Genomic DNA, 56,640 nt, shown 5'->3' with positions numbered 1-56,640 from the left:
TGAGGGCATACAGCCACTCCGAGGACGTCATCCGCGTCTCTTCGCCCGACATCATGCCGGCGGCGTGCTTCAGCACCGTCTGGGCCAACAGGTCACCCTCGATGACGTCGTCGTTGAGGTCGTCCAGGCTGGCCCGGTAGGCGTCCAGCGAGCCGAAGCCGGTCGCGGCGTCGAGCTGCGCGCACAGGTGCGCGAAGTCAGCCATCCGCAGATCGGTCGGAATGTCCGCCTCTGAGGCCCGCACCTTCACCGTCAGGTCCAGGAGCGAGCCGAGGATGACGGGCAGCACCTGTTCGTACTCCGCCCACAGCTCCGCCTCGGTGCGCCGCACCCGGGGGCGCTCCAGACGCAGGGGCAGCAGCCGTTCGGCGAGGTCGGGCCGGATCACGCCGACGTCGATGCCGGTCAGCAGCATCGGCCGGCGGTATCGGGCGCGGAAGACGTCCCCGTCGGTGAACAGGGCGCGCTTGACGTTCTCGGCGCCGGTCACGATGCAGCACATCGCGTCGGACAGGTCCGGGGTCATGTGGGAGAGGTTGTCCAGGGCAGTGACCCACCCGGCGGCGACGGCCGCGGTCAGGTTCTCCTCGTCCTTCGGGGCGCGGCGCAGGTCGCCGCTCATGCCCTCGATGATCCGAACCAGCATCCGCCCGGCGGTGGACTTCCCCGCGCCCTGGGGGCCGGTGAGGAACGGCGCCGGGACGGGAACGGACGGTTCGAGGCAGCCGATGAGCCAGGCGATGGCCAGGCACTCGGTCTCCGCGTTGGCGAAGTTGGTCAGCCGCAGCAGGAGGTCGATGCCCTTGCCGTTGGTGTCCTTGGCCGGCAGGGGCAACTCCCCGGTGAGCTGGGTACGCCGCCAGCAGACCTCACGGGGGTCCGGGACGGTGATGTCCCACCCGGTGGGGTGGATGCGGACCGACTGCCCGTCGTTGCGGCCCAGGTCGAGCCATGTGGCGCCGTCGAAGCCGGGCGCGACGCGGATGTGTACGGGCTGGGTCTCCTCGGTCAGCGCCAGCGCCTCGATCAGGTCGAGGGCTTCCTTGAGGGCGGTGCCGTTGAACACGCCGACCCCGTCGCGGAAGAGACCGACCATGAGTTCCTGCCGGTGGCTGCCCGTGGTGCCCTGGGACCGGATCGGCCGGGCCACGGGGTGACCGTTCCTCTGCGCGTAGACGGTCCCGTCGGCGGTGCGGAAGTACCGGAAGTGCGCCTGTGCGTAGTCGGTGATGACCTCGCGAGCCGGGGTCTTCTCGTCCTCGGACATGCCTCACATCTCCAGGGCGGTGCGGGCGTTGGCCCACGCGTCGGCGCAGTGCCGGACCGTCTCCCCTTTGGCCTGCGCGGCAGTAAACAGCCGCGCCACGTGGGCGTCGGTCAGGCAGCCGCACCGACCGTGGGTGGACAGCACCGCTAGGAACGTTCGGTACACGGTGGCGTGCACAGCGCTGCGGGCCTCGGTGATGCGTTGCTCCGCCATGGCAATCCCCCGCTCCAGGTAGACGGGCGTCCGGTGGCGACACTCCCCACGCCTGGTCGGTGTGGGCACGGTGATGATGCGCGACGCCGACCGGACCATAGGAGGCGCCTTCTGGACCAGCGCGCGGACGGCGGCGGGTAGCGCAGTCGTGGTGCCCGTTCCAGGGCCGAGCCAGCGGGCGTACTGCATCTCAGACTTGATGTCGACGCCGGGCCGGACGTGGTTGGCCGAGGGCATCACACCCCGGTAGATCCAGTGCTCACCGCGCGTCGTAGGCACGGTCCGGGTGGCGGGCAGGTTCTCCCGCGCCCAGGCGATGGCCGCGACTTCGTCCAGGTCCACCACGGTCACCCCGGCACCGCCCGGGTGGTAGGCCAGGGCTGCGGCCTGGCGCCACGGCGCAGCCCAGGCGGCGGAAGTCAGGGTGTTCGGGTCGGTGGTGGCGGCGGCCCAGGCATGGCAGGGGGCGGGGCACTGGCAGGTGCCCGCGTTCTTCATGTTCGGCCGCCCGCCACAGGCGCCCTTGGCACAGACTCGGCAGTTGCCGAAGGGGACTTTTCCGGCTCGCAGAGGTAGGACCGGCACTCCAGCCGCAGCTAGTTCGAGCGCCACCGCGAGATGGTCTCGCCGGGTAAGGGCATGTTGAGTCATGCTGGGTGTCTCCAGTTCTGTTGGTGCTGGATGTGTGGGCGGCCCGGGGCTTTGGCGAGACGCGGGCCGCCCATTTCCTTGCCGCGGAAATCTTTGGGGCGGGTGTCAGTGGGGGCGGTTAAGGTCGTGGCATGACGTCGACCGTTGATCTTGTGCCGGGGCTGATCACGACGCGCGAAGCGATCGCGTCGGCCTACGGCTGTGGGACGTTCCAGGGCATCGAGCCGGCGGACGACGCGGGGAAGGTGTTCGTGTATTCCGACCCGTCCGCGGGTGAGGAGTACGGCTACACCTTCGACGGCCGCGCGGAAGACGATGAGTTTGGGCCGCTGTACCTGTACACCGGCGCGGGCGCGAATGGGGACCAGAAGCCGTCGGGCCGCAACGGCTCGATCCTGAGCCACGTGGAGAAGCAGCGTGAGCTGCATCTGTTCGTCGCGCACGGCAAGGTGCCGGGCGGCGGCGCGATGCAGCAGCGCTACATCGGTCAGATGGTGTTGGACCCCATCAAGCCGTATGACGTGCGGCGCGCGCCCGGCCAGAACGGCATGATGCGCGACGTGCTCGTCTTCCGCTTCCGTCCGGCGGAGGGAACGACGCCGGCGTGGACGGAGGCGGACAAGGTGCCGGCCGCCGGAAAGACGGCGATCGAGGTTACCGACCCTGTGGCCGAGGTGCCGGCACCGGTCGTACTGCCGAAGCAGAGCGGAGCGAAGGCCAAGAAGACCGAGCAGCACAGCACCCCGGAGACGGTCGCAGACATCCCCGCGGGGCAGCGGAAGGTGCTGCGCCGCGAGGGCGAGCTGGTGAAGGCGTTCGCCGCGCACCTGGCCGCGGCCGGGCACGAGACGCACAGCTTCCAGATCACCATCAAGGGCGAGCCCGGGGCGCTGACCCCGGACCTGTACGACGCGACGGACCACGTCCTGTACGAGGCGAAGGGGCTGACGACTCGGGCCAATGTCCGCATGGCGATCGGCCAGTTGGCCGACTACCGCCGGCACATCCCGAACAGCAAGACCCTGCGCGTCGCGGTCCTGCTGCCCAGCGAGCCGACCGCGGACGTGAAGGACCTTCTCGGCGAGGTGAACGTGGAGCTGGTCTATCAGGCCGATGAGGGCTTTGCCGGCTGGCCGCTCCTCAGCAGCCAGCCGTAAGCGGACTCCGCGACGCCATCCCGTCTTACAGGGCCGGGATGGCGTCCACGAACGCGGCGACGAGTCGGTCGATGGGTTCGGCGGCGCCGGTGGAGGCGAGGAAGAAGCCGAACCCGGCGGCGGTGAAGGCGCTGCCGGCGCTGAGGCTGTGGGAGCGGAGCAGGAAGAACAGGACGAGTCCGAACAGGGCGACGAGTGAGACGGTCACGGCCATGACGTGATCTCCCTTCCGGGTCAGGACCAGGGACGGGTGTTCGGGCGGTGGGGGCGGGTGCCGGCGGCGTGGATGTCGCGGCTGGTGTTGAGCAGTCGGTGGCCGATACGGAGCCGGTAGCGCTGGCCGTGGCAGCGGCGGCAGGTCTTGATGCCCTTGCGGACCTGCCGGATGCCGGTCGCCTGGCACTTGCGGCAGGGCTTGAACGGCTTGATCGTGCACAACAGTGCGTAACCGGCGAGCGTGGCCATGATGAGGGCGCTAGCGGTGAGCATGACGGGGTGACCTCCCGGTGAAGGGCGGGTTTCGGGGGTTGGTGCAGGTGGGCCGCTAGACGCTAGTCCGCTGATCAGCGCCCCTTTTGGTTGCTAGCGGGGCTGCTAGACCTAGCAGCCATGCGTGCTAGGTCTAGCAGTACTGCGCGGGCTAGGCGGCGGCCCGGTCGGCGTCACGGCGTGTGATGGCGGCGGTGATCGCGGTGCGTTCGATGCCGCGCCGGTTCTTGCCCTCGCCGGTGTCGGTCTGGCCCCAGACCTGGCCGGGCTTGATGCCCCAGGGCTTGAGTGCGGCGGTGACGTTCTCGCCCTTCCACCCGCCGTACGTCTCCGGCCGCAGCTCCGCGAGACGGGTAGCGATCCGCTCGCACCACACCGCCTTCTCGCCGGCGGGGATGACGTCCAGGACGTCGGCGAGGATGTCCGTGACGTTGGCCTTCTCCGGGCCCTTGCCGATGGCGTGGCCGGTGACGTTGCCGTACTCCTCGCGCAGCTTCCGCGCCCGGGCCACGACCTGGGCGGCGGCGACCGCGTCGACGAACGCGGAGGCGACGATCCTGGGGTCGTCGCCTTCGCCGGCCATCCAGCAGATGCCCCGGTCGGAGCGGGAGAACATGGTGGCCCGGTATCCGGCCTTGTACATCGACGTCCCCAGCACCATGTCGTTGGCGGGCTGGCCCATGACCTTCAGGCAGAACCGCAGGACCGCGTTCGCACTGATCCCGGTGGGCAGGGACTTGGCGTCGGGGCGCTGGGTGCCGAACATGGCGACGATGCCGAGCGCGGGACCGCGCTTGACTAGGTCAGTGCAGATCGCCTCAATCTCATCTCCGTGCTCGTCGTGCTCGAAGGCCACCTGGCATTCATCCAGCCCCACCACAATCGGGTGCAGCCCCAGGCTCTTGTCACTCGCCAACTCCGGCGTCACCTTCGACTCAGGGCAGCGCGTGCGCGGGAGCTCCCGGATAACCTTCGCCCGCCGGCGCAGCTCCTCTTTCAGCTCCCGCAGGGCGTCGAGGACGTATCCGATGTCCTCGGGGTCCTCGCCGGCACGGTAGCGGTGGCAGACCGGCTCCAGGGCGCCGAAGTCGCCGGTGCCCTTGAAGTCGAACGCGTGCAGCTCCGCCCGCGGGTCCAGGGCGGCGATGAGCAGGAGCAGCCGCATGAGGAACGTCTTGCCCATGCGGGGGATGGAGCCGACGACGACGGCCGCGAACATCAGCGTCACGGCCACATCGCGCATGCGCTGGTCATTGCCGAAGACCACCGGCTTGAACAGATCGACCTGCCCCGACCTCAGCAGCGGCCACGCAGGCTTGGTCGTCTCGTTCATCGGCTTGTCCCCAACCCACAGAATCAGCCGACCCTCATGCTCGCTCGGGTCCGGAGACGGCCACACGCAGCCGACCTTCCGGCGCAGACCAGAAGCGAGGGGCTTGCGGGCCTCCATGATGTCCTCCGGCGTCACGCCGTACGGAAGGTCCAGGTCGGCGCGGTAGCCGGGCCCGTCCCGCACGATTTCAGAGACGAACCGCAGCCCGTTCATCTCCCCGCCCTTCTTGATGGCGGCGGAAATCTTCGCGTTGCCGATGCTGTCCAAACCGCGCAGCACAATCGACCCGGTGAGCTTCTGTACCTCGGTCTTCAGCACGGCGGGGCCGACGACCGGGGCGTCGGGCTGTTGGCCGGCGAACCCGAGCAGCAGCACGCCGCCGGCGGCGAACGCGTACAGGTACGCGGGTGCCAGGACGTAGAGCCACAGGGCGAACCCGAGACCGAAGACGGTTGCCACGAGGGTGACCAGGCCGCGCAGCCGGATACGTCCCGCCCGCAGCCGGGCGAGGCGCATGTACTCCTCGACGTCCTCGGTGCGGACGGCGAAGTCCCGAAGTGGTGCGGCTTCCCGGTCCCACACCCACCGGTTGGTGGAGGCGATGAACCGGCAGGCACCCCGCGGGGACATCAGGGCCAGGCGTCCGGCATACACCGGCAGGCGCACCCCGTGGTACAGGCTGGCGTAGCCGAGGTTGGCGCCGGCGTGGCAGGCGGTGGCCAGGAAGTCACGCCGGTTGGTCAACCACCCGGCGAGCACCGGCTTGCGCTTCTCCACGGTCACCTTCGGGTCGGGAAGGTTCGGGTTGTCCACCGGCACCGGCGGGGCCGGCGCGTCGTCGCCGTTGTCGGGTACCGGGTGCAGGTGCGCGGGGCGGGAAGGGTCGGTCATGCTGGGGCTACTCCTGTCTGGCGCTGTTGCTGGACGGGGAGGGGCCCGGGGGCGGCCCGATTCCTTGGCCGGGACGGCCGCCCCCGGGGCGTAGCTACTTGCGATTACCGGCGCGCTTGCGGGCGCCGTCGATGATCCGGTCGACCTTGCGCTGTAGGTCGCGCTGGTCGACGTCAGGGCCGGCGAGGTCCCGCTTGCACATCCGGGCCACGCACCAGGCGACGGTGGCCTTCTCCTTGGCGGTGAGCTTCGGCTGATCCATCACTTCTCTCATTCGGTGGTCAGCGGCCCTGAGCCCAGCGGAACAGGCCCACGACCTGGTCGGTGACGTCGGTGACACGGCCGGACTCCAACTCGTCCGCCCTGGCCTCGTAGCGCTTGGCGGCGTCGTCTTTGCCGCGACTGTGCAGCACCTTCGCCGCGTCACGGTTCTTGTCGGCCTGGGCCTTCATGCGGTCGAACATGTGGTTCTCCTTCAGGTGCGGGCCGGGTCTGTCCCGGCTCCCCGCCCCTCCCGGTGGTGGCCCGGGAGGGACAGGCAGCCAGTCAGCGGACCCTGTCACCGGACCTGAACGCACGGCCCCCTTGGCGGCCCCTGGTCGCGCTCTTGCCGGCGTCCTGGCCGCCCACGGCGCGGACGACGCTCACGACCCCCCACGCAAGGGCGACGGCCAGGAACGCGAGGATCGCCAGGTTCGCGGCGATGGCAGTGAGCGCGCCGACGAGCAGCGGGCCGAAGTAGACCCCGGCCGCCACCGCCCCGGCGCCGACTCCGGAGCCGAGCGCGACGCGCTGCACGGTGCGGTCCGGCGGGGCCTGGTGGATGTGCTGGTGGACGATCTGCGGCTGCACGGGCTGGTGGATGGCGGGCAGGCGGTCGGTGTAGACGTGGGTGCCGTCCGGGAGCTGTACCACCCGCACGGGTTCGGGAAGGTTGGGCATTGCTGCCTCCTTGGGGGCAGGGGTGAGGTCAGGTCATGCACCAGCCGGAGTCGCAGCCGGAATCCCATTCGTCGAACGGGAGCGTGTCCACGCCGTCTGGGATGGCCTTGCGCAGGGGCCGGTTGAACCGGGTCAGCCAGACGTGGTCCTTGCCGAGTTCGTCGCGGCGGCGGTTGAGGAGTTCTTCGAGCTGGCATGCCATCTCGAACAGCTCGGGTTCATCGCGGCGCATGTCGTGCCAGGTCTCTGGCCGGTGGAACGGGCAGAACCAGCACGAGGACTTCGGCGGCACCGGCAGACCGGCGCTTCGGATGATGCGGGCGCAGTCGATCCGGCGGATGCCGCGCTCTAGCAGGGGGTATTCGATGAGCTCGTGCGGCTCGCACCGCCGGTTGTTGGCGCGCTGGATCTCATCCAGGCTGATCCCGATGCCGACCGTGGCCGGCGCCTCTTTCGTGGCGCCGCGCCGTTTGAGTTCGTCGGCGATGACCTTGATTTTGAACTCGGCCGTGCAGGAGCGGGTGCCAGGGGCCCCGTTCGACATCCGCACCGGGATCTTCAGCGACCGCGACCCCTCCCGGGTCAGGTCCTGATAGAGGGTGCGGACCTCACCGGAGCGCTTCATCACGCGGTCCAACACGACCAGCTCAAGGCCGTGGGCGTTGGCATAGGGGATGGCGTACTGGCGCAGGTAGGCGAGGGTGCCGGGGTACTCGGAGTCGTCCCCGACGTTCGCCATGAGGAAGGTGCGGAAGTCCAGCTCACCCGTGGCCGCCAGGACCAGGGCGGCCATGGACTGAACCCCGCCACCGAAGCTGAACGTCTTGACTGCACGCGCGGTGGGTGTGGTCACTTCGCCACCCCCAACGCGCGGGCCCGCTCGGCAAGGATCGTGTCCCGCAGAGAGCGGGCGTTCGCCGGCGACGTACGCACCGCGCGGCGGATGCCTTCACCGGTCACCTTCGCGTCCGGCCAGTCCGCCGTCGCAGCCCGCGCCTCGGCGAGCAACTCATCCGGCGTGCGCTTAGGGCGGGTCGAAATCGCCGCCGCCGGCACGCGACCTGTGGCGCGGCGTGGTCGGGTCGACTCTGCCGCCACCGCGCGCCGCTCGATCGAGGCCACCGGAGCAGGAGCGACAGGCGGAAGCGGCTTGAGGGGCGGAGTTGACTTGCCCAGGTCGACCGCGACCGGGGCGGGCACGGTGAGCCGGGTGAGGGTGACCACGGGGCCGGGGGGCGATCCGGGCAGGTCAGCCGTAGACCGTTTCACACTGGTCTTGGTAGATTCCTCCGCATTCGCCTCTGGGTTGGAGTCGAGGGCGAGGGAGGGGGCGGTGCCGCCGAACATCGAGGCGAGGGCGGCGTCCGCACCGGCGGTGACGCGGTCGCGCTGCACGTCCAGCAGCCTCGATCCGAGCGCCACGTCCCCGACCCCGACTTTGCGAGCCAGCCGCCACGACGCCCGATCCGAACGCTTCCGCACCCGACTGGTCGGGTGCTGAGTGGCGCGGGCCCGGTGATAGGCGAGCGCCTGCACCAGATCGGCGGTGCGGCGCTCGGTCTCCACATCGCGGCCATCGATGTGCACCACGATCCGCCGGGCCAAAAATGCCATGCCCTCAGCCGAGACGGACATACCCATCGGGGTCAGGGCGTAGATCACGGTCCGCCCCGGGTCGGGGGCGGCCATCGCCCCCATGACGGCGGCAGCGGCCGGCAGCGCCCACAAGCCGAGCCGGACGATCCGTGGGGAGGACTGGCCCAGCATGGTCAGCCCCAGCAGGACCAGGGCGAGGACGGCAGTGGCGCCCTCACCGGCGGCGAGCGCACCGAGCGCGGTGCCCTTGCCGTAGGCGTGGCCGATGTTGCTGTAGGTGCCGATCCCGCCAAACACGCCCGTGGCCAGCATCGGCACGAACGCAGCCGCAAGGACCCCGATCTGTACGCGGGTCAGTTTGGTGCTGGTCATCGGGCACCCCCTGCCGTGAGCAGGGTCGCGAGGATGAGCAGGGCGCCACCGGCCATGGTGAGGTCGACCGCGCGACGCAGACAGATGAACTTGGCGACCGCCAGCCGGGAGAGTCCGACGATGTCGGCGGCCAGGTCCCGGGCGACGGCGGTGGTGATCTCGTCCGGGGTGAGGGTGGCCCACAGGGGGAAGCCGTGCCGGCCGCCCAGGTTGGGGCGCGTCGAGCGCAGCAGCAGCCCGGCTGCTGCCACCAGCAGCACCAACCCGAGCCCGCCCGCGGCGATGACGGGCCGGTTCAGGGGCAGGCCCCGGGCGAGCGACCAGGTACCGGCGAGGACGGCCCCGACGAACGCCAGCAGCAGTGCGGTCTTCGTATCTGTCCGCGCGATCTCCGCCTTCACCTCGGCGTGCGCGACGATCAGGTTGCGGTTGGTGGTGCTCACGCGGCACCCCCGTGCAGGCTCGTGCCGGCGGCGCGGTTGACCAGCGCGACTCGGGCGGCCAGAGCGCGGCGGCGGGCCCGGCGGATGCGACGCTCGTCCAGCTCGGTCGCCGTGCGATCGAGGGTGACGATGTGCGCGTCGAGCAGGTCGACGTCCGCGAGGATCACGGACATCTCCCGCTCGATCGCGTCCAGCTCCGCGTCCGTCGGCTCCATGAAGTCGGCGAACGCGGTAACAGCGTCCTGAACAGTAACGATGTGGTCCATGGGTCGTGGTCTCCCTAGCAGGTGAAACGGCCCGAACAGCGCCCCCGGTGTTCCCGCACCGGGGGCGCACGCCGTTGGAACCAGGAATCCGGCTCCCCTCAGCCCCGCCCGTACGACCAGCCGGCCGGACGGACAGGGGAGGCAACCGGCCGCAGCACCTCAGCACTGCGGAGGGATCGGGGTCGCGCTGTACATCACGCGGAGTCCGCGTGGCCGCCTACTTGGCCGAGGAGAGGCGGCGTTATCCCCATTCAGTTGTCAAAGAACCGGCGCTTCCTTAGAGCCGACCCGCATACGCGGAGCCCTCCGGGCGTTCGGAGCAGCCCGCATGGGCACCCCGGCCGATCAGCTCCACCGCTGTGGGCCCGATGCCAATGCAGTACCTCTATTACAGGTACTGCATCGTGCTGCGTCAAGCCTGCTTGCGGAGCTTCCTGGTTTTCGCCAGGGACTTCCTGGCGCACAATCAGAATCACTGCAGGTGAGGGGCGTTGGTCACCTCACCCGTGGACAGCTCGGGGCCATCTCGCTACCGTCAAGAGCTCCCAAGACGTCCCAACGGGGGTGGAGATGTCTAACGAGCGTCTGCGGTCGGCCCTCTTAGCGCGGGGAGCTACTGTTCAGGACTTGGCCGACGCCATCGAGGTCAACCCGAAGACGGTCGAGCGCTGGATCACTCAGGGGAAGATCCCGTACCGGCGTCATCAGTACGCCGCAGCGTCCTTCCTCCAGGTGGACGTGACAACGCTCTGGAACGACTCACGCGCAGTGGAGAGCGCGGCTGACCTGAGCAAGGCGGAGATTTTGACCGTCTACCCGCACCGGCACATGGTTCCGGCGGGGTTGTGGCGAGAGCTGTACGCGCGAGCGGAGCGGCGCCTCGATGTGCTCGTGTACTCCGGCCTGTGGCTGTCGGAAGACCCTGTGTTCCTGGACATTCTCAGGGCGAAGTCCAGCAGCATCCAGGTTCGCATCCTGTTGGGCGACCCGGATTGCCCTGCGGTGAAGCAGCGCGGCATAGACGAAGGTCATCGGATCATGGATGGCAAGATCCGGAACGCGCTGATGAACTACCGGCCGCTTTTCGAAACTCACCCCGACATCGGATTCAGGCTCCACGACTCGACGCTGTACAACTCGCTGTTCCGGGCGGACGACGAGATGCTGGTGAACACCCACGTGTACGGCATCGGCGCCTACTTGGCCCCGGTCCTCCACCTGCGCCGTCTGCCGGGCGGCGGTCTCTTCGACACGTACGCGAATAGCATCGAACAAACCTGGGGAGGCGCGCGCCAGGTGACGAAACACGACCTCACGGGAGACTGAGCATGGGACGCATCGACTACCTGCACGACCCCGACGCTCCGCCGGCCAACTCGGTCGTGCCTTCTGTCGTTGCATTCGTCCAGGACGACTCAGGGCGTGTCCTGATGATTCAGCGGTCCGACAACGGCCGGTGGGCACTCCCTGGCGGCGGCCACGATGTAGGCGAGTCCATCAGCGACACCGTGGTGCGGGAGGTCTGGGAAGAGACCGGCATCAAAGCCGAGGTCATCAACATGTCCGGGATCTACACCGACCCCGGGCACGTGATGCTGTACGACGACGGAGAGGCGAGGCAGCAGTTCTCCATCTGCTTCCGTGCCCGACCGGTCGGCGGTGAGGTTCGTACGAGCGACGAAACGACTCAGGTCCGCTGGGTTGCCCCTGCGGACCTGGCCGAGCTGGAAATCCACCCGACGATGCGGCTGCGCATCGAGCACGCGATGGACCGCACGCGGGCCACGCCCTACATCGGCTGACGCTTCACGGCGGCGAGGCGCTCCAGGACGCGAGCCGTACAGGCCAGGATCTCCGGCTCCGCCCGGCGGATGAACGTGCCAATCAGACTGTCGGGGCCATACCGCCCAGCGATCTCGTTCACGCGGTCGACGGGGTTCGTGGGCGTCCCGTCGGGGGTGGTGTTCATGTCGCAGAAGCAGAGCGCGTCGTTCAGGCGGGCCTCGTCTCTGGGGAACTCGCTCTCCAGCTCGTGGCGGAGGCCACGTGCCTCGGCTTCCATCCAGGCGCACGAGTGATGCGCGACGAGCCGAACGACGCGCTCGTCCGCGCCGGCGATGTCCCGTAGATACCGAGCGCCGTCGAGGGGGTGGAAGCCGGTCTTGGCCAGGTCGGGGGAGTACCCGATGTCGTGGAGCACGGCTGCTGCCTCCAGCAGCTCAGCATCCTGATCGAGGATGGGAGCGATGATCCGCGCCCGCTCAGCGACGCCCTGTGAGTGTGCCCACCGACGTGGCAAGGGCTCGGCTAGCAGTGACTCGGCGAGCGGGTAGGCCCACTCGATCAGACCCACGGTGGTCACGCTAAGGACGCTCCTCTCGGCCCGGCAGGGCCAGTACGGTCCGCGGTTTGCCCTGGCGGCTCTCTGAGAGCAGCCCCTCAGCCTCCAGCTTGTCCAGCGCCTTGGCCACGGTCGGCCGCGACACCCCGAAGCGAGAGGCCAGTTCCGACGCACTCGGGAACGGATCTCCCACCTCAACCTTGTCGGTTGAGAAAATCCCGGCGACCCGCTCAGCAAGCGGCCGACGGTCGTGCTGCTCGCCCTCCCGGACAACTCGCCAACGACCTCCCGGAACAGGCTCCGCGTGTCCCTCCTTCTGAAGGACCTTGAAGGCTCTCAGTACGACGCCACGCGAGACGCTGTGAGCAACCATCAGCTCGGCGGCCGACGGCAGCTGCGTCATGCGTGGGTCGGCGCTTATCTGAGCCCTGACTGCGTCAGCGACTTTCAGGTACGTGCCCCGAGCGCTGGACTGCTCCGACACCCCGTCTCCCCTCTGGTCAGCCACCGTGATGCAGTGCCGCGGGCAGCTCTGTCGTCTTGTGTGTCCGCGACACCGGCACTCCACCCGCCATTCGAACAGGTCAGCAACGTGACGGTGAAGCCCCGGTGACCAACACTGGGCAAATTGTAGCGATCCCGAGTGGGTGTCGTCTTACCGGCTGTGAGACCTCAGCGAATGTGTAGATTACGCGGAGTTGTCGGCCAAATAGTCCTGCAATTCGCGGTGTCGGAACTGCCACGAGGCGCCAGATACTCGCACAAGCCCAACCTTATAGCAGTTGTCGAGGAATCGGCCAAGCCGCCAAGGAAGCCGAGGGTAGATGCAGAGAAGAAAAGCAAAGTACCGCAACGCGGCTCGCCCGGATCCAGTGATGAACGCCAACGCGAATCCATATGCAGCACCATAGACAAGTAGTTTCGCATCACCCTCTTTAAGGGCTACGCCGGATGTGGCTGCCAATCCGATGAAGCCGATGAGGAGCCAGGCTGTCAAGTCGCCGCGGATCACATCGCGGGGACCTCTGGCGCTGCTATCCCCCCTAATGATGAGTTGAATCCTCACCTGTTCAGTTACTCCAACTAGTGCACCCATATACAAGCCAAGGGCGACCCCTTCCTGTAGCGATTTCGACAGCATTCCACCTCGGAATCCGTTGTAAGTTCCTACAGCCAGACCGGCGACAAGCCCGATGGTGACGGCTAGCACCACTTCACGTGCGAGTCGGCGCCGTGTTGTTCGGTTCCTCAAGCGTTGCAGTTCGAGACGCTGAGGCGACGGCCATGACCTGCCAATGCCCAGATAAATGCAGCTCGCAGCGAATGGAGCCGCCCCCGCATACTCCCATCCCGTTACGTTCTCGCCCGCAGTTACGTACCTCCAGAAAACGTAAAAGACTATCCCCAGGTATAGCGTCGCCAGGACTCGATCAAGTACCTTCGGAAGTCGGGTTCCTGCTAGGGGCCACAGTTCGTGGAGTGAGATATCTGTGCTGCTAAGCGTCCGCCCAGATACGATTCGCGGCGACCCTGACTGCGAATTGGAAGTTAGGTATCGTGCGACAACTTCGAGGTGCCTTCGTGTTCTCTTCACCTCCAACTGATAGCAACGCTGTGTTTCTCTTCTGCGTTCATCGCCGTGGGACTGGCTTTCCTCATTCAATGTAGCAACGGCAGAGCCGATATACCGATCGAGCAGATAACTGTAAAGACTCCCCTCCGCGGCTAGCGTTAGCAGTGTCCGGGGATCGCGCACGTATGTGCCCGTCCGTGTTCGCTCCTGAAACACTGTGGCAACTAGAGTCAGGCGCCAAGGTGTGTCCAAAGCCCGAGCCAGTGATAGGTTCTCTTGCCGTACGTCGGAGCCACCAAACGAAGCTGCGGCCAAAGCATCAAGGACGGGTTGCCACCGTTGCTGACCGAGAGGGGTGTAGGCAACTCGCTGCTGAAGATATCTAAGGGCCCGCGTTGCGTCCACTGCACAGATAGAAATATGAGAAGTATTGCTAGGTTGGCTATCGGCGCTAATCAAGGCTAGATACGAAGGCAAGCGGCAGGTAATGACTACCGGACAAAGTTCGCCGCCGGTCTCGAACCGCTCGATCGCTCGCATTAGTTTGGCTGCGCGAGAGGTGTATCCAGGGGTCTCTCTATCCATCTCGTCCACGCCGTCGATCACTGGCAGGATTAGATCGGCGTCAACAAGCCTTATCGCGTTGCGTGGGGAAACACCATAGACGTTGCTGAGGTGCCAAGTCAGCCATTCTCGGATTTCCTTTCCCGACCAGGCGGCAGCACTTAGGCGTATGGGGATCGGTTCGCTTGCACTTCGACTCGCGACTAGACCAAGAATGAGTGACACGGCAAGTACCGTTTTTCCGGCGCCAGCGTCATTGGCTTGACTTTGCGTCGAGCTCCCTGTGATCACCAACCTTCCTGGTGCAGTTTCCCGGTAATACTCAGTGATGCTTTCGAGAGTTCCAGAGGATGGTGTTGTGCTAATTCCGGTTGTCGTGGATGTGAACGCTAGGTCGATTCTTCCGTTCGGCGCGGAAAGGCCGCTGCCTAGTAGTTGCCGGTATTGAGCGCCTTCCATTCGGAGAACCGTTCGGGCAAGCTCAGAGGCCAAGATGTCCGGAGTCTGCTGAGTACGCAGGCCGCGCATTGCTACCCACAGCGACCATCCACCGAAAACAGCCCCGACCACCCCAGGCCCCACCGCCAGGACTCCGGCACTGTCAGCGTCGGCGAGCTTCACTTGCTGTAAAGCGAAGACGGTCCACCCGAGCCCGCCCAGGCACAGTGCTGCGCTCAAGAACAAGGCAACGGCTCGTCCCACGCGACCCCCATTCAGCATGGCGACCATCATGCCGGGAAACAGCAGCGCCTGTCCCGCGGCTTCGACCTTTCTTCGCGAGCTGGGGGACGTGCGATCGAGACACTGGAGAACTGACAACCCCTGTGGAAGCGTTGGCTCTGGACTCGTGCGGACGGTGATGACCTACCCTCTGAGCTTCGTGGTGTCTCCGCAGCTCGCAGCGGGCCCCTGGGCCCGGAGCTGTAAGGCCTGACCATCGTCCGCAACGGCACCAACCTCACGCAGTGCAACGTGTTGCTCTTGCTCGACGGTAGGTCCGACACCAGCCCTACGACGCGTTGATGGACGCACGTGCCCCGTCTGCGCCGGCTAGCCATGCAGAGTTGCCGCATGTGCTCATGACCTGAAGCGAGGACGACGAGCGCAGACCCACTTGCGCAGGGCGCGGTGGCTGACGAGCGGCGCTGCCCCGGTGCCGCAGCCCGTCACGATGCCAACCTTTCCTGGTTCTCGCGCGGATCGCAGTACATTTCGATACGCTACTTTCTGATCTGCTGGCGGCCGGTTGGCTGGTTGGAATCGAAAAGGTGGGCTGAGTAAATGGAGAAGCAGGAAGAGATCTACTCTGATCTCGACATCGAAGATGAAATCGATGAAGACTCCGAAGAGGACCTCGGGTCGGATGAAACCATCTTCAAAAACATTACTACATACACGGTCGATTGGTCGGTCACTACGGTGATCGAGCGGATGGAACGCGGGGCGATTGATGTCTCGCCGACGTATCAGCGTAATCCAGTATGGAACTCGGCTAAAACGTGGCGTTTTCTGGAGTCTCTGATGCTGGGGATTCCTGTCCCGCAACTAGTTCTTGCTGCTAAGCAGGGTTCAAGGAACAAGTTCGTCGTTCTGGACGGTAAGCAGAGGCTGCTCGCCCTCAAGTTCGCAGCCGATCTGCAGAAGCCCGAGAGTCGACGGAAGTTCCCTAAGTTGGAGATTCTCTCCGACCTGCAAGGCAATACCCTAAAGAAAGTGCTGGAAGATAACGAACTTAGTGAGCACTGGGAAAACCTGCTGGTTCAGCCGATTAGGACGGTGGTCGTTCAAGGGTATTCGGACGAGCGGGCATTGCATGCAATCTTCCACCGACTCAACCAGAATAGCGTAAGCCTATCGTCTCATGAGCTCCGTCGAGCTCTACATATGAACGACTTCATGCTGTGGCTCGATGAATACTCGGCAGATTCCAACTCCTTGAAGCGTGCGCGTCGAATCAAAAAGCCCGATTTCCGCATGCGGGATGCTGAAACGGCTTTGCGTCACTTTGCTTTCAGTCGCAACTACAACAACTATCACGGCAACTTGCGGAAGTTCCTGGACGAGGAAGCAAAGTGGGCTGGTAGGAACTGGGATGTTGTTCGATCCGAGTACGAGCGCATGGGTCAGCAGCTTGACGCGGCTATTGATGCAGCTTTTCAGGTTTTCGGTAGCACGGCATTCTTTCGATACACCGGCGTGAAATTTCTTCCCAGGTTCAACGCGCCACTCTTTGATGTCGTAACGGCATCTCTCCGAAACGAAGAGTTGCTGGATGCCTGCCTTTCGGACGGTGAGGCAGTTGCCGCCGCCGCTAAGGAACTATGCCTTAGCGCGCCGTTCTCTCAGTACATCACATCCACTACAAAGTCCCAAGGCGCGGTCCAAGGTCGCTTCCATCTTTGGGCAGAGATGATTGAGAGTGTAACGGGTGTTACCGACGTTCTGTCAAAGATGGTGGACTAGTGGCCAGCATCACTCGACGCCTTAAGCGACTTAAGTATCGAGAAAAGGTTCTGCGAGTCAATCTGCTGGGACCTTCATCCACTTGGGGGGCGCCGCCCTCGGATGAAGAGTACGATAGGGCGCTCGCTTATCGGGTGCTCATGCACGCCGAGATCGAGAGATATTTGGAAGATGTCCTGTCGAGCGCGCTACTCAGTAGCTTGGAGATATTCGGCAAGTTCGGGAAGGTAACCCATCCCGCGGCCTCTGCTCTTTCTCATTATCGTTCTAAGTGCTTCCTGGATGGGCAGGATGGCGTCGACTCTGGGTTTGCAGACTCCCGAGAGATGGGGCGATATGCCGGTTTAAATCTTGCAGATGTCGTGCGCTGGATTGAGGTGTCCGTTGTGCAGAACAACAACGGCATCAAGCCAGCCGACATTCGCAAGCTCATGGGATGGGTGGGCGTCAACCTGTCCCTGCTGGACCCCAACCTGCTGGATGCCTTGAAAACCTTCGGGACTGAGCGTGGAGATGCGGCGCATCTCAGCAGGCGCGAAATCTGGCGCAGGTATTCAGGCCGGTCTGTCCGGGCAGGGCGTTCAAGAATCAGGCGTCTCCCTTCCCCGTCAGATGAGGTAGCGGCAGTAGACGCCGTGCTGAAGCTGCTGCCGCAACTCGATCGTCTCGTGCAAAAGAAGCTTCGTGAGTTCGTGTAGCTTCGTCTGCAGGCATGATTCAGCAGGGCCGCAGCGCGCGAGCTGGGTCTTCTCCCGGTAGGACCCAGCGCTGGGCCGTCTCCGGGCCGTCCGAGGGTGGCCAACGACGCCCGCTAACAACCGACAACGACCACGTGGGCGCGGCCGGCGGCCGCGCCCACGTGCTGTGTCTGCCCTGCTAGACCCAGGTGTCTATCCACATCCGGTCGCGCCAGTCGTCCATCGGGATGGACTGGCCGGTGTAGAGGGGCCAGAAGTAGATGAAGTTCCAGACGATCAGCAGGACCAGGACGCCCGCGCCGACCGCGCCGATCGTGCGGCGGCGTTCCGCGGCGCCGTCGGTGCCCGGCGGGCCCAGCATCGCCCCGATCATCATCGCGACCGCGAGGCACAGGAACGGGACGAACACCACCGCGTAGAACAGGAAGATGGTGCGCTCCTGGTAGTGGAACCACGGCACCCAGCCGGCCGCCACGGCGCACGCGATCGCCCCCGCCCGCCAGTCGCGGCGGAAGAACCAGCGCCACAGGACGTACAGCAGGGCGAAGCACGCCGCCCACCACAGCAGCGGGGTGCCGATCGCCAGGACCTCGCGGGCGCACTTCTCCGTGGCGTCCGCGGGGCAGCCGTCCCGGCCGGGGCGGGGGTCCTCGTAGAAGTAGGAGACCGGCCGGCCCAGCACGATCCAGCTCCACGGATTGGACTCGTACGTGTGCCCCGAGGTCAGGTTCACGTGGAAGCCGTACACCTCGGACTCGTAGTGCCACAGGCTGCGCCACCAGTCGGGGAACAGCCAGGACCACGAACTGTCCTTGCCCTCCGTGGCCGCCCAGTTCCGGAAGTACCCCTTGTCCGTGAAGATCCAGCCCGACCACGACACCAGGTACGTGCCGATCGCCACCGGTACCGTCGAGACGAACGCGGGCAGCAGGTCCCGCCGCACGACGCTCGCGTACGGGCGGTAGGCACCGGCCGTACGGCGCGCGCCCACGTCCCACAGCACCGTCATCACCCCGAACGCGGCCAGGATGTACAGGCCGTTCCACTTGGTGGCCGCCGCCAGGCCCAGCATCAGCCCCGCGGTGATCCGCCACGGCCGCCACCCCAGGCGCAGCGTCTCCGCCACCGCCCCGTCCGGGCGCAGCAGCCCGTCCGCGTCCACCGGCAGCGCGGCCGCCAGCCGGGCACGGGCGGCGTCCCGGTCGAGCAGCAGGCACCCGAACGCCGCCAGCACGAAGAACATCAGCACCTGGTCGAGCAGCGCCGTACGGCTCATGACGAAGTGCAGCCCGTCCACCGTCAGCAGCGCGCCCGCCAGACAGCCCAGGAACGCCGACCGGAACAGCCGCCGCCCGATCCGGCACAGCATCAGCACCGACAGCGTGCCCAGCACCGCCATCATGAAGCGCCAGCCGAACGGGTCGAACCCGAACAGGTGCTCGCCCAGCCCGATGACCCACTTGCCCACCGGCGGGTGCACCACGTACCCGGGGTCCGTGGGGACAGGCACCGCGCCGGGGTCCTTCAGGATCGACGCGTCGACGTCCTTGGGCCACGACCCCTCGTACCCCTGGTTGATCAGGGCCCAGGCGTCCTTGGCGTAGTACGTCTCGTCGAATATCACCGCGTGCGGCCGGCCGAGCTGCCAGAACCGCAGCAGGCCCGCGACGAGCGCCACCAGCAGCGGCCCGCCCCACGCGGCCAGCCGCCACAGCCGTTCGGCGACGGCGGGCGGTGCCCCGAGGATCGTCCACAGCCGCCCCGAGGGGCGGGCGTACGGAGGCACCAACCGCTCGCGCAGGCCCGTCACCGGCCGTGGCACGTAGCCGAAACGACGCAGGCGCTGCTGCCACGGCGGCGGCTCTCTACCGGCGTCCTGCCCGTGCAGGGCCTTATGAGCAGTACTGGTCACCGCGCCATCGTAGGGAACGCGCCTGTGCGAGTCGCCCGTCCGGGCTGCGAGGATGGCCCCCGTGACAGGAACGGTGACCGGAACGCTCGTACTCGCAGGGACCCCGATCGGTGACGTGGCGGACGCCCCGCCCCGCCTCGCCGCCGAGCTGGAGAGGGCCGACGTCGTCGCCGCCGAGGACACCCGGCGGCTGCGCCGGCTGACCCAGGCGCTCGGCGTGCACACGACCGGCCGGGTCGTGTCGTACTTCGAGGGCAACGAGTCCGCCCGCACCCCCGAACTGGTCGAGGCCCTCGCGGGCGGGGCGCGGGTCCTGCTGGTCACCGACGCGGGCATGCCGTCCGTCTCCGACCCCGGCTACCGGCTGGTCGCCGCCGCGGTAGAGCGGGACATCCGGGTCACCGCCGTGCCCGGGCCGTCCGCCGTGCTGACCGCGCTCGCCCTGTCCGGGCTGCCCGTCGACCGGTTCTGCTTCGAGGGCTTCCTGCCCCGCAAGGCCGGCGAGCGGCTGTCCCGGCTGCGGGAGGTCGCCGCCGAGCGCCGCACGCTCGTCTACTTCGAGGCCCCGCACCGCCTCGACGACACGCTCGCCGCGATGGCCGAGGCGTTCGGCGCGGACCGGCGCGCCGCGGTGTGCCGGGAGCTGACCAAGACGTACGAGGAGGTCAAGCGCGGCGGGCTGGGCGACCTGGCCCGCTGGGCGGCCGAGGGCGTACGCGGCGAGATCACGGTCGTCGTCGAGGGCGCCCCCGAGACCGGGCCCGCCGAGCTCGACGCCGCCGAGCTGGTGCGCAGGGTGCGGGTGCGCGAGGAGGCGGGGGAGCGTCGCAAAGAAGCCATCGCCGCCGTCGCCGCCGAGGCCGGGCTGCCCAAACGCGAGGTCTTCGACGCCGTCGTCGCGGCAAAGAACGCGTCTCGCGAAGGCTCAGTGGACGGTAAAGGACTATCGTGAAAGGCAAAGACCAGACCGTGCGGCAGGCCTTCCGGCATGGGAAGCCCCAAAAGCGGTCCATCATTCGGCAGGTGCCTACGCACTCCCGCCCGTGAAGGCGTCCACTGGTTCAGTGGAGAGGAGCTGGCATGAGCGAGACCACAAGCACTCCGGTCGGCCATGAGGCATATGCCTTCGCCTGCATGAAGTGCGGGCACGGCTGGGAACAGTCCTACGACATAGAGCACCACACCGACATCAGCGGTCACGAGTTCGTCGTCTACAAGGCCGAAGGCGGGCTGCGGGTCCCCTCCCCGCTCTCCAACCCCACCTGCCTCAACTGCGGAGGCCATGTCGTCCGCATCATGCGCGCCGGTCAGGTCTCCTCGGTGCTCGACCTGCTCGCCCAGCAGCAGGCCGAGCCCAGCAAGGGCTCCGTCGGGGCGGCCGGGCCGAGCCTCGGCCAGGAGCGCTCACCGACGACGGCCCCGACGGCACCGGCGACGGCCACGGCCGCCTCCGGGACACCGCCGGACACCCCGTCCGCCAAGGAGCCGCACCACTGGCACCTGTCCGACCTGCTCCACGCCTTCCACCGCAAATAACCCCGGGGAGGCCGGCCCGGGCTTCCGTACGATCGGGGCATGAGCTCCAAGGACGCCCCGCCGCCGCTGCCCGAACCCCTCGGGGTGCCGGTCGCCGATTCCCACACCCACCTGGACATGCAGTCCGGCACCGTCGAGGAGGCCCTCGCCAAGGCCGCCGCCGTCGGCGTCGAGACGGTCGTCCAGGTGGGCTGCGACCTCAAGGGCTCCCGCTGGGCCGCGGAGACGGCCGCCGCGCACGCCGACGTCTGGGCGGCCGTCGCCCTGCACCCCAACGAGGCCCCGCGGATCGTGCTCGGGGACCCCGACGGCTGGTCCCGGCAGGGCGCCCGGGAGGCCGGCGGCGACGCGGCGCTCGACGACGCGCTCGCCGAGATCGACCGGCTCGCCGCCCTCCCGGAGGTCAAGGCGGTCGGCGAGACCGGCCTCGACCACTTCCGCACCGGCCCCGAGGGCATCGCCGCCCAGGAGCGGTCCTTCCGCGCCCACATCGAGATCGCCAAGCGCCACGGCAAGGCCCTGGTCATCCACGACCGCGAGGCCCACGACGACGTCCTGCGCATCCTCGCCGAGGAGGGCGCCCCCGAACGGACCGTCTTCCACTGCTACTCCGGCGACGCCGACATGGCACGGACCTGCGCCGAGGCCGGCTACTTCATGTCCTTCGCCGGCAACGTCACCTTCAAGAACGCCCAGCCGCTGCGCGACGCCCTCGCCGTCGCCCCGCTCGACCTCGTCCTCGTCGAGACGGACGCGCCCTTCCTGACGCCCGCCCCGTACCGCGGACGGCCCAACGCCCCGTATCTCGTTCCGATCACGGTCCGGGCGATGGCGGCTGTGCGGGGGATCGACGAGGAGGCCATGTCGACCGCGATCGCCGTCAACACGGCACGCGCCTTTGATTACTGACCGATAACGGGCGGGCGGCCGCTCAGGGTACCGCTGACGACACACGGTAGTCGAATCGCTTTGGAGAGTGACCGGCGCTCCGCTAGGGTCCCGGCCTCGTGAGCAACTCCCAGGGCAGTCACCGCGCCGCCCCCCGGGGCGGCCGCCACGCCACCGCGCCCCCCGCGGCCCCCGTCCCGGCTCCCGCGCCGGCCCCGGTCCCGGTGGGCGTGTCCGCGCCCGGGGCGACGGCGGGGTACGAGACGTGGGACCTCACCCCGGAGCCGGCGGTGGCGGCCGGGAACGGGGCGTGGGGCCCGCCCCCGGAGCCGGCGGTGGCGGCCGGGTATGGACCGTGGGGCCCGCCCCCGGAGCCGGCGGGGTACGCGCCGTGGGGCGTCCCGCCGGAGCCGACGGTGGCGGCCGGGTACGCGCCGTGGGGCGTCCCGCCGGAGCCGACGGTGGTGGCGGGGTACGGACCGTGGGGCCCGCCCCCGGAGCCGGCCGCGCCCGCCGCCCCGCACACGCTGCCCCGCCAGGGCGCCGGGCCCGCCGTCGACCCCGAGGCGCCGACCCTCACCGCGGTGCCCACCGGCGGCCGCGCCCAGGCCCGCCGCGCCGCCCGCCGCCGGGCCGCCGGCCCCGGCACCCCCGAGGGGCTGCGGCGGCTCGTCCCCCAGGCCCTGGTCGTGGCGTTCCTCGCCGGCGGCACCAGCGCGTTCGTCGCCGACGACAAGGCCGTCCGGCTCACCGTCGACGGCGTACCCCGCACCATGCACACCTTCGCCGACGACGTCGGCGAACTCCTGGCCGACGAGGGCCTGCCCTTCGGCGCCCACGACCTCGTGGCCCCCGCCCCGGACGAGGCCCTGGCCAGCGGCGACGAGATCGTCCTCCGCTACGGCCGCCCCGTCACGCTCACCCTCGACGGACAGCGCCGCCGGATCTGGACCACCGCCCGCACCGTCGACGAGGCCCTGCGCGCCCTCGGGGTCCGCGCCGAGGGCGCCTACCTCTCCGTGTCCCGCTCCGCCGCCATCACCCGGCGGGGCCTCGCCCTCGACGTCCGCACCGAACGCACCGTGACCTTCATGGCGGACGGCCGGGAGCGCACCATCCGCACCAACGCCGCGACCGTCCGCGAGGCGGTCGACCAGGCGGGTATCACCCTCAGCGGCCGGGACACCACCTCCGTACCGCCCGGCAGCTTCCCGCGCGACGGACAGACCATCACCGTCATGCGGATCACCGACACCCGGGAGGTCCGCGAGGAACCCATCCCCTACGGCGTCGAGAGGGTCGACGACCCGACCCTGTACAAGGGCACCGAGATCGTCGAACGCCAGGGACAGCAGGGCTCCCGCCGTGTGACGTACTCCCTGCGGATGGTCAACGGCGTCCGGCAGAGACCCCGCAAGATCGGCGACGAGGTCGTGCGCGAACCGGTCGACCGGCGGGTACTGGTGGGCACCAAGCCCATGCCCGCCTCCGTCGACGGCGCCGACCACCTCGACTGGGACGCCCTCGCCCGGTGCGAGTCCGGCGGCCGTCCCGACGCCGTGGACGCCACCGGCACCTACGGCGGGCTGTACCAGTTCGACCCCGGCACCTGGCGTTCCCTCGGCGGCACCGGCACCGCCCAGCAGGCATCCGCCGCCGAACAGACATACCGGGCGAAGAAGCTCTACGTGCAACGGGGGGCGAGCCCGTGGCCGCACTGCGGCCGTAGGCTGTATCGGTGAGCACCACTGAGCCCGACGCCCTCCTCGGCCCCGCCGACATCCGCGAACTGGCCGCAGCGCTGGGCGTACGCCCCACCAAGCAGCGCGGCCAGAACTTCGTCATCGACGCCAACACCGTCCGGCGCATCGTCCGCACCGCGGAGGTCCGCCCCGACGACGTCGTCGTGGAGGTCGGACCCGGGCTCGGCTCCCTGACCCTCGCACTGCTGGAGGCCGCCGACCGGGTCACCGCCGTCGAGATCGACGACGTCCTGGCCGGCGCCCTGCCCGCCACCATCGCCGCCCGCATGCCCGCGAAGAAGGACCGCTTCGCGCTCGTCCACTCCGACGCGATGCACGTCGAGGAACTGCCCGGTCCGCCCCCCACCGCGCTCGTCGCGAACCTCCCGTACAACGTCGCCGTGCCCGTCCTGCTGCACATGCTCGACCGCTTCCCCACCATCGAGCGGACCCTCGTCATGGTCCAGGCCGAGGTCGCCGACCGGCTCGCCGCCAAGCCCGGCAACAAGGTCTACGGCGTGCCGTCCGTCAAGGCCAACTGGTACGCCGAGGTCAAGCGCGCCGGCGCCATCGGCCGCAACGTCTTCTGGCCCGCCCCCAACGTCGACTCCGGCCTGGTGTCCCTGGTCCGCCGCTCCGAGCCGGTGAACACCACGGCGTCGAAGAAGGACGTCTTCGCCGTCGTCGACGCCGCCTTCGCCCAGCGCCGCAAGACGCTGCGCGCCGCACTGGCCGGCTGGGCCGGCTCCCCGGCCGCCGCCGAGGCGGCCCTCGTCGCCGCCGGCGTCTCACCGCAGGCGCGGGGCGAGTCCCTCACCGTGGAAGAGTTCGCACGCATCGCGGAGGCCAAGTCAGCGTGACCGAGAGCATCACCGTACGCGTCCCGGCCAAGGTCAACGTCCAGCTCGCGGTCGGCGCCGCCCGCCCGGACGGCTTCCACGACCTGGCCAACGTCTTCCTCGCCGTCTCCCTGTACGACGAGGTCACGGCCACCCCCGCCGACGCCCTGCGCGTCACCTGCTCCGGCCCCGACGCCGACCAGGTGCCCCTGGACGCCACCAACCTCGCCGCCCGCGCGGCCACCGCCCTCGCCGCCCGGCACGGCATCTCCCCGGACGTCCACCTCCACATCGCCAAGGACATCCCCGTCGCCGGCGGCATGGCCGGCGGCAGCGCCGACGGCGCGGGCGCCCTCCTCGCCTGCGACGCCCTGTGGGGCACCGGCGCCACCCGCGAGGAACTCCTCGACATCTGCGCCGGGCTCGGCAGCGACGTGCCCTTCAGCCTCGTCGGCGGAGCCGCCCTCGGCACCGGACGCGGCGAGCGGCTGACCCCCCTGCCCACCGGCGGCACCTTCCACTGGGTCTTCGCCGTCGCCGACGGCGGGCTCTCCACCCCCGCCGTCTACGCCGAGTTCGACCGGCTCACCACCGGCACCGAGGTCCCCGCCCCGGCCGCCTCACCCGCGCTGCTGGACGCGCTGCGCACCGGCGACACCGCCCTGCTGGCCGGCGCCCTCACCAACGACCTCCAGCCCGCCGCCCTCTCCCTGCGCCCCTCCCTCGCCGCCACGCTCGCCGCCGGTACGGCGGCCGGCGCCCTGGCCGGCCTGGTCTCCGGCTCCGGCCCGACGACCGCGTTCCTGGTCAAGGACGAGGACGCCGCCCGCACCGTGGCCGACGCCCTGCTCGCTTCCGGCACCTGCCGCACGGCCCGCACGGCCACCTCCCCGGCACCGGGGGCTACTCAGATCCGCACCTGAGTACGAGAGCGCTGATGCCGGTACGGCCCCGCCCGGGACCGTACCGGCATGGCAACCAGCGTCTCCGAACTCGCCGCCCGCACCCCCGGCACCCGCGACCGGTACGTCGACCTGCTGCGGGTCGCGTCCCTCGCGACCGTGGTGCTCGGCCACTGGCTGATGGCCGCCGTCACCGCCGACGGCACCGTCGGCAACCTGCTGGCCCTCGTCCCCGGGCTCCAGGTCCTCACCTGGGCGCTCCAGGTCATGCCGGTCTTCTTCTTCGTCGGCGGCTTCTCCCACGCCCTGTCGTACCGCTCCCGCCCCGGCTACGCCGGCTTCCTCCGGGCCCGGCTCCAGCGGCTGCTGCGCCCCACGATGGTGTTCATCGCGGTGTGGACGGCCGCCGCGCTCGTCCTCCGGCTCACCGGCGCCGACGGCGGCCTGACGGGCGTGGCGCTGCGCCTGGTCGCCCAGCCGCTGTGGTTCATCGGCATCTACCTCGCCATGGTGGCGTTCACCCCGCCGCTGCTGAAGCTGCACGAGCGGTACGGCTGGGGCGCCTTCGCCGCGCTGGTGGCGGGCGCGGTGGCGGTGGACACGCTCCGGTTCGCCGTCGGGGTGCCGTACGTCGAGTTCCTGAACTTCGCCTTCGTCTGGCTGGCCGTGCACCAGCTCGGCTTCCTCCGGGCGGACGACCGGATCGGCCGGCCCGCCGTCCTCGCCGCCACCGGCCTGGCGGGTGCCGCCGCCCTGGTGGCCCTCGGCCCGTACCCGCTGTCCATGGTCGGCATGCCGGGCGAGAAGGTCTCCAACATGGCCCCGCCCACGCTCGCCCTGCTGTGCCACGGCCTGTGGCTGGTCGGCGCGGTGGAACTGCTGCGCGGCCCGGGCGCCCGGCTGGCGCGGCGTCCCGCCGTCTGGCGGGCGGTCATCGCGGCGAACGGCGTCGCCATGACCGCGTTCCTGTGGCACCTGACGGCGATGCTCGGCGTGTACGGCGCGCTGCTGGCGCTGGGCGTCCCGCTGCCGGAGCCGGCGACCGCCACCTGGTGGGCCGGTGTGCCGGTGCGGCTGGCGGTCGCGGCGGCGGTGACGGCCCTGCTGGTCGCCGCGTTCCGGGCGTTCGAGCGCCCCGGGGCCCGCCGCCCGGCGGGGGCCGCCGGCTCGTCGCCCGTGGCGACGCTCGGCATCACGCTGTGCCTGTTCGGCGTGCTGGGCCTGTCGATGGTCGGGTTCGGCGGGCTGCTGGACGGCCGCTCGGCGATGCTGGTCGCCGTGCCCGTCACCGCCCCGGCCGCGATCGGCGCCGCCCTGGTGGGCTGGCTCCTGGTGGAACGGGCGGGCCGCGGCTGATCAGCCGGTGAGCGCGAGCGTCCGCCTGGCCAGCTCGTAGGCGGGCAGCATCGCCCGGTGCTCCCCGGCGTCCAGCCCGCCCAGGTGCACCACCACCGGGCCGGCCGGCGTGGCCACGGCGAACGCCCGCTCGGGCTTCGGCCCGTCGCCGAACTCGGGGGTGACCGTGTACGTCACCTCGGCGGCCGGCAGGGCACCCGCCTTCGTCTCGGTGTACGCGGCCTTCGAGGCGTTCTTCTCGGCGCCGACGAACCCCTCCAGCACCTTCCGCGGCTCCGCCCCGGCGTCGTCGCCCGTCCAGACGCGGAGGAACCCGATGTTCCCGGCCGGCTTGGCGTCGACCTCACAGGCGAGGGTGACCGGCCCCTGCTCGGCCAGGGCGGCGAAGTCCGGGTCCTCGGCCACCGTCACCCTCTCCGCGGTCCACTCGGCCGCCGTCGTGAACGACACGGGCAGCACGCACGGCGTCCCCCTGCCCCCGATCACCGCCCCCTCGGCCACCCGGCCCGCCGCCCCCGGGCCCGCCGACGCGCTCGCGCCGGCTGTGGACGCGTCCGCCCGCCCCGGCGCGGCCGGCTCCGACGAGCACCCCACCAGCACCATCCCGGCAGCCACCCCCGCGATCACGCCCCGCGCGCTCCCGTACCGCCCCATGACTACCCCACCCCTGCGCCTGACCGACCCCTCGAACGACCGCCGCACGCTACCGCACCGTCCGCGGCGGCTACCCTGGTAGGTCGACCCCGTCCACCTGCACAGGAGTGAAATGGCCGTCAACCTGGTCAATGTCGAGGCAGTCAGCAAGGTGTACGGCACCCGTGCCCTGCTCGACGGTGTCTCCCTCGGCGTCTCCGAAGGGGACCGGATCGGTGTCGTCGGCCGCAACGGAGACGGCAAGACCACCCTCATCCGGATGATCGCCAAGCTGGAGGAGGCCGACTCCGGACGGGTGACACACAGTGGCGGGCTGCGGATCGGCGTGCTGACGCAGCACGATTCGCTGGACCCGGACGCCACCGTGCGGCACGAGGTGATCGGGGACCTGGCCGACCATGAGTGGGCGGGCAGTGCCAAGATCCGGGACGTGCTGACCGGGCTGTTCGGCGGGCTGGACCTGCCGGGGTTCCCGCAGGGCCTCGACACCGTCATCGGGCCGCTGTCCGGTGGTGAGCGGCGCCGGATCGCGCTGGCGAAGCTGCTGATCGCCGAGCAGGACCTGATCGTCCTCGACGAGCCGACCAACCACCTCGACGTGGAGGGCATCGCCTGGCTGGCCGGGCACCTCCAGGTGCGGCGCTCCGCGCTCGTGTGCGTCACACACGACCGCTGGTTCCTCGACCAGGTCTGCACCCGGATGTGGGACGTCCAGCGCGGCGCGGTGCACGAGTACGAGGGCGGCTACTCCGACTACGTCTTCGCCCGGGCCGAGCGCGAGCGCATCGCGGCCACGGAGGAGACCAAGCGGCAGAACCTGATGCGCAAGGAGCTGGCCTGGCTGCGGCGCGGTGCCCCCGCCCGTACGTCCAAGCCGCGCTACCGCATCGAGGCGGCCAACGAGCTGATCGCCGATGTGCCGCCGCCGCGCGACACCAGCGAGCTGATGAAGTTCGCCAACGCCCGGCTCGGGCGGACCGTCTTCGACCTGGAGGACGTGACCGTCACCGCCGGGCCGAAGGTGCTGCTCAAGCATCTGACCTGGCAGCTCGGCCCCGGCGACCGCATCGGCCTGGTCGGCGTCAACGGCGCCGGCAAGACCTCGCTGCTGCGGGCCCTCGCCGACGCGGCCGGCACCCAGGGCGAGAAGCAGCCGGCCGGCGGGCGGATCGTCGTCGGCAAGACGGTGCGCCTGGCCTACCTGTCGCAGGACGTCGCCGAACTCCCGGCGACGCTGCGGGTGCTGGAGGCGGTCCAGCAGGTGCGCGACCGGGTGGACCTCGGCAAGGGCCGGGAGATGACGGCGGGGCAGCTCTGCGAGCAGTTCGGCTTCATTAAGGAGAAGCAGTGGACCCCCGTCGGCGACCTCTCCGGCGGTGAGCGGCGCCGGCTCCAGTTGCTGCGGCTGCTGATGGACGAGCCGAACGTCCTGTTCCTCGACGAGCCGACCAACGACCTCGACATCGAGACGCTCACCCAGCTCGAGGACCTCCTCGACGGCTGGCCCGGCTCGATGGTCGTCATCTCCCACGACCGGTTCTTCATCGAGCGGACGACGGACCGGACCCTCGCGCTGCTCGGTGACGCCACGCTGCGGATGCTGCCGCGCGGTATCGACGAGTACCTGGAGCGGCGCCGGCGGATGATCGAGACGGCCGCCCCGGCGCCGGCCGCCGCCGCGTCCGCGCCCGCGAAGGAGAAGTCGGCGGGCGACTCCCGGGCCGCGAAGAAGGAGTTGCAGAAGATCGAGCGCCAGCTCGACAAGGTCTCCGAGAAGGAGGCCCGGCTGCACACCCAAATCGCCGACAACGCCACCGACTTCGAAAAGGTCGCGAAACTGGACGCGGAACTCCGGGACTTGGCCGCGCAGCGCGAGGAACTCGAAATGCGGTGGCTGGAACTCGCCGAGGACGCATAGCCCCGGAGCGTCCGTGGGGAAGGCGTGGAGAGCGGGTAACGAGGGCATCACGGGCCGGTCCTCCCTTGGGAACAGGGGCGGACCGGCCCCTTTCGCGCCGGGGCCGAGTGATAGAAAGAAGCCCCGCTCGACTCACGTAACACTGCGGAATCCATGTCCGATTCGCTCCATTCCGGCGGTACGTGTGCGCCGGAATCGCGGGGGAGGCCGGTCGGGCAGCGGACCGCACGAAGGGGGAAGCGCTGATGACTCAGCCGCCCAGCCAGCAACCGCCGCAGGGGGGCTTCGGGTCTCCGCAGGACCCGCACCAGCAGCCGCCCCAGGCGCCGCCCGTCCCCGGCGGCGTCCCCGGCCCCCCGGCCCAGCCGCCGGTGCCCCCGCAGGCACCGCCCGCGCAGCCCCCGGCCGCCCCGCCCGCCGCTCCCGCCTACGGCGCCCCGCAGCCGCCCGCCGGGCAGCCGCCGGTGCCGCCCGCCGCGCCGCCCGGCTACGGCTACCCCCAGACGCCCCCCGGCCAGCCCGGTTACGGCTACCCGCAGGCTCCGGGCCCCGGCCAGCAGCCCGGCCCGTACGGGGCGCAGCCCGGCCCGTACGGCCAGCAGCCCAACCCCTACGGCGGCCACCCGGCGCAGCCGCAGTACCCGGGCGCGCCCACCCCGCCGCCCGCGGGTGGCGGCGGCCCCTTCAAGGGCAAGCCCGCCGCCGTCATCGGCGCGGCCGTGGCCGCCCTGCTCGTCATCGGCGGCAGCACGTACTTCGCCCTCAGCGGCGACGACAGCGACCCGAAGAAGCCCGAGGCCAAGGGCTCCAGCGCGGCGCCGAATCCTTCCGGCTCCGACGACGCCGACCAGGGCGACGGCAACGGTGACGGCCGCGGGGCGAACGACGACCTGAACGCCGGACGCAAGGACGGCGAGGCCAAGGTCGAGTGGCTGGCGACCAACGACGTGGACCTGCCGCGCAACGGCGCGGACGTGTACGGCCCGTGGGTCGTGGGCGACACGGTCGTCAAGGCCATGTACAAGAGCGTCGTGGGCTACTCGGCGGCCGACGGCAAGAAGAAGTGGGAGGTGCCGTTCACCACCGAGGTGTGCACCGCCCCGGTCGCACCCGCCGACAACGGCACCATCGTCATCGGCATCAACGACAAGCCGGGCGAGAAGGCCGACTGCACGGTGCTCCAGCAGATCGACCTGAAGACCGGCAAGGCGGGCTGGAAGAAGCCCGTTCCCCAGGGGACCGGCTTCAACGCGCTGTCCGACATGACGCTCGCCATCAGCGGCGGCACCGTGACGGCCGCGGGCACCGGCAACGCCCACGGCTTCTCCCTCGCCGACGGCAAGCAGCTCTTCGGCACGCCGGACGCCGACTGCAAGCCCTTCGCCTACGCGGGCGGGCCGAAGCTGATCGCCGCGTCGAGCTGCCGCACGGGTGACTACAAGAAGACGCAGCACGAGGTCAGCGAGGTCGACCCGGCGACCGGCAAGCCGAAGTGGACGTACCGGCTGCCGCCGAACTGGGAGGTCACCAAGGTCTTCTCGGTGAGCCCGCTGGTCGTCTCCACCGAGCAGCCCGACAGCAAGAAGTGGAGCATCGTCGCGCTGACGGACGCCGGCAAGCTCCGCTCCACGCTCGACGGCGGCAAGGACAAGTTCAACCCCAAGTGCGGCGGCAGCTTCGTCGTCTTCGGCGAGAACCTTCAGGGATGCACGGGCGTCGCCGCCGACGCGAGCACCTTCTACATGTCGACGGAGCCCACCCAGCTCACCAACGGCACCAACGACGTGGTGGCGTTCGACCTGAACACGGGCAAGCCCAAGTGGCGTGCCGCCGCCGGTCCGCAGCGGACGATGACGCCGCTGCGCATGGAGGGCGGTGACGTCCTGATGTACATGCAGGGCTCGTGGGACCGCGGCGGCGGCGTCGCGACCCTGGCGCCGACGGGCGGCAGCCCGAAGGTACTGCTCCAGCACCCGGCGTCGACGGCCCAGATCGAGAGCGACTTCTACTCGCCGCGGTACGCCTACGCCGACGGACGCTTCTTCATCGCCAGCGGGCGGGTCAGTGCCCGCAACGACACCGAGGAGAAGCAGACGAAGACCATGATGGCCTTCGGCAAGTGACGTCAGGTCGACGATGAACCACTTCAGACACACCGACGGTCCGGCCGGCGCGCCGGACCCGTCCGGCCCGTCCGGCCCGGCAGGGCCCTACGGGACGCTCAATCCGTACGGCGGCGGTGCCGGGCAGCCGGGCCCGCAGCCTCCCGCGCCGTCCGCGCCCTCCGGCTCTCCCGCCCCCTCCGGCCCCGTCCGCCGGAGGGGCCGGGGCCCGCTCGCCGCCCTCGTGGCCCTGGTCGTCCTCGGCGGCGCCGCCCTCGGTTACGCCGTCACCCGCGGCGACGGCGGCGGTGACGGCGGGCCGTCCGCCGCCCCCGCGTCCCGCCCCTCCGCGTCGGCGTCCGCGCCGGCTCCGGGGGCGGCCGGCCCGGCCGCCCCCGACACCGCCGAGGCGGCGCGCATCAACGCGGGCCGCGCGGCCGGCGAGGCAAGGGCGCTGTGGGTGCGGCGGAACCAGGTGGACCTGCCGGCCACGATCGTGGAGGTGCACGGCCCGTGGACCGTCGGCGACACCGTCGTCACGGCCTCGTACCGTACGGTCTCGGCGTACGCGACGGCCGACGGCCGGCTGCGGTGGAGCCTGCCGCTGGACCGGGAGGTGTGCCGGGCGACGCCCCAGGCGTCGGCGGACGGCAAAATCGTCGTCCTCACCCGGGAGAAGCCGGACTCCACGAGCGAGTGCCGGGTGCTGCGGATGATCGATCTGCGTACCGGGAAGCAGGGCTGGCAGCAGCCGATCACCCAGGACGGCCTGTGGGACGCCTTCACGGACTACTCCGTGGTGATCAGCGGCAGCACGGTGACGGCCGGCCGGGCCGGCCATTCGACCGCGTACCGGCTCGGTGACGGCGGCAAGCTCTTCGGACCCGCTCCCGGGCCGTGCCAGGCCCGGGCCTTCGCCGGCGGGCCGAAGCTGATCGCCGCCCTGATGTGCGAGGACGGCACCGCCGACGTGCCGCACGAGCAGGTCGCCGAGGTCGACCCGGCCACCGGCAGGGCGCGGTGGACCTACGACATCAAGCGCGGCTACCGCATCGACCACGTCTACTCGGTCCGGCCGCTGGTCGTCTCGCTGTACGACCGGGCGCAGCAGAAGCGCGCGGTGCTGGTCCTCACCGAGACCGGCGCCAAACGGTCCGCGCTCGTCGGCCCGGACCAGTACGCCCCGGCGTGCCGCAACGACACCGGCGACACCAACAGCCTCCAGAGCTGCCAGACCGCCGCGGACGCGGACACCTTCTACATGGCGACCGAGCCCTCCGGCCCCGCGGCCGTCGCGACGAACCAGATCGTCGGCTTCGACCTGGACACCGGCAAGGTCGTCCGCCGCATCCCCGCACCGGCCGGGCGGCTCGTTCTGCCGTTGCGGACGGCGGGCTCCGACCTGCTGGTCGAGATCCCGCCGTCCAACGAAAGGGCGGCCCGGCCCGGTGTGCTCGCGTCGGTCGCCCCCGGCACGACGGCGCTCCGGCCGGTGCTCCGGCTGCCCGGCCCCTCGGCCCGGTCCCACAGCCGCATGGACCAGCCCAACGGCCTGTACGTGGACGGCCGCTACATCATCGTGCCCAACAGCATCACCGGTGGCGACGACGACCAGGAGAGGACGAGCGAGACCCTCATGGCCTTCGGCACCTGACGGCGTCCCGCCCCCCACGCACCGGACGGACACCCTTTCCCCGACAGAGGTACGCACCCCATGACGCAGCCACCGCCGCCGCCCCACCAGCCCCCGAACCAGCCACCGGGCCAGCCGCCCCACCAGCCCCCGAACCAGCCGCCGGGCCAGCCCCCGTCGGGCGGTTTCGGCGCGCCCCAGGAGCCCCCGTCCGGCGGCTTCGGCGCCCCGCAGGAGCCCGCCCCGGGCTTCGGGGCCCCCACCCCGCCGCCGCAGGACCCGGCGTACGGCTACCCGCAGGCGCCCCAGACCCCGCCGCCCGCCCAGCCGCCCGGCTACGGCTACCCGCAGGCGCCCGGCCCGTACCCGCCGTCCCAGGGCGGGCAGCCCGGCTACGGCTACCCCACCGCCCCGGCGCACCAGCAACTCCCGCCGCAGCAGGGCAGCGGCGGCGGCCGGAAGCTGTCGGCCCAGATGCAGATCATCATCGCCGCGGCGGTCGCCGTGGTCCTGATCATCGCGGGTGGCGTCTGGTACGCCAGTGCCGGGGGCGACGACGACCCGGTCGACAACGCCAAGGGCACCTCCGGCGGCACCGGGGGCGGCGGTGACGACGGCGGCAAGGCGGCCCCCGACGGCCCCGGCAAGGAGAAGGCGCCGGACAACACCCAGGCCAAGGTGGCGTTCCAGCTTCCGCTGCCCAAGGTCACCGACATCACCGACGTGAGCGGCTCCTGGGTCACCGACACGGCGTACGTCAAGTCGGGCATCGAGTCGGTGGTCGGCTACGACATCGCCAAGGGCACCCCGCTGTGGACCACCCCGCTCCCCGGCCAGGTCTGCGCGGCGTCCCGGCACGTCAAGGACAACAAGACCGCCATCGCCTTCGAGGCCGCCAAGCGCGTGCCGCCGAAGAACTTCCAGCCCTGCACCGAGGTCGGCGTCATCGACCTGGCCACCGGCAAGCTGCTGTGGCGCAAGTCGGTGACGAGCCCCGACTCCGGTGACGAGAAGGCCTCCTTCGACGAGGTGACCGTCGGCGGCGGCACCGTCGCGGCCGGCGGCCTCGACGGCGGCGCGGCCTGGGACCTGGTCAGCGGCAAGGAGCTGTGGCGGCCGCAGATCAACGCCGAGGAGTGCGAGGACAAGGGCTACGCGGGCGGCGAGAACCTGGTCGCGGCCCGCGCCTGCGGTCCGCTGGACAACCAGTACCTGCTGATCCAGAACCTCGACCCGAAGTCCGGCGCGCCCCTCTCCTCGTACAAGATGCCGCCCGGTGTCGAGGACGCGGGCATCGTCTCCACCAAGCCGCTGGTGGTGGCGGCCGACGTCGGCAGGACCGCGGGCGACGGCTCCAGCATCTCGGACTTCTTCTCCATCGACGAGAAGACCGGCAAGCTCAAGACGAAGATCGCCGCCGCCGGCGACCGGTACGCGGCGGAGTGCGAGCTGGAGGTGGAGCAGTGCAGCAAGGTCGTGGTCGGCAACAACCGGCTCTACCTGCCGACCGAGGACCACGAGGGCGGCGGTGAGTACGGCGACACCAACGAGATCGTGTCGTTCGACCTGACCACCGGCAAGCCGACCACGGACAAGGCCGAGGCGGGCGACCGGTACTCGATGTTCCCGCTGCGCATGGACGGCGGCAACATCATCGCCTACAAGGAGGCGCCCTACGACAAGGGCGGACAGGTGGTGAGCATCAACGGCGCGACGTTCAAGCAGACCGTCCTGCTGGAGAACCCGGCCGACAAGGCGGTCCGGGACGCCGAGTCGTCGTTCAACCTGGACTCCTCCGAGATCCGCTACGCCGACGGACGGCTGTTCATCGCCGACGACCTGTTCGACAAGCCGAGCTCGTCGTCCAGCGACCGCAAGCAGTACCTGGCGATCGCGTTCTCCACGCACTGAGCCCCTCGTACCGGGTGACGGCCCGGCACACCGGACGGTCCGGTGTGCCGGGCCGTCCACTTGGTGATCCCCGTGTCGCCCTGGACGGCGAACAATTCGACAATCCGGGGGGCTTCGGCCTCGTAGGGGGCGCGCGACGTCGAACAAGCGTGTAGCTTGCCGGGTCAACAGTGCTGGGGGCGGCGGGGGGCCGGCCCCAGGGGGATGGGGGATGTTCCGTGGGCGTGCGGCTCATGGTGGTCGACGACCACCGCCTGCTCGCCGAGGCGCTGGCCTCGGCGCTCAAACTGCGCGGGCACCGGGTGCTCGCCGCCGCCGCGCCCGTGGCGGGCGCGGCCGAGCTGGTGGTGAGCAGGGCGCCCGAGGTGTGCCTGCTCGGCACGGCGGCGCCGGCGCAGCCGGGGGTCTTCGACCCGATCGTGACGATCAAGCGGGAGCGGCCGCAGGTGGCCGTGGTGGTGCTCGGTCCGGTGCCGTCCCCCCGGGGCATCGCGGCGGCCTTCGCGGCCGGTGCCTCCGGTTACGTACGCCATGACGAGCGGATCGAGGGCGTGGAGCGGGCGATGGTGAAGGCCCGCGCGGGCGAGGCGGCGGTGGCGCCGCAGCTCCTCCAGGGCGCGTTCACCGAGCTGCTCAACCCGGCGGCCCAGCCGGACGACGAGGGGCAGCGGCTCATGCGGCTGCTGACCCCGCGCGAGGTGGAGGTGCTGGTGCGGGTGGCCGAGGGCGAGGACACCCGGCTGATCGCGGCCGGGATGCGGATCGCGCCGAGCACCGCGCGGACGCATGTGCAGCGGGTGCTGATGAAGCTGGGCGTCGGGTCGCGGCTGGAGGCCGCGGCGCTCGCGGCCCGTACGGGGCTGCTGGACCGGGCGGTGTCGTCCGTGGCGGTGCCGGGCGCGGGAGCGGTCCCCGGACCGAGGACGACGGAGGGGCCGGACCCCGTCTGAGGCGGTCCGGCCCCGGTGTCCACTGCGCGGGCGGGGCGGGCGGCGCGGTGATCGGGCGCAGCCGCAGCCGGACGAGGAAGAACAGCCCCGGGCCGAGCGTGCCCAGCCGGTCCCTGAGGTCGGCGTCGACGCCGACGGCCTTGTCGAGGTCGGCGTCGGAGGCGGTGGGCCCGACGACGGTGGCGAGGACCCCGCGGACGGTGAACAGGCTGTTCTGCGCGCTCGCGCGGGCGGCGAAGGTGATGCCCAGGACCACGGCGCAAGCGCTTGCGGCCGCACCTCGGCCCGCCGCTGGCGCGCCTGTTGGAACATGGTCGACTATGTTTACTTCCGTTGGTTCCGAGTGGGGCGGGGTGGACGAGGGGTGTCCGAGTGAAGAAGACGTCGACCAGGCTGGCCGACGGCCGTGAGCTGATCTACTACGACTCCCGGGTCGACGTGCCGCGCGACGCCGTGGACCGGCGGCCCCTCGACCCGGTCTCCACCACCGCGGAGATCCGCCACGACCCGCTGCTGGGCGACTCGGTCGCCATCGCCTCGCACCGCCAGGCCCGCACCTACCACCCGCCGGCCGGCGAGTGCCCGCTGTGCCCCTCCCGCGACGGCCGCCGCAGCGAGATCCCCGACGACGACTACGACGTCGTGGTCTTCGAGAACCGCTTCCCCTCGCTCGCCGGTGACTCCGGACGCTGCGAGGTCGTCTGCTTCACCTCCGACCACGACGCCTCCTTCGCCGACCTCACCGCCGAGCGGACCGCACTCGTCCTGGAGGCCTGGACCGACCGCACCGCCGACCTGGCCGAACGGCCCGGCGTGCGCCAGGTGTTCTGCTTCGAGAACAGGGGAGCCGAGATCGGCGTCACCCTCGGCCACCCGCACGGCCAGATCTACGCCTACCCCTTCACCACCCCCCGCACGGCGCTGATGCAGCGCTCCGTGGCCGCCCACCGCGCCGCCACCGGCCGCAACCTCTTCGACGACGTCGTCGCCCGTGAGCGCGCCGCGGCCGAACGGGTGGTCCTGGAAACCGGCGCATGGGTCGCCTTCGTGCCCCACGCGGCGCACTGGCCGTACGAAGTGCACCTCTACCCCAAGCGGCGCGTGCCCGACCTCAGGGAGCTGGACGGGGCCGCCCGCACAGAGTTCCCACAGGTCTACCTGGAACTCTTGAGGCGCTTCGACCGGATCTTCGGGGACGGGGAACCACCGACGCCGTACATCGCCGCCTGGCACCAGGCGCCCTTCGGCGGGCCGGCACGGCACGACTTCGCCCTGCACCTGGAGCTTTTCACCGTCCGCCGCACTTCCGGCAAGCTGAAGTTCCTCGCCGGCTCGGAGTCCGGCATGAGCGTGTTCGTCAACGACGTGCCGCCGGAAGCCGCGGCCCGCCGACTGCGAGAGGTGGCCACCCCGTGAGCACAGCCAAGTACCTGGTGACCGGCGGAGCCGGCTACATCGGCAGCACGGTCGCCGCGCACCTGCTGGAGGCCGGCCACGAGGTGACCGTCCTCGACGACCTGTCGACCGGCTTCCGCGAGGCCGTCCCGGCCGGCGCCCGCTTCGTCGAGGGCCGCGTCCAGGACGCCGCCCGCCACCTCGACCCCTCCTACGACGGCGTGCTGCACTTCGCCGCGTTCTCCCAGGTCGGCGAGTCCGTCACCGACCCCGGGAAGTACTGGCTGAACAACGTCGGCGGCACCATGGCGCTGCTGGCCGCCATGCGCGACACGGGCGTGGGCCGGCTCGTCTTCTCCTCCACCGCCGCCACCTACGGCGAGCCCGTCTCCACCCCCCTCACCGAGACCGACCCCACCGCTCCCACCAGCCCCTACGGCGCCACCAAGCTCGCCGTCGACCACATGATCGCGGGGGAGGCCGCCGCCCACGGCCTGGCCGCCGCCTCCCTGCGGTACTTCAACGTCGCCGGGGCCCACGGGCGGTGCGGCGAACGCCACGACCCCGAGTCCCACCTCATCCCGCTCGTCCTCCAGGTCGCCCTCGGCCGGCGCCCCGCCATCTCCGTGTACGGCGAGGACTACCCGACCCCCGACGGCACCTGCGTGCGCGACTACATCCACGTCGCCGACCTCGCCGAGGCGCATCTGCTCGCCATGGACGCCGTCACCCCCGGCGAGCACCTGGTCTGCAACCTCGGCAACGGCAACGGGTTCTCGGTCCGCGAGGTCATCGAGACCGTACGGGAGGTCACCGGCCACCCGGTGCCCGAGGTCGTCGCCGCCCGCCGCGCCGGTGACCCGGCGGTGCTGGTCGCCTCGGCCGCCACCGCGCGGGACCGGCTGGGCTGGAAGCCGTCCCGGCCGGAGCTCCCGCGCATCGTGGCGGACGCCTGGGAGTTCGCCAGGGCCCGAGAGGCGGAGAGGGGCGCATGAGGGTCGCGGAGGACTTCCGGAAGCTGTACGGGGCCGAGCCCGAAGGGGTGTGGGCGGCGCCCGGCCGGGTCAACCTGATCGGCGAGTACACCGACGTCAACGACGGGTTCGTGCTGCCGCTGGCGCTCCCGCACACCACCGTCGCCGCCGTGTCCCGGCGCACCGACGGCCTGCTGCGCGTGCACTCCGCCGACACCGGCGAGGGCGTGGTCCGGCTCGACATCCGCACCCTGGAACCCCGCACGGGCACCGGCTGGGCCGCCTACCCGGCCGGTGTGGTGTGGGCGCTGCGCGAGGCGGGCCACCCCGTCACCGGTGCCGACGTCCACTTGGCCTCCACCGTCCCCACCGGCGCCGGGCTGTCGTCGTCGGCCGCCCTGGAGGTCGTCACCGCCCTGGCGCTGAACGACCTGTACGGGTTCGGGCTGACCGCGCCGCGGCTCGCCCTCCTCGGCCGGCGCGCCGAGAACGCGTTCGTGGGCGTCCCGTGCGGCGTGATGGACCAGATGGCGTCCGCGTGCTGCGCGGAGGGCCATCTGCTGCACCTCGACACCCGGGACCTGACGACCCGGCACGTCCCTTTCGACCTCGACGCGCACGGCCTCCGCCTGCTGGTCGTCGACACCCGGGTGCGGCACGCGCTCGGGGACGGCGCGTACGCCGAGCGGCGCGCCGGGTGCGAGGCGGGCGCGCGGGCGCTCGGTGTGCGCACGCTGCGCGAGGTGGACCATGTGCAACTACCGGACGTCCTGGGGAGGTTGGGTGACGAAACGGTTCGCTCCTACGTCCGCCACGTGGTCACCGACAACCACCGCGTCCGCCGGACCGTGGCCCTCCTGGACGCCGGCGACGTACGGGCCGTCGGACCGCTGCTCACCGAGGGCCACGCCTCGCTCCGCGACGACCTCCGGGTCTCCTGCCCGGAGCTCGACCTGGTCGTCGCGGCGGCGACCGGCGCCGGGGCGCTGGGCGCCCGGATGACCGGCGGCGGCTTCGGCGGCTCGGCGGTCGTGCTGGTCGAGGCCGCGGACGAGGACACGGTGACCGGGGCGGTCGCGGAGGCGTTCGCGGCGGCCGGTCGCACCGCCCCGCGGGTGTTCCGGGCGGTGCCGTCGGCCGGGGCGCGCCGCCTCGTCTGACCGGCCGGCGGGGCGGCCCGTACGACCGCCGCGCCCCCTCCGGAACCGGTGGGCCGGCCCCGGCCGGGGGCCGGTCGGTTTCCCCAAGTCCCCTTCCCCTCCGGTCACCCCGCCGTACTCTGATGCACAGCACCGGTGGGGGCCGGTGCTGATCAGGGGGCGAGACAGCCGGGTACGACGCCCGGGGCGGGGGTAACAGTCACTGCACGGCGGCGGCCGTGCGACCACTGGGTACCTCGGACTCCGGGCGCCGTACCCGCAGCTGCTCCGCTTCCTCGACGCATGGGGGTGTCAGTGGTCCGTATCCGGGTTCTGGTGGTGGACGACCACCGCATCTTCGCCGAATCGCTCGCCGCCGCACTGGCGGCCGAGCCGGACGTCGACGTCGCGGCGGCCGGCAGCGGCCCCGCCGCGCTGCGCTGTCTGGACCGGGCGGCGGCCGAGGGCCGCCGGTTCGACGTCCTGCTCGTCGACGCCGACCTGGGCGCCGCGGCGGCCCCGGCGGTCGCCCGGGCGGTGCCGGACAACGGCGAGGCCGTCGTGGACGGCATCTCCCTGGTGTCCGGGGTCCGCGAGGGCCGCCCCGAGGTGCGGACGGTCGTGCTGGCCGAGAAGGACGACCCGGCGCGGGCCGCGCTCGCCCTCCAGGCGGGCGCCTCGGGCTGGGTGGCCAAGGACTGCTCCCTCCAGCGCCTGCTGACGGTGATACGCGGTGTGCTGCGCGACGAGACGCACCTGCCGCCCGCGCTGCTCACCGGGGTGCTGCGGGAGCTGACGGCCGCGCGCAAGCACCGCACCGAGAGCGAGCTGCTGGTGGAGTCGCTCACCCCGCGCGAGCGCGAGGTGCTGCGCTGCATGGTGGCGGGGCTGGGCCGCAAGGCGGTCGCGGAGCGGCTGTTCCTGTCCCCGCACACGGTGCGTACGCATATGCAGAACGTGCTGGGGAAGCTGGGCGTGCACTCCACGCTGGCCGCGGTGGCGCTGGCGCGCCGCGCCGGTGTGGGGCCGGCGGAACCGGTCGCGGGGCTAGCCGGGGATGTTGTCGAACGGGGCGGTCAGCTGGCGTAGCAGCGCGGCCAGTTCGGCCCGCTGGGCGCGGGACAGCTCGGCGAGGATCGCCCGCTCCTGCGCGAGGAGCCCGGCGAGTGCCTGGTCGGCGCGGTCGCGGCCCTCGGAGGTGAGGCGGACGAGGACGCCGCGCCGGTCGCTGGGGTCGGGCAGCCTCTCGACCAGGCCCTTCTTGGCCAGCCGGTCGATGCGGTTGGTCATGGTGCCGGAGGTGACCAGCGTCTGGGTGAGGAGCTGGCCGGGGGAGAGCTGGTACGGGGCTCCCGCGCGGCGCAGCGAGGTCAGGACGTCGAACTCCCAGGGCTCCAGGTTGTGCTCCGCGAAGGCGAGCCGCCGGGCCCGGTCGAGGTGGCGGGCCAGCCGGGAGACGCGGCTGAGCACCTCGAGCGGTTCCACGTCGAGGTCGGGGCGCTCGCGGCGCCATGCAGCGACCAGTCGGTCGACCTCGTCCTCCATGGCGATCAGTGTAGGGGATCTGTCGATGTGAAGTCTCTTGACGTCAAGAAATATTCGGCTGGACCATGGGGCATGACGGGGCCGGGACTCCGTTCCGCTTCGGTACTTCGTTCCAGCAAGGGGGCACGAACATGTATTCCGCACCGATCTGGGATCCACAGCAGTACCTGCGCCACTCCACCCACCGCACTCGACCGTTCCTCGACCTGCTCGCCCGCATACCGGAACTGCCCGCCGTCGCCCGGGGCCGTTCCCCCCGCATCGCCGACCTCGGGTGCGGACCCGGCAACGTCACCGCGCTCCTCGCCGACCGATGGCCCGACGCCCGCATCACCGGCTTCGACCTCTCGCCCGAGATGCTGGAACAGGCGGAGAAGCACTACGCCGGCACCACCGACGGCGGCGGCTGGCTCGACTTCCGCCCCGCCGACGCCGCCCACTGGACGCCCGACGAACCGTACGACCTGATCGTCTCCAACGCGGCACTCCAATGGGTACCGAACCATCCCGAGTCCTTCCCCGTCTGGACCGAGGGGCTCGTCCCCGGCGGCACCTTCGCCTTCCAGGTCCCGGCCAACTTCACCTCACCCAGCCACGCCCTTCTCGGCGAACTGTGCGAGACCCCGCAATGGCGCTCCCGCCTCGCCGACCACGGCCGCCGCTTCGTCCACATCCTCGACGCCGCCGACTACCTCACCCGCCTCGCCGACCTCGGCTGCGCCGTCGACGTCTGGGAGACCGTCTACTCCCAGCTCCTCCAGGGCGACGACCCCGTCCTCGACTGGGTGAAGGGCACCGCGCTGCGGCCCGTCCTCACCGCGCTGGACGGCGACGGCGAGGCGGTCGCCGAATTCCTCGGCCAGTACCGCGACCTGCTCCGCAAGGCCTACCCGCCCGGGCCCCACGGCACCGTCTTCCCCTTCCGCCGCGTCTTCGCGGTCGCCACCCGGAGCCAGGAGCCGACGGGGTGACGCCCCACTTAGCGAACCCGGACCCGGACCCGGACGCAGACCGGCCCCCGCCGGTCCGCCGCGGCAACCCACCGCGGCGCCCCGACGGGGGCCGTAGCCGCGCCGGCGTCCCGGGCGGCGCATCACGTCAGCTCTTGCGGTGACCTATCAGCCGCGGCTTCGGCTCCAGACCGTCCAGACCGTGCCAGGCCAGGTTCACCAGATGCGCGGCGACCTCCGCCTTCTTCGGCCGGCGGGCGTCCAGCCACCACTGGCCGGTCAGCGCCACCATCCCCACCAGCGCCTGCGCGTACAGCGGCGCCAGCTTCGGATCGAAACCCCGGGCCTTGAACTCCAGCCCCAGGATGTCCTCCACCTGCGTGGCGATGTCCGAGATCAGCGACGCGAACGTGCCCGTCGACTGCGCCACCGGGGAGTCCCGCACCAGGATCCGGAAACCGTCCGTGTACGTCTCGATGTAGTCCAGCAGCGCGAACGCCGCCTGTTCCAGCAGCTCCCGCGGATGCCCGGCCGTCAGCGCACCCGTCACCATGTCCAGGAGCTGGCGCATCTCCCGGTCCACGACGACCGCGTACAGGCCCTCCTTGCCGCCGAAGTGCTCGTACACCACCGGCTTGGAGACCCCGGCCTTCGCCGCGATCTCCTCCACCGACGTGCCCTCGAAGCCCTTCTCGGCGAAGAGCGTGCGGCCGATGTCGAGCAGCTGCTGCCGGCGCTCGGCGCCCGTCATCCGGACCCGGCGTCCCCGCCTGGGTTTGTCACTGCCACTGCCACTGCCGTCGATCGCCACACCGTCCATCATGCCGCGTTCGCGGCGCGGTCCTGGCGTCGGGCTTCGATGCGCTCGGCACTCGGCCAGCGCACGTCGTACGCCCAGCCCAGCTTCTCGAACCAGCGGATCAGCCGGGCACTGGAGTCGATCTGCCCCCGCATCACTCCGTGCCGGGCCGACGTCGGGTCGGCGTGGTGCAGGTTGTGCCACGACTCACCGCACGACAGCACCGCCAGCCACCACACGTTCCCACTGCGGTCCCGCGACTTGAACGGGCGCTTGCCCACCGCGTGACAGATCGAGTTGATCGACCACGTCACATGGTGCAGCAGCGCCACCCGCACCAGCGAGCCCCAGAAGAACGCCGTGAAGGCGCCCCACCACGACATCGTCACCAGACCGCCGACGACCGGCGGGATCGCCAGCGACAGCACCGTCCAGCCGATGAACCAGCGCGAGATCGCCCGGATCGCCGGGTCCTTGATCAGATCGGGCGCGTACTTCGCCTGCGGCGTCCGCTCCTCGTCGAACATCCACGCGATGTGCGCCCACCACAGGCCCTTCATCAGGGCCGGCACCGTCTCACCGAACCGCCACGGCGAATGCGGGTCGCCCTCCGCGTCCGAGAACTTGTGGTGCTTGCGGTGGTCCGCCACCCAGCGCACCAGCGGCCCCTCCACCGCCAGCGACCCCATGACGGCGAGGGCGATCCGCAGCGGCCGCTTCGCCTTGAACGAACCGTGCGTGAAGTACCGGTGGAAACCGATCGTGATGCCGTGGCAGCCGATGAAGTACATCGCCACCAGCAGCCCCAGGTCCAGCCAGCTCACCCCCCAGCCCCACGCCAGCGGCACCGCCGCCAGCAGGGCCACGAAGGGAACCGTGATGAACAGCAGCAGGGCGATCTGCTCGATCGAACGCTTGCTGTCCCCGCCGAGGGTGGCGGGCGGCAGATCCGGAGAGGGGGAAGCGGACGAGTCCGAGGTATCGAGCACGTCGGGGCTTGTGGTCATAGGGTCCCCTGGGGGTGAGGGATGCGACGGAAGCAGTGGCTACGGTTCCGTAACCTACGGCGACGTAAGTATGGCAGCGGTTCGGCACGCGGCAAGAGGCCTGCGAACGACGCCGCCGGAGGGACACCTATCCTGGGTGTCGTCGGACAGCGCGGTCCGCAGCCTCCAGTACCCCTCCAGACGTGCTCAAACACTGCAAGGAGCCGCACCTGTGAGCAGTGCCGACCAGACCCCCTCCGCCAGCGCCGAGCTGCGCGCCGACATCCGCCGACTGGGCGACCTGCTCGGCGAGACCCTCGTCCGGCAGGAAGGACCCGAGCTCCTCGACCTCGTCGAGAAGGTCCGCCACCTCACCCGCGAGAACGGCGAAGCCGCCGCCGAGCTGCTCGGCGACACCGACCTGGAGACCGCCGCCCGCCTGGTGCGCGCCTTCTCCACCTACTTCCACCTCGCCAACGTCACCGAGCAGGTCCACCGCGGCCGCGAACTGCGCGAGAAGCGCGCCGCCGAGGGCGGCCTCCTCGCCCGCACCGCCGACATGCTCAAGGACGGCGACCCCGAGCACGTACGCGAGACGGTCAAGCACCTCAACGTGCGTCCCGTCTTCACCGCCCACCCCACCGAAGCCGCGCGACGCTCCGTGCTCAACAAGCTCCGCCGCGTCGCCGAGCTGCTGGAAACCCCCGTCATCGCCTCCGACCGGCGCCGCCACGACCTGCGCCTGGCCGAGTCCATCGACCTCATCTGGCAGACCGACGAGCTCCGCGTCGTCCGCCCCGAGCCGACCGACGAGGCCCGCAACGCGATCTACTACCTCGACGAGCTCCACGCGAACGCCGTCGGCGACGTCCTGGAGGACCTGGCCGCCGAACTGGAGCGCGTCGGCGTCGAGCTGCCCGCCGGCACCCGCCCGCTGACCTTCGGCACCTGGATCGGCGGCGACCGCGACGGCAACCCCAACGTCACCCCCGCCGTCACCTGGGACGTGCTGATCCTCCAGCACGAGCACGGCATCACCGACGCGATCGAGCTGATCGACCACCTGCGCAGCCAGCTCTCCAACTCGATCCGTTACGCCGGCGCCACCCAGGAGCTCCTCGACTCCCTCCAGCAGGACCTGGACCGGCTCCCCGAGATCAGCCCCCGCTACAAGCGGCTCAACGCCGAGGAGCCCTACCGGCTCAAGGCGACCTGCATCCGCCAGAAGCTGGTCAACACCCGCGAACGCCTCGCCAACGGCACCCCGCACCAGGAAGGCCGCGACTACCTCGGCACCGCCGAGCTGATCGTCGACCTCACCCTGATCCAGACCTCCCTGCGCGAGCACCGCGGGGGCCTCTTCGCCGACGGACGGATGGACCGCACCATCCGCACCCTCGCCGCCTTCGGCCTCCAGCTCGCCACCATGGACGTCCGCGAACACGCCGACGCCCACCACCACGCCCTCGGCCAGCTCTTCGACCGCCTCGGCGAGGAGTCCTGGCGGTACGCGGACATGCCCCGCGACTACCGGCAGCGGCTGCTCGCCAAGGAACTCCGCTCCCGCCGCCCGCTGGCCCCCACGCCCGCACCGCTGGACGCCGCCGGCACCAAGACCCTCGGCGTCTTCCACACGGTCAAGGAAGCCTTCGAGCGCTTCGGCCCCGAGGTCATCGAGTCCTACATCATCTCGATGTGCCAGGGCGCCGACGACGTCTTCGCCGCCGCCGTCCTCGCCCGCGAGGCCGGCCTCATCGACCTCCACGCCGGCTGGGCCAAGATCGGCATCGTGCCGCTGCTGGAGACCACCGACGAGCTCAAGGCCGCCGACGTCATCCTCGACGCCATGCTCGCCGACCCCTCCTACCGGCGCCTGGTCTCCCTCCGGGGCGACGTCCAGGAGGTCATGCTCGGCTACTCGGACTCCTCCAAGTTCGGCGGCATCACCACCAGCCAGTGGGAGATCCACCGCGCCCAGCGCCGGCTCCGTGACGTCGCCCACCGCTACGGCGTCCGCCTGCGCCTCTTCCACGGCCGCGGCGGCACCGTCGGCCGCGGCGGCGGCCCCTCGCACGACGCGATCCTCGCCCAGCCCTGGGGCACCCTGGAGGGCGAGATCAAGGTCACCGAGCAGGGCGAGGTCATCTCCGACAAGTACCTCATCCCGTCGCTGGCCCGCGAGAACCTGGAACTGACGGTCGCCGCCACCCTCCAGGCGTCCGCCCTGCACACCGCGCCCCGCCAGTCCGACGAGGCACTCGCCCGCTGGGACGCGGCCATGGACGTCGTCTCCGACGCCGCCCACACGGCCTACCGGAGGCTCGTCGAGGACCCCGACCTGCCCACGTACTTCCTGGCCTCCACCCCCGTCGACCAGCTCGCCGACCTGCACCTGGGCTCGCGGCCCTCCCGCCGCCCCGGCTCGGGCGTCTCGCTCGACGGACTGCGCGCCATCCCGTGGGTCTTCGGCTGGACGCAGTCCCGCCAGATCGTCCCCGGCTGGTACGGGGTGGGCTCCGGCCTCAAGGCGCTGCGCGAGGCCGGCCTCGACGCCGTGCTCGACGAGATGTACGAGCAGTGGCACTTCTTCCGCAACTTCCTGTCCAACGTCGAGATGACCCTCGCCAAGACGGACCTGCGGATCGCCCGCCACTACGTCGAGACCCTCGTGCCCGAGAACCTCCGCCACGTCTTCGACGACATCGAGGCCGAGCACGCGCTGACCGTCAGCGAGGTCCTGCGCGTCACCGGCGGCAAGGAACTGCTCGACTCCAACCCGGTCCTCCAGCAGACCTTCGCCATCCGCGACGCCTACCTGGACCCGATCTCCTACCTCCAGGTCGCCCTGCTCGCCCGCCAGCGCGCCGCCGTCGAGCGCGGCGAGGACCCCGACCCGCTGCTCTCGCGGGCCCTGCTCCTCACCGTCAACGGCGTCGCCGCCGGCCTCCGCAACACCGGCTGACACCCACCGCGCACCGCACGAAGGGGGCGCCCGGTTCTCACCGGGCGCCCCCTTCGTCACGCGTACGGCCGCTCACAACGCGTACGGCCGCTCACAACGCGAAGAACGTCCCCACCAGCAGCGCCCCGCCCAGCGACGCCGACACCCAGGCCAGCCGCGTCAGCCGCATCCCGCCACCGATCACCAGCGCCGCCAGCAGCAGCGCCCCGCCCAGCGGCAACCACGCGTGCAACCCGCCGGACCAGCCCGTACGCACCAGCTCCGTCGTATCCGGCTTCCTCACCACCGCGTACCGGCCACCCTTGCGCACCGCCACCGAGTGCTCGATCGTCAGGTCCGTACGCGTCGTCCCCGCCGGTCCCTCCGGGACGAACCGCCCCGTGCACAGGTCCGCCGAACAGCCGGTGACGGTCAGCGTGCCGTGCTCACGGCCCTTCGACAGCAGCACGTGCTGGGCCGTGCCCCATGACGCCCACGTCCCCGCCACCACCAGCAACAGCGCCACCAGGGCCATCGCGGCACCACGGGCATACGGGAGGGCTGACGTCCGCTTCTTGCTCATGGGGCGCGATCCTCTGGCACACGACCGCACCCGGTCAATTCCGGTCCGGGACGGTCAGGAGTCGGAGAGGAGTCGGAGCGGACTCGGTGAGGAGCCGGTCAGGAGTTGTACGCGGACTGCGCCCGCTCCAGGCCCTCCGTCACCAGGCACTCCACCGCGTCGGCCGCCCGGTCCACCAGGTAGTCCAGCTCCTTGCGCTCCGCCGACGAGAAGTCCTTCAGTACGAAGTCGGCGACCTGCATCCGCCCCGGCGGACGCCCGATGCCGAACCGCAGCCGGTGGTAGTCCGCCCCCATCGCCTTCGTCATCGACTTCAGACCGTTGTGCCCGTTGTCCCCGCCGCCCAGCTTCAGCCGCATCGTCCCGTAGTCGATGTCCAGCTCGTCGTGCACCGCCACCACATGCGCCGTCGGCACCTTGTAGAAGTCCCGCAGCGCCGTCACCGGACCGCCCGACAGGTTCATGTACGACATCGGCTTCGCCAGGACCACCCGCCGGCCGGCCGGCCCCGGCGGACCGATACGGCCCTCCACCACCTGCGCCTGCGCCTTGCCCGCCCGCTTGAACTTCCCGCCGATCCGCTCCGCGAGGAGGTCGGCCACCATGAACCCGACGTTGTGCCGGTTCGCGGCGTACTCCGGCCCCGGGTTCCCCAGGCCCACGATCAGCCAGGGAGCACCGGCCTCCGTCGCCGTCGTCATGTCGTCAGTCTCCTCGTGTGCGTACAGGTACACAGAACAGGGAAACGGGGTGGCGGGCCGCAGCCCGCCACCCCGTCAAGCAGAGCCCAGGACGGCTCAGGCCTCGGCGGCCTCTTCGCCCTCGGCGGCCTCGCCGGCCGGCTCCTCGGCCTGCGCGGCCAGGACCTGGAGCACGACGGCGTCGGCGTCCACGGCCAGGGAGACGCCCTTGGGCAGCTCGATGTCCTTCGCCAGGACGGAGGCACCGGCCTCCAGGCCCTCGACGGAGACCGTGACGGACTCGGGGATGTGGGTGGCCTCGGCCTCGACCGGAAGCGCGTTCAGCACGTGCTCCAGCAGGTTGCCACCGGCGGCCAGCTCGCCCTCGGTCTGGACCGGGATCTCGACCGTGACGGTCTCGCCACGCTGCACGAGCTGGAGGTCGACGTGCTCCAGGAAGCCCTTCAGCGGGTCACGCTGCACGGACTTCGGGATGGCCAGCTCGTTGGTCTTGCCGTCGATGTCCAGGGAGATCAGGACGTTCGGCGTACGCAGCGCCAGCAGCAGCTCGTGGCCCGGCAGCGTCAGGTGGATCGGGTCGGAACCGTGGCCGTAGAGAACACCCGGAACCTGGTTCGCGCGACGGATGCGGCGGGCGGCACCCTTGCCGAACTCGCTACGGGTCTGAGCGGTGAGCTTCACCTCGGACATATGCACTCCTCGTAAGTGACAGGCGGATCAACGGTCTGGGGGCGCCCCCTGCTCCGAAGGAGCTTGGGGGAGGTCACCCGGCCACGACTGGACTTGGCCTGCTACGAAGAGCGCGTCGATAACGGACCGCCGCACCTGATCGGATGCGGCCTCCCTCGCCGAGCAACCGCACCAGTCTAACGGAAAGCGGAAGGCCGCCCCGACGCACGGCCGGGGCGGCCTTCCGATCACGCGGTGGATCAGCCCTGCTCCTCGAAGAGGCTCGTCACCGAACCGTCCTCGAACACCTCACGCACCGCGCGGGCGATCGTCGGCGCGATCGACAGCACCGTGATCTTGTCGAGCTCCAGTTCGCCCGGCGTCGGCAGCGTGTTCGTCAGGACGAACTCGCTCACCTTCGAGTTCTTCAGGCGGTCGGCCGCCGGACCCGACAGGATGCCGTGCGTCGCCGTGACGATCACGTCCTCGGCGCCGTGCGCGAACAGCGCCTCGGCGGCCGCGCAGATCGTGCCACCGGTGTCGATCATGTCGTCGACCAGGACGCACACCCGGCCCTCGACCTCGCCGACCACCTCGTGCACGGTCACCTGGTTGGCGACGTCCTTGTCGCGGCGCTTGTGGACGATCGCCAGCGGCGCGTCCAGCCGGTCGCACCAGCGGTCCGCCACCCGCACACGGCCCGCGTCCGGGGACACCACCGTCAGCTTCGAACGGTCCACCTTGGCGCCCACGTAGTCCGCCAGCACCGGCAGCGCCGACAGGTGGTCCACCGGGCCGTCGAAGAAGCCCTGGATCTGGTCCGTGTGCAGGTCCACCGTCAGGATCCGGTCCGCACCCGCGCACTTCAGCAGGTCCGCCACCAGACGGGCCGAGATCGGCTCACGGCCGCGGTGCTTCTTGTCCTGCCGCGCGTAGCCGTACGACGGGATGATCACGGTGATGCTCCGGGCCGAGGCCCGCTTCAGAGCATCGATCATGATCAGCTGCTCCATGATCCACTTGTTGATCGGAGCCGTGTGGCTCTGCATCAGGAAGCAGTCCGCGCCACGGGCCGACTCCTGGAACCGGACGTAGATCTCACCGTTGGCGAAGTCGAACGCCTTCGTCGGCACGAGGCCGACACCCAGCCGGTGCGCGACCTCCTCGGCCAGCTCGGGGTGGGCGCGGCCGGAGAAGAGCATCAGCTTCTTCTCGCCGGTCGTCTTGATCCCGGTCACAGCACTGTCTCCTCAGACGTGTTCCCTGGCCGCGACCACTTTCGCGCGAACCAGCCGAATTTGTGTGCACGTATCACGGTACGCCGAGTTCGACGCACCTGTTTCCGGTCAGTCCTCGCCGACGGCCTGCTCGGAGGCCGTCGTGGCCGCCTGCGCGGCCGCGCTGCCGGGCCGCTTCCGGGCGACCCAACCCTCGATATTCCGCTGCTGTCCACGGGCGACCGCGAGCGAACCGGGCGGCACGTCCTTGGTGATCACCGACCCGGCGGCGGTGTACGCGCCGTCCCCGACCGTGACAGGAGCCACAAACATGTTGTCCGAGCCGGTACGGCAGTGCGAACCGATCGTCGTGTGGTGCTTGCTCTCGCCGTCGTAGTTCACGAACACGCTGGCGGCACCGATGTTCGAGTACTCGCCGATCGTCGCGTCGCCCACGTACGACAGGTGCGGGACCTTCGACCCCTCGCCCACCCGGGCGTTCTTCATCTCGACGTACGTACCGGCCTTCGACTTCGGCCCCAGCAGCGTCCCGGGGCGCAGGTACGCGTACGGACCCACCGTCGCCCCCTCGCCGACGTCCGCCCGGTCCGCCACCGTGTTGTCCACCCGGGCGCCCCGGCCGACCCGCGTGTCCTTCAGCCGGCTGTTCGGACCCACCTCGGCGTCCTCCGCGAGGTGCGTCGCACCCGTCAGCTCGGTGTTCGGGTGCACCACCACGTCCCGCTCGAACGTCACCGTCACGTCCAGGAACACCGACGCCGGGTCCACCACCGTCACCCCGGCCATCATGGCCCGCTCCAGCAGGCGGCCGTTCAGCAGCCGGCGGGCCTCCGCGAGCTGCACCCGGTTGTTGATCCCCAGGATCTCCCGGTGGTCGCCCGCCACCGACGCGCCCACCCGGTGACCCGCCTCGCGCAGGATCCCCAGCACGTCCGTGAGGTACTCCTCGCCCTGGCTGTTGTCCGTCCGGACCTTCCCCAGCGCGTCCGCCAGCAGCGTGCCGTCGAAGGCGAACACCCCGGAGTTGATCTCACGGATCGCCCGCTGCGCGTCCGTCGCGTCCTTGTGCTCCACGATCGCGGTCACCGCGTCCGTCTCCGGGTCCCGGACGATCCGCCCGTACCCCGTCGCGTCCGGCACCTCGGCCGTCAGCACGGTCACCGCGTTGCCGTCGGCGGCGTGCGTCGCGGCCAGCGCGGTCAGCGTCTCGCCCGACAGCAGCGGGGTGTCCCCGCACACCACCACCACGGTCCCGTCCAGCGCCCCGGCGCCCAGCTCCTCCAGGGCCATGCGCACGGCGTGGCCGGTGCCGTTCTGCTCGTGCTGCACGGCGGTGCGCGTACCGGCGTAGAACTCGTCGAGGTGCGCCGTCACCTGCTCCCGGGCGTGCCCGACGACGACGCACAGGTGCTGGGGGTCGAGCTCACGCGCGGCCGAGACCACGTGCCCCACGAGCGAGCGCCCGCAGATCTGGTGCAGGACCTTGGGGGTCTTCGACTTCATGCGGGTGCCCTCACCCGCTGCGAGGACGACGACGGCTGCCGGGCGGTTGGCGCTCACGGGAATGCCCTTCGGCTTCGGGTGGTGGACACCCGAAGGATACCGGGGGGTTTCACGGCGGAAATGAGGGCGGGTCCCGACCGTGGAGGTCAGGACCCGAACCGGGGCTCCCGGGGAAGGAATCGAACCCTCATTCAATGGACCAAAACCATTTGTCCTGCCATTAGACGACCCGGGATAGATAGCCCTTTATGTCCGATTTCTTCGACCGGCTGTGAGGGCAGCCCCTACTATGCCGTACCCGGCCCCCTCGATGCGACGGTACGACCCGGCGCTCTTCAGCACGTCGACCGCCGGGCATCCGCGGTACGTCACCCCCGTGTTCTTCGAGGGATTCGCGTGCGTTCCGGGGGTGGATCGGCCCGGACGGGGCCGGCGGGCTGGCCGGAAAAGGGGTCGCGGGCGCCCGTAGGCTGATGGACATGACCACAACGGGGGCAGACCAGGACGCCGCGGGTGCGACCGCCCGGGGCCGGTGGTGGTGGGGGCGGCGGCGCAGTGCCGTGCTGGACGTGACGCTCGGGGCCGTGTCGGCGCTGGAGTGCGCGGCGGAGGGGGTCGGGTTCGCGGACGACGCGGGGCTGCCGGTGCCCGTGGGGGTGCTGTTCGGGCTGCTCGCCGGGTCGGTGCTGGTGGTGCGGCGGCGGTGGCCGGTCGCGGTGGTGCTGGTGTCGATCGCGATCACCCCGGCCGAGATGGGCTTCCTGATGGGGGTCGTCGGCCTGTACACGCTGGCGGCGTCCGAGGTGCCGCGGCGGATCATCGCGGTGCTGGCGGGCATGTCCCTGGCGGCGGTGCTGATCGTGACGTTCGTGCGGCTGCGGCAGGACATCGCGTCGGCGGACTTCGATCCGGGGCCGTGGTACGTGCCGCTGACGGCGGTCGTGCTGGCGCTGGGGGTGAACGCGCCGCCCGTGCTGTTCGGGTTGTACATCGGGGCGCGGCGGCGGTTGCTGGAGAGCCTGCGGGAGCGGGCGGACAGCCTGGAGCAGGAGTTGTCGCTGCTGGCGGACCGGGCCGAGCAGCGGGCGCGGATGGCGCGCACCGAGGAGCGCACGCGGATCGCGCGCGAGATGCACGACGTGGTGGCGCACCGGGTGAGCCTGATGGTGGTGCACGCGGCGGCGTTGCAGGCGGTGGCGCTGAAGGATCCGCAGAAGGCGGTGAAGAACGCGGCGCTGGTCGGGGACATGGGCCGGCAGGCGCTGACGGAGCTGCGGCAGATGCTCGGGGTGCTGCGGGCGGGGGACGAGGTGGCTCCGGTGCGGGAGCCGGCGGTGTCGCCGGCGGCGGTGGGGCGTGCCGCGGCGGCCGCGGCCGTCGGAGGGCCGGACACCGCTGGGGCGGACGCCGCGGGGGCGGTGGCCGTGGACGAGGGGCCGTGCCTGGACGCGGTGGAGGAGCTGGTGGAGCAGTCGCGGCAGGCCGGGACGGCGGTGGAGCTGCGGGTGACGGGGGAGGTGCGGCCGTGCGGCGCGGCGGTGGAGCGCACGGCGTACCGGGTGGTGCAGGAGGCGCTGACGAACGTCCACAAGCACGCGCCGGGGGCGAAGGTGGTGGTGCGGCTGGCGCACCGCGAGGGCGAGGTGGCGATGCAGGTGGAGAACGGTCCGTCGGACGGGCGTACGGCGGACGCGGGACTGCCGAGCGGCGGCAACGGCCTGGTGGGGATGCGGGAGCGGGTGACGGCGCTGGGCGGGGTGTTCGTGTCGGGGCCGACGGACGAGGGCGGGTTCAAGGTGTCCGCGGTGCTGCCGGTCCCGGGCTCCTGAGGGCCGGGGCGGCGCCAGGCGTCCGGTGCCCGGGGCGGCGTCCGGTGCCGGGGGCCGGCTCAGGTGGAGGTGAGGCGGGCGGGCTGGGCGCCGGTGACGAGGGTGGCGAGTGCCTGGTCGATGCCGGGGCCGAGGTACCAGTCGCCGGCGTGGTCGAGGCTGTAGACGCGGCCCTCGGCGTCGATGGCGAGCACGGCCCGGTTGTCGGCCTCTTCGCCGAGGGGGGCCATGTCGGTGTCGAGGGCGCGGCCGAGGTCGGCGAGGCTGCGGGCGTGGTGGAGTCCGGCGAGCGGGTCGAGGTGGACGGGCACGGGGGCGATCTGGCGGCCGGGTCCGGGTGCGGTGATGCGGAGGCCGCCGAACTCGGCCCAGGCCTCGACGGCCGCCGGGAAGACGCTGTGGCGGTGGCCGGCGGGGGAGACGTAGCCGCGCAGGGTGTCGGCCCAGTGTTCGGCCTGCTTGATGTCCCAGCGGCCGGGCTGCCAGCCCGCTTCCCTGAGGGCGGCGTCGACGGCGACGGGGAAGCGGGTGGTGTTCAGGTCGGGCATGTGCGTGCGGTCAGCCGTTCTGGGCGGTGGTGGGGTCGACGGGACGTACGCCGAAGTGGGCCAGGAGCGCGGTGCAGGAGCGGCAGGGGGCGGCGTAGCTGCCGTGGAGGGGGTCGCCGTCCTCGCGGATGCGGCGGGCGGTGATCTTGGCGTGCTTGAGGGAGCGGCGCGCCTCGCCCTGGCTGAGGGGCTTGCGCTGGGCGCGCTTGGAGCGGCCGCTCTCGGTGGCGGTGAGGTGGCGGGACAGCAGGATCGCCTCGGGGCAGCGGCCGGTGAAGCGTTCGCGCTGGCCGCTGGTGAGGGTGTCGAGGAAGTCCTGTACGAGGGGGTGCAGGACGGGCGGCCGGTCGCCCCGGCCGGCGGTGCAGGTGAGGGTCTCGCCGCGTACGGAGAGTGCTGCCCCGACGGTGGGGAGGATGCCGTCGCGGCGGTGCCGGAGTATCGGGGTGAGATCGGGGCCGGTGCTGCTCCAGCTGAGGCGTGGGTCGCCGCTGGCGGGCGTCGTGCCTGGTCGCGCTGCCTGCATGGTCTGTGTCGTCCCCTCTGCAATCCCCCGAGTTGCGGGGACCAGCCTGCCAAATGGGTGAGCTGATGGGGAAGCGGGGGCGCTGAAACGTGTGATCGGTGTGTCGTGCGGTCGCCTGTGGGTCACCTGAGTGTGACGGGTGGTCACCGTCATGGTGGGCGGGTTCCCCCTCCCGGGGCACCGCATAGGCTGTGCGGACCAGCCAGCAGCAGCAGGGGGCATCCGCCATGACGACAGGTCGGCTCGGGCAGCACAGTGCCGCGCCACCGAACGCGGCCTACGCCGGGCAGGTCGTGCACTTCCCGGACCCGGTCCGGGCCGCCCGGCATCCCGGTGGGGTGCGGGTGGACGAGAACGGCCGCCCGGACTTCTCGCCGTACGCGCGGGCGGCGGCGGAGATCGCCGAGCCGCCGGAGGGTTTCGGCGTGGACGAGTTGCGGCTGACGGACTACGTGTCCGCGAACGCCGCGCTGTCCGCGGCGGGGCACGAACTGTGGGACACCGTTCCGGCGGTGGCGACGCCGCACGGCTGGACCTGGCACCACGTGGCCGGGACGCGGCGCATGGAGCTGGTGCCGGTGGAGGTGAAGGCGCTGCTGCGGCACCACGGGGGGCTGGCGACGGCCGCCGTGGACCACGGCAAGCGCGGTACGCGGCCGTTGCAGGAGACCCGTCCGGCACACTTCGGGCTGCCGAAGGGCGCGCTGTCGGTGTCCGAGGCGCAGTTGCAGGGCGTGGAGGAGGACCTGGGGTACCGGCTCCCCGGTGCGTACCGGTCCTTCCTGAAGGCGGCCGGCGGGTGCGCCCCGGTGGGCGCGGCGCTGGACGCGGAGCTGGGGCTGCTGGTGGACCAGCCGTTCTTCACGGTGCGGGACGAGGCCGCGGTCAACGACCTGGTGTACGTCAACAAGTGTCTGCGCGATCACCTGACGAAGGACTACCTGGGCGTGGCCTTCGTCCAGGGCGGTCTGCTGGCGGTGAAGGTGCGGGGCGGTGGTGACGTGGGGTCGGTGTGGTTCTGCGCCTACGACGACGCGCGGGACCAGGACGGTCTGACGGTGCAGGAGCGGGTGGAGCGGTTGCTGCTGCCGTGCGGGGCGGATTTCGACGAGTTCCTCCAGCGGCTGGCGGGCGGTCCGCCGGAGCTGGAGACGGTGGCGAACCTGATGGTGGACGGCGGCTTCGCGCGGGCCGTTCCGGTGGGGGAGTGAGCGTTCGATGGTGACCTTCGCGCAGGCGCAGGAGCGGGCGGAAGAGTGGATCAACGGCGACGTGCCCGCGTACCAGCACCGTGAGGTGCGGGTACGGGAGTTCGAGCTGGGGTTCGTGGTGTGGGCGGAGGACCGGGAGAACGGTCCGACGTCGGACGGCGGCCGTCAGCGGCTGGTGATCGCCCGGGACAGCGGGGAGGCCACGCTGTGGCCCGCCCTGCCGGTGGGTGAGGTGATCCGCCGGTACGAGGAGGAGTACGGGGCGCCCGCGGGTGCGCCTGCCGCTCCGGCGGCGGCGCCGCCGGAGCGCATTGATCTGAACCAGACCTCGTTCCTGCTGACGCCGCCGGAGTGGTTGCAGGACGCGGCGGACCGGATGGGCATTCCGGACCGGCGCCAGGAGGGTGCGGATTCCGGCACGGGTGCCGGTGCCGGTGCTGATGCCGGTGCCGGTCGTACGGGCGGGGAGCAGGGGGCCGCGGTGTCGTCCGGGACGCCGGACCCGGCACCGGTTCCGCCGTCCGCCCCGGCTCCGGTTCCGCCGTCCGCCCCGGTTCCGGCTTCGGCTCCGGATCTGGCTCCGGCTCCGGTCGACGCGGCGCCCACGGACGAGGCGCCTTCCGGCGCGGTGGCCGCTCCGGCCGCCGACCCGGCGCCGTCCGGGCACCCCGGGCCGTCCGCCGGGGGCTCCCACGGGGGGAGCACCGCCTGGCCGGCCCCGCCCGGGGACCACGAGCCGACCGCGCCCGAGGGGGTGCCCGCCTCCGCGCCGTGGAGCGACGTCAACGCCCCCGGCGCCGAGGGCGACGACGCCTCCGTACCGCTGCCCGCGACCGTGTTCGCGCCGCCGCTGTCCGGCTCGGACGACGACGACACGCCGCCGCCCGCGGTGGGCGCGGACGCGCCGACGGCACTGATGTCGGGCGGCAGCCAGTTGCCGCGTACCGCCATCGTGCCTTCCCTGGACCTTCCGGGCTCCCCGGGCGGGGCCATCGCGGACGCCGCCACCGGCAAGGCCGGCCTCCCGCCGCGCGGCGCCAGGCCCTCGCGCGGGACCGGCCCGACGACCCCGCCGCCGCCCGGCGCGCCGGGGACCCCGGGAGCGCGGCCGCCCGTCTCGGGCCCGGGCGCGCCCGGGGCACCGGCCGGCGGCTACGTACCGACGCAACTGGTCTCGCAGCTCCCGCCCGACGCCACACCGCCGCCCGCCGGTCCCGGTACGCCTCCGCCCCCGGCGCCGCCCGCGCCTCCGGGGTCGACGCCGCCTCCGGGTGGTGGGGTGCACCACGCGGCGACGATGCTGGCGCACCCGGGTCCGGGTGGGCCCGGTACGCCGGCGCCGCCCGGTCCGCCCGGTGCTCCGGGTGCTCCCGGCACGCACGGCGGTCCCGGCACGCCTCCGCCTCCGGCGCCGCCCGCGCCTCCGGGGTCGACGCCGCCTCCGGGTGGTGGGGTGCACCACGCGGCGACGATGCTGGCGCACCCGGGTCCGGGTGGGCCC

General features: G+C 71.0%; 51 protein-coding genes, 1 tRNA gene and 1 pseudogene (1 of these 53 cut by a window edge). 26 read left to right on the top strand and 27 right to left on the bottom strand.

Annotated features, from left to right (window positions below; all coding sequences use genetic code 11):
* Both ACZ7LK_RS20675 and ACZ7LK_RS20670 read right to left on the bottom strand, forming a co-directional pair.
* A protein-coding gene (locus tag ACZ7LK_RS20675) for an ATP-binding protein (RefSeq protein ID WP_471142479.1) crosses the window boundary here: on the bottom strand, nt 1–1,267 show its 5' portion. 209 nt of this gene lie to the left of the window's left edge; 1,267 of the gene's 1,476 nt are visible here — the first part of the coding sequence; the start codon lies at nt 1,265–1,267; the stop codon falls past the left edge of the window.
* Nucleotides 1,268–1,270: 3 nt separating this feature from the next.
* Entirely contained in the window at nt 1,271–2,131 is an 861-nt protein-coding gene (locus tag ACZ7LK_RS20670; RefSeq protein WP_471142476.1) for a bifunctional DNA primase/polymerase, read from the bottom strand.
* Nucleotides 2,132–2,262: 131 nt separating this feature from the next.
* Here ACZ7LK_RS20670 and ACZ7LK_RS20665 point away from each other — a divergent pair, with 131 nt between their 5' ends.
* On the top strand, nt 2,263–3,288 hold the full coding sequence (locus ACZ7LK_RS20665; protein WP_471142473.1) for an SRA domain-containing endonuclease: 1,026 nt from the start codon (nt 2,263–2,265) through the stop codon (nt 3,286–3,288).
* A gap of 25 nt (nt 3,289–3,313) precedes the next feature.
* Here the strand turns inward: ACZ7LK_RS20665 and ACZ7LK_RS20660 are convergent, their stop codons facing one another.
* The 10 genes from ACZ7LK_RS20660 to ACZ7LK_RS20615 all read right to left on the bottom strand — a co-directional run bounded on the left by ACZ7LK_RS20660 (nt 3,314) and on the right by ACZ7LK_RS20615 (nt 9,620).
* The gene (locus ACZ7LK_RS20660; RefSeq protein ID WP_471142470.1) at nt 3,314–3,502 is read right to left on the bottom strand and encodes a hypothetical protein; all 189 of its coding nucleotides are present in this window, start codon (nt 3,500–3,502) and stop codon (nt 3,314–3,316) included.
* A 20-nt stretch (nt 3,503–3,522) separates the two neighbouring features.
* A complete protein-coding gene (locus tag ACZ7LK_RS20655) occupies nt 3,523–3,777 on the bottom strand; it encodes a hypothetical protein (RefSeq protein ID WP_471142467.1) in 255 nt (84 codons plus the stop codon).
* A 151-nt stretch (nt 3,778–3,928) separates the two neighbouring features.
* Nucleotides 3,929–6,001 carry a cell division protein FtsK gene (locus ACZ7LK_RS20650; protein WP_471142464.1) on the bottom strand — a complete coding sequence of 691 codons (2,073 nt, stop codon included), beginning with the start codon at nt 5,999–6,001 and terminating at the stop codon, nt 3,929–3,931.
* Between the two features lie 94 nt (nt 6,002–6,095).
* Nucleotides 6,096–6,263 carry a DUF6257 family protein gene (locus tag ACZ7LK_RS20645; protein ID WP_471142461.1) on the bottom strand — a complete coding sequence of 56 codons (168 nt, stop codon included), beginning with the start codon at nt 6,261–6,263 and terminating at the stop codon, nt 6,096–6,098.
* 19 nt (nt 6,264–6,282) lie between these two features.
* Nucleotides 6,283–6,465 (bottom strand): hypothetical protein, encoded by a 183-nt coding sequence (locus tag ACZ7LK_RS20640; protein WP_471142459.1) that lies wholly within the window; start codon nt 6,463–6,465, stop codon nt 6,283–6,285.
* Nucleotides 6,466–6,547: 82 nt separating this feature from the next.
* Nucleotides 6,548–6,943 (bottom strand): DUF6251 family protein, encoded by a 396-nt coding sequence (locus tag ACZ7LK_RS20635; protein ID WP_471142457.1) that lies wholly within the window; start codon nt 6,941–6,943, stop codon nt 6,548–6,550.
* A 28-nt stretch (nt 6,944–6,971) separates the two neighbouring features.
* Nucleotides 6,972–7,796 carry a phosphoadenosine phosphosulfate reductase gene (locus tag ACZ7LK_RS20630; protein WP_471142455.1) on the bottom strand — a complete coding sequence of 275 codons (825 nt, stop codon included), beginning with the start codon at nt 7,794–7,796 and terminating at the stop codon, nt 6,972–6,974.
* A complete protein-coding gene (locus tag ACZ7LK_RS20625) occupies nt 7,793–8,911 on the bottom strand; it encodes a conjugal transfer protein (protein WP_471142453.1) in 1,119 nt (372 codons plus the stop codon). The genes ACZ7LK_RS20630 and ACZ7LK_RS20625 overlap by 4 nt, the downstream gene beginning before the upstream one ends.
* Complete coding sequence (locus ACZ7LK_RS20620) at nt 8,908–9,354, bottom strand: Pycsar system effector family protein (protein ID WP_471142451.1); 447 nt, start codon at nt 9,352–9,354, stop codon at nt 8,908–8,910. Before ACZ7LK_RS20620 ends, ACZ7LK_RS20625 begins: the two co-directional genes overlap by 4 nt.
* Nucleotides 9,351–9,620: a DUF6284 family protein gene (locus tag ACZ7LK_RS20615; RefSeq protein ID WP_471142449.1), complete on the bottom strand. Its 270-nt coding sequence runs from the start codon at nt 9,618–9,620 to the stop codon at nt 9,351–9,353. The genes ACZ7LK_RS20620 and ACZ7LK_RS20615 overlap by 4 nt, the downstream gene beginning before the upstream one ends.
* Before the next feature lie 570 nt (nt 9,621–10,190).
* Between ACZ7LK_RS20615 and ACZ7LK_RS20610 the strand changes: the two genes are divergently transcribed.
* Nucleotides 10,191–10,946, top strand: a complete 756-nt coding sequence (locus tag ACZ7LK_RS20610; protein WP_471142447.1) for an XRE family transcriptional regulator — start codon at nt 10,191–10,193, stop codon at nt 10,944–10,946.
* 2 nt (nt 10,947–10,948) lie between these two features.
* Nucleotides 10,949–11,422, top strand: coding sequence for an NUDIX domain-containing protein (locus tag ACZ7LK_RS20605; RefSeq protein WP_423550987.1), 474 nt, complete (start codon nt 10,949–10,951; stop codon nt 11,420–11,422).
* Here the strand turns inward: ACZ7LK_RS20605 and ACZ7LK_RS20600 are convergent.
* Entirely contained in the window at nt 11,410–11,973 is a 564-nt protein-coding gene (locus ACZ7LK_RS20600) for an HD domain-containing protein (RefSeq protein WP_471142853.1), read from the bottom strand. The genes ACZ7LK_RS20605 and ACZ7LK_RS20600 overlap by 13 nt on opposite strands.
* 10 nt (nt 11,974–11,983) lie before the next feature.
* Nucleotides 11,984–12,445, bottom strand: a complete 462-nt coding sequence (locus ACZ7LK_RS20595; protein WP_471142443.1) for a GntR family transcriptional regulator — start codon at nt 12,443–12,445, stop codon at nt 11,984–11,986.
* Between the two features lie 2,934 nt (nt 12,446–15,379).
* Between ACZ7LK_RS20595 and ACZ7LK_RS20590 the strand changes: the two genes are divergently transcribed.
* Nucleotides 15,380–16,561: a GmrSD restriction endonuclease domain-containing protein gene (locus ACZ7LK_RS20590; RefSeq protein WP_471142440.1), complete on the top strand. Its 1,182-nt coding sequence runs from the start codon at nt 15,380–15,382 to the stop codon at nt 16,559–16,561.
* Between the two features lie 140 nt (nt 16,562–16,701).
* Entirely contained in the window at nt 16,702–17,259 is a 558-nt protein-coding gene (locus tag ACZ7LK_RS20585) for a hypothetical protein (RefSeq protein WP_471142437.1), read from the top strand.
* Between the two features lie 178 nt (nt 17,260–17,437).
* Here ACZ7LK_RS20585 and ACZ7LK_RS20580 read toward each other — a convergent pair whose 3' ends face one another.
* Nucleotides 17,438–19,171 carry a dolichyl-phosphate-mannose--protein mannosyltransferase gene (locus ACZ7LK_RS20580; protein WP_471142434.1) on the bottom strand — a complete coding sequence of 578 codons (1,734 nt, stop codon included), beginning with the start codon at nt 19,169–19,171 and terminating at the stop codon, nt 17,438–17,440.
* A gap of 52 nt (nt 19,172–19,223) precedes the next feature.
* Between ACZ7LK_RS20580 and rsmI the strand changes: the two genes are divergently transcribed.
* The 7 genes from rsmI to ACZ7LK_RS20545 all read left to right on the top strand — a co-directional run bounded on the left by rsmI (nt 19,224) and on the right by ACZ7LK_RS20545 (nt 26,434).
* Nucleotides 19,224–20,123: a 16S rRNA (cytidine(1402)-2'-O)-methyltransferase gene (gene rsmI, locus ACZ7LK_RS20575; protein ID WP_392275168.1), complete on the top strand. Its 900-nt coding sequence runs from the start codon at nt 19,224–19,226 to the stop codon at nt 20,121–20,123.
* Nucleotides 20,124–20,251: 128 nt separating this feature from the next.
* On the top strand, nt 20,252–20,707 hold the full coding sequence (locus ACZ7LK_RS20570; RefSeq protein ID WP_392275169.1) for a hypothetical protein: 456 nt from the start codon (nt 20,252–20,254) through the stop codon (nt 20,705–20,707).
* A 39-nt stretch (nt 20,708–20,746) separates the two neighbouring features.
* On the top strand, nt 20,747–21,616 hold the full coding sequence (locus ACZ7LK_RS20565) for a TatD family hydrolase (protein ID WP_392275170.1): 870 nt from the start codon (nt 20,747–20,749) through the stop codon (nt 21,614–21,616).
* 506 nt (nt 21,617–22,122) lie between these two features.
* The gene (locus ACZ7LK_RS20560; protein WP_471142850.1) at nt 22,123–23,337 is read left to right on the top strand and encodes a ubiquitin-like domain-containing protein; all 1,215 of its coding nucleotides are present in this window, start codon (nt 22,123–22,125) and stop codon (nt 23,335–23,337) included.
* On the top strand, nt 23,334–24,197 hold the full coding sequence (gene rsmA / locus ACZ7LK_RS20555; protein ID WP_392275172.1) for a 16S rRNA (adenine(1518)-N(6)/adenine(1519)-N(6))-dimethyltransferase RsmA: 864 nt from the start codon (nt 23,334–23,336) through the stop codon (nt 24,195–24,197). Before ACZ7LK_RS20560 ends, rsmA begins: the two co-directional genes overlap by 4 nt.
* The gene (locus ACZ7LK_RS20550) at nt 24,194–25,099 is read left to right on the top strand and encodes a 4-(cytidine 5'-diphospho)-2-C-methyl-D-erythritol kinase (protein ID WP_392275173.1); all 906 of its coding nucleotides are present in this window, start codon (nt 24,194–24,196) and stop codon (nt 25,097–25,099) included. Before rsmA ends, ACZ7LK_RS20550 begins: the two co-directional genes overlap by 4 nt.
* Nucleotides 25,100–25,147: 48 nt before the next feature.
* Nucleotides 25,148–26,434, top strand: a complete 1,287-nt coding sequence (locus tag ACZ7LK_RS20545; protein ID WP_471142428.1) for an acyltransferase family protein — start codon at nt 25,148–25,150, stop codon at nt 26,432–26,434.
* Here ACZ7LK_RS20545 and ACZ7LK_RS20540 read toward each other — a convergent pair whose 3' ends face one another.
* A complete protein-coding gene (locus ACZ7LK_RS20540; protein WP_471142426.1) occupies nt 26,435–27,088 on the bottom strand; it encodes a lipoprotein in 654 nt (217 codons plus the stop codon).
* Nucleotides 27,089–27,200: 112 nt separating this feature from the next.
* Between ACZ7LK_RS20540 and ACZ7LK_RS20535 the strand changes: the two genes are divergently transcribed.
* The 9 genes from ACZ7LK_RS20535 (at nt 27,201) to ACZ7LK_RS20495 (ending at nt 40,199) form a co-directional block, all read left to right on the top strand.
* On the top strand, nt 27,201–29,006 hold the full coding sequence (locus tag ACZ7LK_RS20535) for an ABC-F family ATP-binding cassette domain-containing protein (RefSeq protein ID WP_471142423.1): 1,806 nt from the start codon (nt 27,201–27,203) through the stop codon (nt 29,004–29,006).
* Nucleotides 29,007–29,251: 245 nt separating this feature from the next.
* Nucleotides 29,252–31,129: an outer membrane protein assembly factor BamB family protein gene (locus tag ACZ7LK_RS20530; RefSeq protein WP_471142420.1), complete on the top strand. Its 1,878-nt coding sequence runs from the start codon at nt 29,252–29,254 to the stop codon at nt 31,127–31,129.
* A 13-nt stretch (nt 31,130–31,142) separates the two neighbouring features.
* Nucleotides 31,143–32,762, top strand: coding sequence for an outer membrane protein assembly factor BamB family protein (locus ACZ7LK_RS20525; RefSeq protein ID WP_392275178.1), 1,620 nt, complete (start codon nt 31,143–31,145; stop codon nt 32,760–32,762).
* 60 nt (nt 32,763–32,822) lie between these two features.
* On the top strand, nt 32,823–34,652 hold the full coding sequence (locus tag ACZ7LK_RS20520) for an outer membrane protein assembly factor BamB family protein (RefSeq protein WP_471142416.1): 1,830 nt from the start codon (nt 32,823–32,825) through the stop codon (nt 34,650–34,652).
* A 218-nt stretch (nt 34,653–34,870) separates the two neighbouring features.
* Complete coding sequence (locus ACZ7LK_RS20515) at nt 34,871–35,602, top strand: response regulator transcription factor (protein WP_392275180.1); 732 nt, start codon at nt 34,871–34,873, stop codon at nt 35,600–35,602.
* Nucleotides 35,603–35,974: 372 nt separating this feature from the next.
* Nucleotides 35,975–37,018 carry a galactose-1-phosphate uridylyltransferase gene (gene galT / locus ACZ7LK_RS20510; RefSeq protein WP_469461294.1) on the top strand — a complete coding sequence of 348 codons (1,044 nt, stop codon included), beginning with the start codon at nt 35,975–35,977 and terminating at the stop codon, nt 37,016–37,018.
* Nucleotides 37,015–37,992, top strand: coding sequence for a UDP-glucose 4-epimerase GalE (gene galE, locus ACZ7LK_RS20505; protein WP_392275183.1), 978 nt, complete (start codon nt 37,015–37,017; stop codon nt 37,990–37,992). The genes galT and galE overlap by 4 nt, the downstream gene beginning before the upstream one ends.
* Complete coding sequence (gene galK, locus ACZ7LK_RS20500; RefSeq protein WP_471142412.1) at nt 37,989–39,131, top strand: galactokinase; 1,143 nt, start codon at nt 37,989–37,991, stop codon at nt 39,129–39,131. The genes galE and galK overlap by 4 nt, the downstream gene beginning before the upstream one ends.
* Before the next feature lie 282 nt (nt 39,132–39,413).
* Nucleotides 39,414–40,199, top strand: a complete 786-nt coding sequence (locus ACZ7LK_RS20495; protein ID WP_392275185.1) for a LuxR C-terminal-related transcriptional regulator — start codon at nt 39,414–39,416, stop codon at nt 40,197–40,199.
* Here ACZ7LK_RS20495 and tamR read toward each other — a convergent pair.
* Nucleotides 40,158–40,655 (bottom strand): MarR family transcriptional regulator TamR, encoded by a 498-nt coding sequence (gene tamR / locus ACZ7LK_RS20490; RefSeq protein WP_392275186.1) that lies wholly within the window; start codon nt 40,653–40,655, stop codon nt 40,158–40,160. The genes ACZ7LK_RS20495 and tamR overlap by 42 nt on opposite strands.
* A 131-nt stretch (nt 40,656–40,786) precedes the next feature.
* On the opposite strand from tamR, the gene ACZ7LK_RS20485 reads away from it, so the two are divergent.
* Nucleotides 40,787–41,626: a trans-aconitate 2-methyltransferase gene (locus tag ACZ7LK_RS20485; protein ID WP_469461300.1), complete on the top strand. Its 840-nt coding sequence runs from the start codon at nt 40,787–40,789 to the stop codon at nt 41,624–41,626.
* 127 nt (nt 41,627–41,753) lie between these two features.
* Here the strand turns inward: ACZ7LK_RS20485 and ACZ7LK_RS20480 are convergent, their stop codons facing one another.
* Nucleotides 41,754–42,425, bottom strand: a complete 672-nt coding sequence (locus tag ACZ7LK_RS20480; protein WP_392275315.1) for a TetR family transcriptional regulator — start codon at nt 42,423–42,425, stop codon at nt 41,754–41,756.
* A complete protein-coding gene (locus ACZ7LK_RS20475) occupies nt 42,425–43,411 on the bottom strand; it encodes an acyl-CoA desaturase (RefSeq protein WP_392275188.1) in 987 nt (328 codons plus the stop codon). Before ACZ7LK_RS20475 ends, ACZ7LK_RS20480 begins: the two co-directional genes overlap by 1 nt.
* Before the next feature lie 211 nt (nt 43,412–43,622).
* Here ACZ7LK_RS20475 and ppc point away from each other — a divergent pair, with 211 nt between their 5' ends.
* Nucleotides 43,623–46,352, top strand: coding sequence for a phosphoenolpyruvate carboxylase (gene ppc, locus ACZ7LK_RS20470; RefSeq protein ID WP_471142408.1), 2,730 nt, complete (start codon nt 43,623–43,625; stop codon nt 46,350–46,352).
* A 91-nt stretch (nt 46,353–46,443) separates the two neighbouring features.
* Here ppc and ACZ7LK_RS20465 read toward each other — a convergent pair whose 3' ends face one another.
* The 6 genes from ACZ7LK_RS20465 to ACZ7LK_RS20440 all read right to left on the bottom strand — a co-directional run bounded on the left by ACZ7LK_RS20465 (nt 46,444) and on the right by ACZ7LK_RS20440 (nt 51,260).
* Nucleotides 46,444–46,914, bottom strand: coding sequence for a hypothetical protein (locus ACZ7LK_RS20465; protein WP_392275190.1), 471 nt, complete (start codon nt 46,912–46,914; stop codon nt 46,444–46,446).
* A 98-nt stretch (nt 46,915–47,012) separates the two neighbouring features.
* Nucleotides 47,013–47,615: an aminoacyl-tRNA hydrolase gene (gene pth / locus ACZ7LK_RS20460; protein ID WP_392275191.1), complete on the bottom strand. Its 603-nt coding sequence runs from the start codon at nt 47,613–47,615 to the stop codon at nt 47,013–47,015.
* Between the two features lie 96 nt (nt 47,616–47,711).
* Nucleotides 47,712–48,305 (bottom strand): 50S ribosomal protein L25/general stress protein Ctc, encoded by a 594-nt coding sequence (locus tag ACZ7LK_RS20455; RefSeq protein WP_392275192.1) that lies wholly within the window; start codon nt 48,303–48,305, stop codon nt 47,712–47,714.
* A gap of 239 nt (nt 48,306–48,544) precedes the next feature.
* A complete protein-coding gene (locus tag ACZ7LK_RS20450) occupies nt 48,545–49,522 on the bottom strand; it encodes a ribose-phosphate diphosphokinase (RefSeq protein WP_392275193.1) in 978 nt (325 codons plus the stop codon).
* 108 nt (nt 49,523–49,630) lie between these two features.
* Nucleotides 49,631–51,082, bottom strand: a complete 1,452-nt coding sequence (gene glmU, locus ACZ7LK_RS20445) for a bifunctional UDP-N-acetylglucosamine diphosphorylase/glucosamine-1-phosphate N-acetyltransferase GlmU (protein ID WP_392275194.1) — start codon at nt 51,080–51,082, stop codon at nt 49,631–49,633.
* A 107-nt stretch (nt 51,083–51,189) separates the two neighbouring features.
* Nucleotides 51,190–51,260: transfer RNA gene (locus tag ACZ7LK_RS20440), tRNA-Gln, on the bottom strand.
* Nucleotides 51,261–51,504: 244 nt separating this feature from the next.
* On the opposite strand from ACZ7LK_RS20440, the gene ACZ7LK_RS20435 reads away from it, so the two are divergent.
* A complete protein-coding gene (locus ACZ7LK_RS20435; RefSeq protein WP_392275195.1) occupies nt 51,505–52,854 on the top strand; it encodes a sensor histidine kinase in 1,350 nt (449 codons plus the stop codon).
* A gap of 59 nt (nt 52,855–52,913) precedes the next feature.
* Here the strand turns inward: ACZ7LK_RS20435 and ACZ7LK_RS20430 are convergent, their stop codons facing one another.
* Nucleotides 52,914–53,402, bottom strand: a complete 489-nt coding sequence (locus ACZ7LK_RS20430) for an SUKH-3 domain-containing protein (RefSeq protein WP_471142402.1) — start codon at nt 53,400–53,402, stop codon at nt 52,914–52,916.
* A gap of 10 nt (nt 53,403–53,412) precedes the next feature.
* On the bottom strand, nt 53,413–53,928 hold the full coding sequence (locus ACZ7LK_RS20425) for a YwqJ-related putative deaminase (RefSeq protein ID WP_392275197.1): 516 nt from the start codon (nt 53,926–53,928) through the stop codon (nt 53,413–53,415).
* Between the two features lie 227 nt (nt 53,929–54,155).
* On the opposite strand from ACZ7LK_RS20425, the gene ACZ7LK_RS20420 reads away from it, so the two are divergent.
* Together ACZ7LK_RS20420 and ACZ7LK_RS20415 are read left to right on the top strand one after the other, a co-directional pair.
* Nucleotides 54,156–55,139 (top strand): SMI1/KNR4 family protein, encoded by a 984-nt coding sequence (locus tag ACZ7LK_RS20420; RefSeq protein WP_392275198.1) that lies wholly within the window; start codon nt 54,156–54,158, stop codon nt 55,137–55,139.
* A 7-nt stretch (nt 55,140–55,146) separates the two neighbouring features.
* A pseudogene (locus tag ACZ7LK_RS20415) lies at nt 55,147–56,640 on the top strand (SUKH-4 family immunity protein); the annotation flags it as partial.

This window comes from Streptomyces sp. NPDC039423, from assembly GCF_055598725.1.
Note: the sequence above shows the minus strand (reverse complement) of the source record. Positions and strands in the feature narration are given on the sequence as shown.

Coding starts and splice junctions, on each gene's coding strand:
- ACZ7LK_RS20670 (WP_471142476.1), bottom strand. CDS start 2,131: ATGACTCAACATGCCCTTACCCGGCGAGACCATCTCGCGGTGGCGCTC.
- ACZ7LK_RS20665 (WP_471142473.1), top strand. CDS start 2,263: ATGACGTCGACCGTTGATCTTGTGCCGGGGCTGATCACGACGCGCGAA.
- ACZ7LK_RS20660 (WP_471142470.1), bottom strand. CDS start 3,502: ATGGCCGTGACCGTCTCACTCGTCGCCCTGTTCGGACTCGTCCTGTTC.
- ACZ7LK_RS20655 (WP_471142467.1), bottom strand. CDS start 3,777: ATGCTCACCGCTAGCGCCCTCATCATGGCCACGCTCGCCGGTTACGCA.
- ACZ7LK_RS20650 (WP_471142464.1), bottom strand. CDS start 6,001: ATGACCGACCCTTCCCGCCCCGCGCACCTGCACCCGGTACCCGACAAC.
- ACZ7LK_RS20645 (WP_471142461.1), bottom strand. CDS start 6,263: ATGGATCAGCCGAAGCTCACCGCCAAGGAGAAGGCCACCGTCGCCTGG.
- ACZ7LK_RS20640 (WP_471142459.1), bottom strand. CDS start 6,465: ATGTTCGACCGCATGAAGGCCCAGGCCGACAAGAACCGTGACGCGGCG.
- ACZ7LK_RS20635 (WP_471142457.1), bottom strand. CDS start 6,943: ATGCCCAACCTTCCCGAACCCGTGCGGGTGGTACAGCTCCCGGACGGC.
- ACZ7LK_RS20625 (WP_471142453.1), bottom strand. CDS start 8,911: ATGACCAGCACCAAACTGACCCGCGTACAGATCGGGGTCCTTGCGGCT.
- ACZ7LK_RS20615 (WP_471142449.1), bottom strand. CDS start 9,620: ATGGACCACATCGTTACTGTTCAGGACGCTGTTACCGCGTTCGCCGAC.
- ACZ7LK_RS20610 (WP_471142447.1), top strand. CDS start 10,191: ATGTCTAACGAGCGTCTGCGGTCGGCCCTCTTAGCGCGGGGAGCTACT.
- ACZ7LK_RS20605 (WP_423550987.1), top strand. CDS start 10,949: ATGGGACGCATCGACTACCTGCACGACCCCGACGCTCCGCCGGCCAAC.
- ACZ7LK_RS20590 (WP_471142440.1), top strand. CDS start 15,380: ATGGAGAAGCAGGAAGAGATCTACTCTGATCTCGACATCGAAGATGAA.
- ACZ7LK_RS20585 (WP_471142437.1), top strand. CDS start 16,702: ATGCACGCCGAGATCGAGAGATATTTGGAAGATGTCCTGTCGAGCGCG.
- rsmI (WP_392275168.1), top strand. CDS start 19,224: ATGGCCCCCGTGACAGGAACGGTGACCGGAACGCTCGTACTCGCAGGG.
- ACZ7LK_RS20570 (WP_392275169.1), top strand. CDS start 20,252: ATGAGCGAGACCACAAGCACTCCGGTCGGCCATGAGGCATATGCCTTC.
- ACZ7LK_RS20565 (WP_392275170.1), top strand. CDS start 20,747: ATGAGCTCCAAGGACGCCCCGCCGCCGCTGCCCGAACCCCTCGGGGTG.
- ACZ7LK_RS20545 (WP_471142428.1), top strand. CDS start 25,148: ATGGCAACCAGCGTCTCCGAACTCGCCGCCCGCACCCCCGGCACCCGC.
- ACZ7LK_RS20540 (WP_471142426.1), bottom strand. CDS start 27,088: ATGGGGCGGTACGGGAGCGCGCGGGGCGTGATCGCGGGGGTGGCTGCC.
- ACZ7LK_RS20535 (WP_471142423.1), top strand. CDS start 27,201: ATGGCCGTCAACCTGGTCAATGTCGAGGCAGTCAGCAAGGTGTACGGC.
- ACZ7LK_RS20530 (WP_471142420.1), top strand. CDS start 29,252: ATGACTCAGCCGCCCAGCCAGCAACCGCCGCAGGGGGGCTTCGGGTCT.
- ACZ7LK_RS20525 (WP_392275178.1), top strand. CDS start 31,143: ATGAACCACTTCAGACACACCGACGGTCCGGCCGGCGCGCCGGACCCG.
- ACZ7LK_RS20520 (WP_471142416.1), top strand. CDS start 32,823: ATGACGCAGCCACCGCCGCCGCCCCACCAGCCCCCGAACCAGCCACCG.
- galK (WP_471142412.1), top strand. CDS start 37,989: ATGAGGGTCGCGGAGGACTTCCGGAAGCTGTACGGGGCCGAGCCCGAA.
- ACZ7LK_RS20495 (WP_392275185.1), top strand. CDS start 39,414: ATGGGGGTGTCAGTGGTCCGTATCCGGGTTCTGGTGGTGGACGACCAC.
- tamR (WP_392275186.1), bottom strand. CDS start 40,655: ATGGAGGACGAGGTCGACCGACTGGTCGCTGCATGGCGCCGCGAGCGC.
- ACZ7LK_RS20485 (WP_469461300.1), top strand. CDS start 40,787: ATGTATTCCGCACCGATCTGGGATCCACAGCAGTACCTGCGCCACTCC.
- ACZ7LK_RS20480 (WP_392275315.1), bottom strand. CDS start 42,425: ATGGACGGTGTGGCGATCGACGGCAGTGGCAGTGGCAGTGACAAACCC.
- ACZ7LK_RS20475 (WP_392275188.1), bottom strand. CDS start 43,411: ATGACCACAAGCCCCGACGTGCTCGATACCTCGGACTCGTCCGCTTCC.
- ACZ7LK_RS20465 (WP_392275190.1), bottom strand. CDS start 46,914: ATGAGCAAGAAGCGGACGTCAGCCCTCCCGTATGCCCGTGGTGCCGCG.
- pth (WP_392275191.1), bottom strand. CDS start 47,615: ATGACGACGGCGACGGAGGCCGGTGCTCCCTGGCTGATCGTGGGCCTG.
- ACZ7LK_RS20455 (WP_392275192.1), bottom strand. CDS start 48,305: ATGTCCGAGGTGAAGCTCACCGCTCAGACCCGTAGCGAGTTCGGCAAG.
- ACZ7LK_RS20435 (WP_392275195.1), top strand. CDS start 51,505: ATGACCACAACGGGGGCAGACCAGGACGCCGCGGGTGCGACCGCCCGG.
- ACZ7LK_RS20430 (WP_471142402.1), bottom strand. CDS start 53,402: ATGCCCGACCTGAACACCACCCGCTTCCCCGTCGCCGTCGACGCCGCC.
- ACZ7LK_RS20425 (WP_392275197.1), bottom strand. CDS start 53,928: ATGCAGGCAGCGCGACCAGGCACGACGCCCGCCAGCGGCGACCCACGC.
- ACZ7LK_RS20420 (WP_392275198.1), top strand. CDS start 54,156: ATGACGACAGGTCGGCTCGGGCAGCACAGTGCCGCGCCACCGAACGCG.